General features: G+C 56.2%; 57 protein-coding genes (2 of these 57 running past the window's edge). 29 read left to right on the top strand and 28 right to left on the bottom strand.

What is annotated here, in order from left to right; all coding sequences use genetic code 11:
* Both QPL98_RS04750 and QPL98_RS04745 read left to right on the top strand, forming a co-directional pair.
* On the top strand, positions 1–1,988 hold the 3' portion of the coding sequence (locus QPL98_RS04750) for a YhdP family protein (RefSeq protein WP_303292810.1). Its footprint begins 1,723 nt before the window's first position; 1,988 of the gene's 3,711 nt are visible here — the last part of the coding sequence; the start codon falls outside the window, past its left edge; its stop codon occupies positions 1,986–1,988.
* Positions 1,989–1,998: 10 nt separating this feature from the next.
* A complete protein-coding gene (locus QPL98_RS04745; protein ID WP_206853171.1) occupies positions 1,999–2,823 on the top strand; it encodes a carbon-nitrogen hydrolase family protein in 825 nt (274 codons plus the stop codon).
* Here the strand turns inward: QPL98_RS04745 and yjgA are convergent, their stop codons facing one another.
* The 12 genes from yjgA to QPL98_RS04685 all read right to left on the bottom strand — a co-directional run bounded on the left by yjgA (position 2,824) and on the right by QPL98_RS04685 (position 12,100).
* Positions 2,824–3,348: a ribosome biogenesis factor YjgA gene (yjgA, locus tag QPL98_RS04740; RefSeq protein ID WP_011786166.1), complete on the bottom strand. Its 525-nt coding sequence runs from the start codon at positions 3,346–3,348 to the stop codon at positions 2,824–2,826. It lies immediately after the preceding gene.
* 17 nt (positions 3,349–3,365) lie between these two features.
* Positions 3,366–4,727, bottom strand: a complete 1,362-nt coding sequence (mgtE, locus tag QPL98_RS04735) for a magnesium transporter (protein ID WP_011786165.1) — start codon at positions 4,725–4,727, stop codon at positions 3,366–3,368.
* A 91-nt stretch (positions 4,728–4,818) separates the two neighbouring features.
* Positions 4,819–5,088 carry an HPr family phosphocarrier protein gene (locus QPL98_RS04730; protein ID WP_011786164.1) on the bottom strand — a complete coding sequence of 90 codons (270 nt, stop codon included), beginning with the start codon at positions 5,086–5,088 and terminating at the stop codon, positions 4,819–4,821.
* Between the two features lie 6 nt (positions 5,089–5,094).
* A complete protein-coding gene (rapZ, locus tag QPL98_RS04725; RefSeq protein WP_199452338.1) occupies positions 5,095–5,979 on the bottom strand; it encodes an RNase adapter RapZ in 885 nt (294 codons plus the stop codon).
* Positions 5,980–6,033: 54 nt separating this feature from the next.
* Entirely contained in the window at positions 6,034–6,504 is a 471-nt protein-coding gene (gene ptsN / locus QPL98_RS04720; RefSeq protein WP_199452337.1) for a PTS IIA-like nitrogen regulatory protein PtsN, read from the bottom strand.
* Positions 6,505–6,592: 88 nt separating this feature from the next.
* The gene (gene hpf, locus QPL98_RS04715) at positions 6,593–6,901 is read right to left on the bottom strand and encodes a ribosome hibernation promoting factor (RefSeq protein WP_011786161.1); all 309 of its coding nucleotides are present in this window, start codon (positions 6,899–6,901) and stop codon (positions 6,593–6,595) included.
* Positions 6,902–6,974: 73 nt separating this feature from the next.
* Entirely contained in the window at positions 6,975–8,504 is a 1,530-nt protein-coding gene (locus tag QPL98_RS04710; protein ID WP_199452521.1) for an RNA polymerase factor sigma-54, read from the bottom strand.
* A gap of 188 nt (positions 8,505–8,692) precedes the next feature.
* Positions 8,693–9,418, bottom strand: coding sequence for an LPS export ABC transporter ATP-binding protein (lptB, locus tag QPL98_RS04705; RefSeq protein ID WP_199452336.1), 726 nt, complete (start codon positions 9,416–9,418; stop codon positions 8,693–8,695).
* Positions 9,396–9,962 (bottom strand): lipopolysaccharide transport periplasmic protein LptA, encoded by a 567-nt coding sequence (gene lptA, locus QPL98_RS04700; protein WP_199452335.1) that lies wholly within the window; start codon positions 9,960–9,962, stop codon positions 9,396–9,398. The genes lptB and lptA overlap by 23 nt, the downstream gene beginning before the upstream one ends.
* The gene (gene lptC, locus QPL98_RS04695; protein WP_199452334.1) at positions 9,946–10,545 is read right to left on the bottom strand and encodes an LPS export ABC transporter periplasmic protein LptC; all 600 of its coding nucleotides are present in this window, start codon (positions 10,543–10,545) and stop codon (positions 9,946–9,948) included. Before lptC ends, lptA begins: the two co-directional genes overlap by 17 nt.
* On the bottom strand, positions 10,542–11,111 hold the full coding sequence (locus QPL98_RS04690; protein WP_199452333.1) for an HAD family hydrolase: 570 nt from the start codon (positions 11,109–11,111) through the stop codon (positions 10,542–10,544). The genes lptC and QPL98_RS04690 overlap by 4 nt, the downstream gene beginning before the upstream one ends.
* Positions 11,111–12,100: a KpsF/GutQ family sugar-phosphate isomerase gene (locus tag QPL98_RS04685; protein WP_011786155.1), complete on the bottom strand. Its 990-nt coding sequence runs from the start codon at positions 12,098–12,100 to the stop codon at positions 11,111–11,113. The genes QPL98_RS04690 and QPL98_RS04685 overlap by 1 nt, the downstream gene beginning before the upstream one ends.
* 174 nt (positions 12,101–12,274) lie before the next feature.
* Here QPL98_RS04685 and QPL98_RS04680 point away from each other — a divergent pair, with 174 nt between their 5' ends.
* The 11 genes from QPL98_RS04680 (at position 12,275) to QPL98_RS04630 (ending at position 21,042) form a co-directional block, all read left to right on the top strand.
* The gene (locus tag QPL98_RS04680) at positions 12,275–13,087 is read left to right on the top strand and encodes an ATP-binding cassette domain-containing protein (RefSeq protein WP_286895539.1); all 813 of its coding nucleotides are present in this window, start codon (positions 12,275–12,277) and stop codon (positions 13,085–13,087) included.
* The gene (mlaE, locus tag QPL98_RS04675; RefSeq protein WP_199452331.1) at positions 13,084–13,866 is read left to right on the top strand and encodes a lipid asymmetry maintenance ABC transporter permease subunit MlaE; all 783 of its coding nucleotides are present in this window, start codon (positions 13,084–13,086) and stop codon (positions 13,864–13,866) included. Before QPL98_RS04680 ends, mlaE begins: the two co-directional genes overlap by 4 nt.
* A gap of 20 nt (positions 13,867–13,886) precedes the next feature.
* Positions 13,887–14,336 (top strand): outer membrane lipid asymmetry maintenance protein MlaD, encoded by a 450-nt coding sequence (gene mlaD / locus QPL98_RS04670; RefSeq protein ID WP_199452330.1) that lies wholly within the window; start codon positions 13,887–13,889, stop codon positions 14,334–14,336.
* A gap of 26 nt (positions 14,337–14,362) precedes the next feature.
* On the top strand, positions 14,363–15,016 hold the full coding sequence (locus QPL98_RS04665) for a phospholipid-binding protein MlaC (RefSeq protein WP_199452329.1): 654 nt from the start codon (positions 14,363–14,365) through the stop codon (positions 15,014–15,016).
* Positions 15,013–15,330 (top strand): lipid asymmetry maintenance protein MlaB, encoded by a 318-nt coding sequence (locus QPL98_RS04660; RefSeq protein ID WP_199452328.1) that lies wholly within the window; start codon positions 15,013–15,015, stop codon positions 15,328–15,330. Before QPL98_RS04665 ends, QPL98_RS04660 begins: the two co-directional genes overlap by 4 nt.
* Before the next feature lie 60 nt (positions 15,331–15,390).
* Complete coding sequence (locus tag QPL98_RS04655) at positions 15,391–15,639, top strand: BolA family protein (RefSeq protein WP_014422100.1); 249 nt, start codon at positions 15,391–15,393, stop codon at positions 15,637–15,639.
* Between the two features lie 19 nt (positions 15,640–15,658).
* Positions 15,659–16,921 (top strand): UDP-N-acetylglucosamine 1-carboxyvinyltransferase, encoded by a 1,263-nt coding sequence (gene murA / locus QPL98_RS04650; RefSeq protein ID WP_022992001.1) that lies wholly within the window; start codon positions 15,659–15,661, stop codon positions 16,919–16,921.
* Between the two features lie 29 nt (positions 16,922–16,950).
* Positions 16,951–17,595: an ATP phosphoribosyltransferase gene (hisG, locus tag QPL98_RS04645; RefSeq protein WP_011786147.1), complete on the top strand. Its 645-nt coding sequence runs from the start codon at positions 16,951–16,953 to the stop codon at positions 17,593–17,595.
* A 26-nt stretch (positions 17,596–17,621) separates the two neighbouring features.
* Positions 17,622–18,926, top strand: coding sequence for a histidinol dehydrogenase (gene hisD / locus QPL98_RS04640; protein WP_303292809.1), 1,305 nt, complete (start codon positions 17,622–17,624; stop codon positions 18,924–18,926).
* On the top strand, positions 18,919–19,980 hold the full coding sequence (gene hisC, locus QPL98_RS04635; protein ID WP_303292808.1) for a histidinol-phosphate transaminase: 1,062 nt from the start codon (positions 18,919–18,921) through the stop codon (positions 19,978–19,980). Before hisD ends, hisC begins: the two co-directional genes overlap by 8 nt.
* Before the next feature lie 318 nt (positions 19,981–20,298).
* On the top strand, positions 20,299–21,042 hold the full coding sequence (locus QPL98_RS04630) for a Nif3-like dinuclear metal center hexameric protein (RefSeq protein WP_303292807.1): 744 nt from the start codon (positions 20,299–20,301) through the stop codon (positions 21,040–21,042).
* Between the two features lie 162 nt (positions 21,043–21,204).
* Here the strand turns inward: QPL98_RS04630 and QPL98_RS04625 are convergent, their stop codons facing one another.
* Entirely contained in the window at positions 21,205–21,642 is a 438-nt protein-coding gene (locus tag QPL98_RS04625; RefSeq protein WP_303292806.1) for a YhcB family protein, read from the bottom strand.
* Between the two features lie 236 nt (positions 21,643–21,878).
* Here QPL98_RS04625 and zapE point away from each other — a divergent pair, with 236 nt between their 5' ends.
* The 5 genes from zapE to QPL98_RS04600 all read left to right on the top strand — a co-directional run bounded on the left by zapE (position 21,879) and on the right by QPL98_RS04600 (position 30,591).
* Complete coding sequence (zapE, locus tag QPL98_RS04620; protein WP_303292902.1) at positions 21,879–22,976, top strand: cell division protein ZapE; 1,098 nt, start codon at positions 21,879–21,881, stop codon at positions 22,974–22,976.
* Positions 22,977–23,011: 35 nt separating this feature from the next.
* Positions 23,012–24,196, top strand: a complete 1,185-nt coding sequence (locus QPL98_RS04615) for a thiolase family protein (RefSeq protein ID WP_303292805.1) — start codon at positions 23,012–23,014, stop codon at positions 24,194–24,196.
* A 218-nt stretch (positions 24,197–24,414) separates the two neighbouring features.
* Entirely contained in the window at positions 24,415–26,253 is a 1,839-nt protein-coding gene (locus tag QPL98_RS04610) for a DUF1302 domain-containing protein (RefSeq protein ID WP_303292804.1), read from the top strand.
* Positions 26,254–26,286: 33 nt separating this feature from the next.
* Positions 26,287–27,648, top strand: a complete 1,362-nt coding sequence (locus QPL98_RS04605; RefSeq protein ID WP_303292803.1) for a DUF1329 domain-containing protein — start codon at positions 26,287–26,289, stop codon at positions 27,646–27,648.
* Between the two features lie 267 nt (positions 27,649–27,915).
* Positions 27,916–30,591 (top strand): LuxR C-terminal-related transcriptional regulator, encoded by a 2,676-nt coding sequence (locus tag QPL98_RS04600; protein ID WP_303292802.1) that lies wholly within the window; start codon positions 27,916–27,918, stop codon positions 30,589–30,591.
* 26 nt (positions 30,592–30,617) lie between these two features.
* Here the strand turns inward: QPL98_RS04600 and QPL98_RS04595 are convergent, their stop codons facing one another.
* The 12 genes from QPL98_RS04595 to pilB all read right to left on the bottom strand — a co-directional run bounded on the left by QPL98_RS04595 (position 30,618) and on the right by pilB (position 44,571).
* Positions 30,618–31,517: an acyltransferase gene (locus QPL98_RS04595; RefSeq protein ID WP_303292801.1), complete on the bottom strand. Its 900-nt coding sequence runs from the start codon at positions 31,515–31,517 to the stop codon at positions 30,618–30,620.
* A gap of 31 nt (positions 31,518–31,548) precedes the next feature.
* Positions 31,549–32,481, bottom strand: a complete 933-nt coding sequence (locus QPL98_RS04590) for a glucosaminidase domain-containing protein (RefSeq protein WP_303292800.1) — start codon at positions 32,479–32,481, stop codon at positions 31,549–31,551.
* 69 nt (positions 32,482–32,550) lie between these two features.
* Complete coding sequence (locus QPL98_RS04585) at positions 32,551–34,782, bottom strand: hypothetical protein (RefSeq protein WP_303292799.1); 2,232 nt, start codon at positions 34,780–34,782, stop codon at positions 32,551–32,553.
* Between the two features lie 118 nt (positions 34,783–34,900).
* On the bottom strand, positions 34,901–35,461 hold the full coding sequence (locus QPL98_RS04580) for a YfaZ family outer membrane protein (protein WP_014422089.1): 561 nt from the start codon (positions 35,459–35,461) through the stop codon (positions 34,901–34,903).
* 142 nt (positions 35,462–35,603) lie between these two features.
* A complete protein-coding gene (gene yacG / locus QPL98_RS04575) occupies positions 35,604–35,792 on the bottom strand; it encodes a DNA gyrase inhibitor YacG (protein WP_011786133.1) in 189 nt (62 codons plus the stop codon).
* 33 nt (positions 35,793–35,825) lie between these two features.
* Positions 35,826–38,180, bottom strand: a complete 2,355-nt coding sequence (locus QPL98_RS04570) for a response regulator (protein WP_303292798.1) — start codon at positions 38,178–38,180, stop codon at positions 35,826–35,828.
* Positions 38,181–38,224: 44 nt separating this feature from the next.
* Positions 38,225–38,974: a tRNA (N6-threonylcarbamoyladenosine(37)-N6)-methyltransferase TrmO gene (tsaA, locus tag QPL98_RS04565; protein ID WP_303292797.1), complete on the bottom strand. Its 750-nt coding sequence runs from the start codon at positions 38,972–38,974 to the stop codon at positions 38,225–38,227.
* Between the two features lie 8 nt (positions 38,975–38,982).
* Positions 38,983–39,972, bottom strand: coding sequence for a hypothetical protein (locus QPL98_RS04560; RefSeq protein ID WP_303292796.1), 990 nt, complete (start codon positions 39,970–39,972; stop codon positions 38,983–38,985).
* Positions 39,973–40,060: 88 nt separating this feature from the next.
* On the bottom strand, positions 40,061–40,678 hold the full coding sequence (gene coaE, locus QPL98_RS04555; RefSeq protein WP_303292795.1) for a dephospho-CoA kinase: 618 nt from the start codon (positions 40,676–40,678) through the stop codon (positions 40,061–40,063).
* Positions 40,679–41,554, bottom strand: coding sequence for an A24 family peptidase (locus QPL98_RS04550; protein WP_303292794.1), 876 nt, complete (start codon positions 41,552–41,554; stop codon positions 40,679–40,681).
* 81 nt (positions 41,555–41,635) lie between these two features.
* Positions 41,636–42,853, bottom strand: coding sequence for a type II secretion system F family protein (locus tag QPL98_RS04545; protein ID WP_303292793.1), 1,218 nt, complete (start codon positions 42,851–42,853; stop codon positions 41,636–41,638).
* A gap of 2 nt (positions 42,854–42,855) precedes the next feature.
* A complete protein-coding gene (gene pilB, locus QPL98_RS04540) occupies positions 42,856–44,571 on the bottom strand; it encodes a type IV-A pilus assembly ATPase PilB (RefSeq protein WP_303292792.1) in 1,716 nt (571 codons plus the stop codon).
* 400 nt (positions 44,572–44,971) lie between these two features.
* On the opposite strand from pilB, the gene QPL98_RS04535 reads away from it, so the two are divergent.
* Positions 44,972–45,472: a pilin gene (locus QPL98_RS04535; RefSeq protein WP_303292791.1), complete on the top strand. Its 501-nt coding sequence runs from the start codon at positions 44,972–44,974 to the stop codon at positions 45,470–45,472.
* Between the two features lie 438 nt (positions 45,473–45,910).
* Here QPL98_RS04535 and QPL98_RS04530 read toward each other — a convergent pair whose 3' ends face one another.
* Together QPL98_RS04530 and QPL98_RS04525 are read right to left on the bottom strand one after the other, a co-directional pair.
* The gene (locus QPL98_RS04530; protein ID WP_303292790.1) at positions 45,911–46,204 is read right to left on the bottom strand and encodes a hypothetical protein; all 294 of its coding nucleotides are present in this window, start codon (positions 46,202–46,204) and stop codon (positions 45,911–45,913) included.
* Positions 46,205–46,420: 216 nt separating this feature from the next.
* Positions 46,421–47,419, bottom strand: a complete 999-nt coding sequence (locus tag QPL98_RS04525) for a transposase (RefSeq protein WP_303292789.1) — start codon at positions 47,417–47,419, stop codon at positions 46,421–46,423.
* Positions 47,420–47,652: 233 nt separating this feature from the next.
* Here QPL98_RS04525 and QPL98_RS04520 point away from each other — a divergent pair, with 233 nt between their 5' ends.
* From QPL98_RS04520 to QPL98_RS04505, 4 genes are all read left to right on the top strand, one after another.
* A complete protein-coding gene (locus tag QPL98_RS04520) occupies positions 47,653–47,958 on the top strand; it encodes a BrnA antitoxin family protein (protein WP_113880587.1) in 306 nt (101 codons plus the stop codon).
* 209 nt (positions 47,959–48,167) lie between these two features.
* Positions 48,168–48,413 (top strand): type II toxin-antitoxin system CcdA family antitoxin, encoded by a 246-nt coding sequence (locus tag QPL98_RS04515; RefSeq protein ID WP_228223898.1) that lies wholly within the window; start codon positions 48,168–48,170, stop codon positions 48,411–48,413.
* A complete protein-coding gene (locus tag QPL98_RS04510; RefSeq protein WP_023011844.1) occupies positions 48,413–48,712 on the top strand; it encodes a CcdB family protein in 300 nt (99 codons plus the stop codon). The genes QPL98_RS04515 and QPL98_RS04510 overlap by 1 nt, the downstream gene beginning before the upstream one ends.
* Positions 48,713–48,822: 110 nt before the next feature.
* Entirely contained in the window at positions 48,823–49,524 is a 702-nt protein-coding gene (locus QPL98_RS04505; RefSeq protein ID WP_303292788.1) for a Fic family protein, read from the top strand.
* Between the two features lie 100 nt (positions 49,525–49,624).
* Here the strand turns inward: QPL98_RS04505 and QPL98_RS04500 are convergent, their stop codons facing one another.
* A complete protein-coding gene (locus QPL98_RS04500; protein WP_303292787.1) occupies positions 49,625–50,236 on the bottom strand; it encodes a c-type cytochrome in 612 nt (203 codons plus the stop codon).
* Between the two features lie 225 nt (positions 50,237–50,461).
* Here QPL98_RS04500 and QPL98_RS04495 point away from each other — a divergent pair, with 225 nt between their 5' ends.
* From QPL98_RS04495 to QPL98_RS04470, 6 genes are all read left to right on the top strand, one after another.
* A complete protein-coding gene (locus QPL98_RS04495) occupies positions 50,462–51,823 on the top strand; it encodes an MBL fold metallo-hydrolase (RefSeq protein WP_023009043.1) in 1,362 nt (453 codons plus the stop codon).
* On the top strand, positions 51,823–52,590 hold the full coding sequence (gene cysQ, locus QPL98_RS04490; RefSeq protein WP_303292786.1) for a 3'(2'),5'-bisphosphate nucleotidase CysQ: 768 nt from the start codon (positions 51,823–51,825) through the stop codon (positions 52,588–52,590). The genes QPL98_RS04495 and cysQ overlap by 1 nt, the downstream gene beginning before the upstream one ends.
* Positions 52,591–52,593: 3 nt before the next feature.
* On the top strand, positions 52,594–53,073 hold the full coding sequence (rfaH, locus tag QPL98_RS04485) for a transcription/translation regulatory transformer protein RfaH (RefSeq protein ID WP_303292785.1): 480 nt from the start codon (positions 52,594–52,596) through the stop codon (positions 53,071–53,073).
* Between the two features lie 394 nt (positions 53,074–53,467).
* The gene (locus tag QPL98_RS04480) at positions 53,468–54,847 is read left to right on the top strand and encodes an undecaprenyl-phosphate glucose phosphotransferase (protein WP_303292901.1); all 1,380 of its coding nucleotides are present in this window, start codon (positions 53,468–53,470) and stop codon (positions 54,845–54,847) included.
* A 16-nt stretch (positions 54,848–54,863) separates the two neighbouring features.
* Positions 54,864–56,345 carry a capsule assembly Wzi family protein gene (locus QPL98_RS04475; protein WP_303292784.1) on the top strand — a complete coding sequence of 494 codons (1,482 nt, stop codon included), beginning with the start codon at positions 54,864–54,866 and terminating at the stop codon, positions 56,343–56,345.
* A 39-nt stretch (positions 56,346–56,384) separates the two neighbouring features.
* On the top strand, positions 56,385–56,889 hold the 5' end (the start) of the coding sequence (locus QPL98_RS04470; RefSeq protein ID WP_303292783.1) for an SLBB domain-containing protein. Its footprint extends 2,042 nt past the window's final position; the window shows 505 of its 2,547 coding nt (coding positions 1–505); its start codon is at positions 56,385–56,387; its stop codon lies off the right edge, out of view.

Below are 56,889 nucleotides of genomic sequence, written 5' to 3'. Positions count from 1 at the left end.
CTGGATCGTTTGTTTCCTCCATGTGGTATGAATTCGATAACGCCACGATTCGATACGACCAGCGCTGGCCCGCTGTGGAGCAGGCCAGCGGGCGGGTCGAGATCCAGAATGCCGACACGCGGGTAATGCTCGCTCGGGGCGAGATCGGTGGGTTGGAGCTGGAAAACGCCAGTGTTCACGTCCTTCCCGGAGATGGGGAAGCTGGCACGCTGGTGCGCGTAGATGCAGTGTCGACGGTTCCGGCAGAGAGAATACCCTGGTGGCTGGCCAATACTCCGTTGGGGGAATTGTTGGGATACGGTAACACCCGTGCCCGTTATGACGGGGAGTTTGAGCTGAGTCTTGGGCTGGAGCTACCGCTATCGCAAGGGCAGGACACCCGGGTTACGGCGCAGGTAAAAACCGACAATGCCGGATTCCAATTACCGGATGCGGGACTTCGCTGGCAGAATATTCGGGCTGACCTGACTTACGACAGTGTTGATGGATTTTCCGGGCCACCGGTCACTGCTCGTTTTTTCGATCAACCGGTCAGTGTTGTTTTTTCCGCCGCGGAGGCCGGCGACGCCATGCTGATACGCCAGCAAGGTGGTCTGAAGCTGCCAGGCTCCCTGGCGGCCTTTGGCCTGGCTAACGATGCGGCGCGCGGGCTTTCCGGAGAGCTTGTCTACACCGCTGAGCTTGAATTAGGCGGTGCCGGCGAGCCGGTGATTTCCCTGTTTTCAGACCTTGAAGGTCTGCAGGTGGATTGGCCCAAACCACTGGCAAAGACCGCGCGCGAGCGAACCCCCCTGTCGGTCCGGGTTGATCCGTTCCAGAGCGAAGGCGTGGCGATCGCTGCGCAATGGCAGGATCGTCTGGACGCTGAACTCCGTTTTAAAGAGACGGGCTTCGAGCTGGTCTTCGAACATTTGAATCTGGGCGCTCACCATCTGACCAATATCGCCATTGATGCGCTTGAGCTGGAGGACCGGTGGGTCGTTCATACAGACTCGGATCGGGCCCGGGGCAGGGTGGTGTTACCCAGAGAAGGAGGCACGGTAGAGGCCGACTTTGCAACCCTGCGCCTGGTACGGGAGACCAGTGCCGCAGAGCAGGACAACGAATTTCTGACTCTTGAGGAGCAGTTGCAGGCGTTCAGGGAGCTGGATATGGGAAATTGGCCCGACATTGATGCCAGAATCTCGGATCTCCGGCTGGATGGCGAGTCAGCGGGAAGCTGGCGTTTCAAGCTGCGCCCTGAACCCTATCGGTTGCGTGTGCAGGAGGTGGAAGGCCGGCTTGGATCCCTGGTGTTGTCCGGCGATATGACCTGGAGCATTGTGGATGACCGGGAAACGACCCGGTTTACTGGTAAGCTGGAGGGCGGGGCCCTTAAGGATCTGGAAGCGCTGACTGGCAGCACCATTCCGATGACCAACGAAGAAACGGCGGTTGAACTGGATCTGGATTGGCCGGGAAGCCCGAATAACATTGCTCTCAGCAAGATAAGCGGCACGGTCAGTGCCCGCCTGGACGACGGCATGATCATGGAGCAGAGCAATTCGGCGCAATTGTTCCGGGTCTTCAACCTGCTGAACACCGATACGCTCTGGCGCAGGTTGCGGCTGGATTTCTCGGATCTGTACGAACGGGGCGTCGCCTTCGACGCCATTTCCGGTAAGGCCAACATCATAAATGGCCTGGTGACCATGGATCCGGAACTGCAACTGGTGGGTCCGTCCGGCGCGTTCAAACTCAGTGGCAATACCAACATGGCCGAAGAAACGTTGGATATGCGCCTGGTCCTGGTACTACCCGTGACACAGAATCTGCCCCTGGCTGCCATACTGATGGGGGCGAGCGCCCCCATCGGCGGCGCCTTGTTCGTGCTCGATAAAATTCTGGGCGACCCGTTGAGCAAACTGACCAGTGCCACGTACAGTGTCACAGGAACCTGGAGCAATCCGGAAGTGGATCTGCGGGGCGTGTTCGATACCGGTGAGTAAGGAGGCCATGATGGTTCAGGTCGCGGCAATACAAATGGTCAGTACCCATGACATCGATGCCAACCTTGAAGAGGCCCGCAGACTGCTGGCTGAAGCGGCAGGCGCAGGGGCGAAGGTGGCGGTGTTGCCCGAGAACTTCGCCGTTCTGGCCACCGCGCAGATGCTGGAGTGCGGCCGCCGGGAGGCGAGTAGCGAGCCTGTTATCCGTCGCTTTCTGGCCGAGCAGGCCCGGTCATTGGGGCTCTGGATTGTCGGCGGTTCCCTGCCGTTGGCCAGTCGGCGAGATGGTTCAGAGATAACAGACCGGGTACGCGCCACCTGTCTGGTGTACAACGATCATGGCGAAGAAGTGGCCCGCTACGACAAGATTCACCTGTTTGACGCCATGGTTGAAGACGCCCACGGCCAGTATCGGGAATCGGATACCTTTGAGCCCGGTGATCAGGCGATTACGGTGGATACGCCGGCCGGACGACTGGGGTTGGCGATCTGTTACGACCTTCGCTTTCCAGAACTGTTCCGGGCCTTGAGAGAGCAGGGCGCCGAATGGGTCTGCCTGCCCAGCGCCTTTACCTGGCAGACGGGCAATGCCCATTGGCACGCCCTGATACGCGCCCGCGCCATTGAAAACCAGGTCTGGGTGGTGGCGCCGGGGCAAGGGGGGCAGAACAGTAGCCGGCGAAGAACCTATGGCCACAGCCTGATCTGCGATCCCTGGGGTAAGATCGTCAGTGAGTTCGACGAAGGTCCGGGCATGGCTTGCGCCAATCTGGACCTGGAGCAACTGCATCAGTTGCGAAGCCGTATGCCCGTGTGGGAGCACCGGCGGCTCTGATTACTGCTCGGCGTCGTCGATCCATTCCCGCAGAGCCCGGAACAGCTTTCGGGCCTGGCCGGTATTCTTGCCTTTTTCGACTTCCTTGCGGGCATTGCGCACCAGATTGCGCAGGTGCTGTACATCGGCCGAAGGGCAGTAATCAATAAACTCTCCTACCACCTTGTCACCTTCGGAAATCATCCGGTCGCGCCAGCGCTCGGCCAGATGGTGTCGGCGGGTATGCTCTTCGCTGCCAGCGTGGAAGGCGTCGATGGCACGGCCAATAGCTTCGGGGTCGTCCTCCTGGCGCAACACCTTACCAATGTACTGCAAGTGTCGCCGGCGGGCCTCACGCTGGGGAATCCGGCGTGATTCAATGATCGCCGCTTTCAGGGTCTCGCTGATGCTCAGGGTGGCCAGCTGTTCGTCGTTCAGGTCCAGCATGCGTTTGCCCAGATCCTGAAGCGCGTGCATTTCGCGCTTCAGCTGCGATTTGCTGGGGCCAAGGTCGTCCTGGAATTCGTCGTCAAATTGGTCAGTCATGGTAGGTCACAGGTTGCTCAGGCATAGAAAATGGTGGCCAGTCCCAGGAAGGCCATGAAGCCGACAACGTCGGTTACGGTGGTGAGTATCACACTGCCGGCCAGGGCCGGGTCAATGTTCCGGGATTTCAGGAACAGCGGCAAGACGGTGCCCACCAGCGCCGCCGCCACCAGGTTAATAACCAGTGCCGCCGCGATGATGGCACCAATCAGCCAGTCCTGGAACCAGACCACCGCGGCGGTGGCAACCACCACCGCCCACAGCAGGCCGTTCAGTACCCCGGACAGAAACTCACGGTTCAGCAGCCAGCCCACGTTGGCACCGCTGATCTGGCCAACGGCCATGCCCCGGATCACCAGGGTCAGAGTCTGGCTACCGGCAATGCCGCCCATGCTGGCCACAATTGGCATCAGTACGGCCAGTGCAACGACTTTGGCAATAGTGTCTTCAAACAGTCCAATCACGGCCGATGCGGTAAAGGCCGTGATCAGATTGATGCCCAGCCAGACCGCGCGCCGGCGGGTGGTCTTCATCACCGGGGCAAAGGTGTCCTCGTCTTCATCCAGACCAGCCATACTCATCAGGGAATGGTCTGCGTCCTCACGGATAACGTCGACCACGTCATCGATGGTGATCCGGCCCAGCAGCTTGTTGGTCTCATCCACCACAGGGGCAGAAATCAGGTCGTAGCGTTCGAACAGAGTGGCGACCTTGGTGTCGGACAGGGACACGGGAATGGGTTCAATGTCCGTGTCCATCACTTCCCGAACGGTAGCCGCGGGATTGGATACCAGCATCCGGGTAATGGGCAGCATGCCGATAAACTCGTCCCGACGGCTGACCACAATCAGGCTGTCGGTCATCGGGGGCAGGCTGCGGTGACGGCGCAGGTAGCGCAACACAACGTCGATGCTGATGTCCGGCCGTACCGTGATGGTATCGGTGTTCATCAGGCCGCCGGCAGTGTCCTCCGGGTAAGCGAGGACTTCCTCGACCCGCTGACGGTCTTGCTCGTCCATGGTGTCCAGGACTTCCTGGATCACCGTGTCCGGCAATTGCTGAAGCAAGTCGGCCAGGTCATCCGACTCGAAATCTTCCAGAATGTCCGCCAGCTCCTGCGCGTTCAGCTGGCTCAGGAAGTAGCTACGAATATCGTCGCCAAGGTACTGGAGGACTTCCCCTTCCAGCTGCTTGTCGACCAGGTTCCAGAGCAGGGCCCGTTGGCGTGGTGGCGAGGATTCCAGAAGGTGAGCAATATCGCTGGGGCTCAGACCGCCATTCAGAATGCGGGCCACCTGCTTGAGGGCACCACTGTCCAGCGCTTCACTGAGTGAGCGAAGGCGTTGGCGGGCCTGGCTTTTTTCCAGAATGTCGGTCATTGAACCACCTGCGATCAGAAAACCTTTGCATTATAGCGGAGTTAGGTGGCACACGTGAGAAAGGATTGTAGGTGAATGACGAAACCGGAGGTTATTCCCCTTCACCAAAATAATCGTTGATCAGGGCAGCCAGCGCGTCGATGGCATCCTGTTCGTCCGGGCCATCGGCAACCAGTTCCACTTCGGTGCCCTGGCTGGCGGCCAGCATCATCACCTGCATGATGTTCTTGGCGTCTACGTCCCGGCCTTTGCCGCGGATTCGCACCTTGCTGTCAAAGTCTGATGCGGTGGCCACAAGCTTCGCCGTGGCCCGCGCATGCAGGCCGAGTTTGTTGATGATGGTGATGGGGCGGCAAATCATAGGCGCTCAGATTTCTCCCCGGGCTTGAAGGTGTGGCAGTTCGGTGTGGCGCACCTGCACATTGCGGTAATTGTCGCGGAAATAGCGTCCGAGCTGCTCACACACATAAACGGAGCGGTGCTGGCCACCGGTGCAACCGATGGAAATGGTCATGTAGCTACGATTGCTGTCGGCAAACGAGGGCAGCCAGGTATTCAGGAAGCCCGTGACGTCATCCACCATCTGACGTGTCAGCGGTTCCCGTTCAAGAAATTCGATGACCGGCTGATCAACGCCGGTGTGCTTGCGCAGGCTGGTGTCCCAGTATGGATTGGGCAGGCAGCGGACGTCGAAGACGTAGTCTGAATCCACCGGCACGCCATGTTTGAAGCCAAAGGACTGGAACAGCAGTGCCAGTTCCTGATCCTTGCGGCCGGCCACGCGCTGCTTGATCATGTCGCGTAGCTCATACATGGAGAGCCCGGTCGTGTTGACGTAAAGATCGGCCAGCTTTGACAGGGGTTCCAGTAATTGCTTTTCGTTGGTGATTGCCTCCCGCAGAGACGTCTTGTCATCGCTCAGCGGATGCTTGCGGCGGGTTGCGTGAAAGCGCTGCAGCAGTGACTGCTCGTCGGCATCCAGGAAAATGATTTCAAGCTCGACACCGGTCTGCTTCAGTTGCTGGTAGATGGTTTCAAAATTGGCCAGCTCGGCAGAAAGATTACGGGCATCAATACTGACGGCCATTTTCTTCAGCCGGCCCGGTGCTTCCTGGGTGGCCGCCTCCCGGGTCAGCGGGAACAGCAAACCAATGGGCAGGTTGTCGATGCAGTAGAATCCCAGGTCTTCCAGCACATGCAGAGCCGTACTCTTGCCGGAACCGGATCGGCCACTGACGATAATCAGCTTCATGGGACTGTTTCTCCTTCAATCTGCCTGGCAGCCTGTCCAGATATCAGGCTGATCTCAGTGATTACTCTCCGCCATACGCTGGTAAAGGCTCGCGGCATCTTCACACTGGCGCAGCCGGGCGCAGAAGGTGCTGTCATTGAAGCGCTCCGCCAGCTGGCTCAGTAACTCCAGGTGTTCACTGGTGGCTTCTTTGGGGACGATCAGTGCAAACACCAGATCTACCGGCTGGTTATCGATAGCATCAAAGTCTACCGGCTCCTCCAGAGTCATCAGCACGCCGATGACCCGGTCCAGGCCTTCCAGTCGGCAGTGGGGGATGGCAATACCCTCGCCGATACCGGTGCTACCCAGCCGTTCGCGGGAGACCAGATTGTTGAAGATCTGGGTGTCGCTGAGGATTTCATCCTGAAAGTGAATCCGTTCAGCGATGAACTCCAGCACACGTTTCTTGCTTGAGGCCGGCACCTTACACAGGGTCAGTTCAGGGGCAAGAATATTGTCGATGGTCAGGGATGGCTCGCTCATGGATCGACTGCATGTCCGTAAAAAAAAGGCTGCGGCCGGTTAGCCCCGCCGCAGCTCGTTTCATGAAACACCCGGTAAGGTTCGCGCTTCAGCGACCGCCGTTACCGTGCATCCGGTCTACGTTCTTTTCCTTGTGCTTGAGGATCTGACGGTCCAGCTTGTCGACCAGAGCGTCGATTGCGGCGTACATGTCCTCATTTTCTGCCTTTGCGTGAATCTCACCACCAATCACGTGCAGCGTGGCTTCCGCCATCTGGCGCACCTTCTCGACCTCCAGTGTGACCTGGCAGTTACTGATGTGGTCGAAGTGACGCTCCAGCTTCTCGAACTTGGTGTTGACGTAATCCTTCAGAGCGGGAGTCAGTTCTACGTGATGGCCTGAAATGTTGAGTTGCATAGGCGTCTCCTGTTGTCATACTGCCGGCGTGCTTGCCGGCTTGCGTGCCAGTGCATCTTGCACCGGCGAAAGTTTAAACCAGGCGTTTTCGTTCGTTCGAGGGAGGAATATGCATGGCCTCCCGGTATTTGGCCACGGTACGCCGCGCCACGTTGATTCCCTGTTCCCCTAGCATGGCTGCAATTTTGCTATCGCTCAATGGCTTTTTCGGGGTTTCCTCGGCAATCAGCTTCTTGATCATCGCCCGGATGGCTGTAGACGAGCATTCGCCGCCCTCGGCGGTGCTGACGTGGCTGGAGAAAAAGTACTTCAGCTCAAAAATACCGCGGGGCGTGTGCATGTACTTCTGGGTGGTAACCCGGGAAATCGTGGACTCGTGCATTTCCACCGCCTGGGCAATGTCAGACAGGATCAGAGGCTTCATGGCTTCTTCGCCCTGATCGAGGAACCCTTGCTGGTGTTCAACGATGCGGGTGGCCACTTTCAGCAGGGTTTCATTCCGGCTTTGCAGGCTCTTGATAAACCATTTCGCTTCTTGCAGCTGGTCGCGCAGGTAGGTGTTATCGGCACTGCTGTCAGCCCGGCGGATCAGTGACGCGTAGCTGGCATTCACCCGGATACGCGGAGCGATTTCCGGGTTGAGTTCAACCCGCCAGCGGCCTTCGTGTTTGCGTACGATGACGTCCGGGATAACGTAATCCGGTTCGGCCCGGTCCACGACATCGCCAGGGCGAGGGTTCAGGCTGGTGATCAGGGCCAGTACCTGTTTCAGCTGGTCTTCCTTGAGCCGGCTGCGGCGCAACAGCTGTGCGTAGTCCCGGTTGCCAAGCAGATGCAGGAACTGGGTAACCACCAGTCTCGCCTGGCGCAGCCAGGGGGTATCCGGTGGCAGCTGGTTGAGCTGAATCAGCAGGCATTCCTGGAGATCCCGAGCGAACACGCCGGGCGGGTCGAAGTGTTGCAGGCGGTGGAGTACCGCTTCCACTTCGTCCAGTTCCAGCGGATCTTCTTCGGATTCGTCCAGCAGCCCTGCGTGAATGTCCTCGATGTCAGACGTCAGGTAGCCGCGCTCATCCACGGCATCCAGCAGCGCGTGGGCAATGGCCTGATCCCGCTCGCTCAGGGGCGTCAGGTTCAGCTGCCACTCGAGGTGATCCTGCAGGGTTTCGGTGGGCGAATTACGAGTCTCGAAATCCGATTCGTGCTCGTCTTCGCCCTTGCTGGCCGGCGCCGGGGCAGACTGGTAGATGTCATCCCAGGCGGTATCAACCGGCAGATCATCAGGAATGTTGTCCGGAATATCGTTCTCGGACGACCAGTCTGGGCCGTTCTCGGTTTCGTCCCAGTCCGGGCTCGCGTCCTGGTGGCTGTCGTCCTGGGTGGTCTCAGAGCCGGAAGCTTCGCTGTGCTCGTGCTCTTCGCGTTCGTCGCCTTCAGCGTGCTCATCGTCCTCGGAGGTTTCCAGCATGGGGTTTGATTCCAGCGCCTGCTGGATTTCCTGCTGGAGATCGAGGGTAGAAAGCTGCAGCAGGCGTATAGCCTGCTGCAGCTGGGGCGTCATGGTCAGACTCTGGCCCAGCTTAAGCTGTAATGAGGCTTTCATAACCATGGCTCAAGATCCATAACTCGTGGGCATCCCGGTTGTTGCTTTGCCGGCGCACAGGCCGAAAAAAATGTTGTACGCTGGTTACTTGCCATTGTCTGTGAACAGTATAAGCAAGTTTTTTGCCGAGTTTACTTGCTACAGATCATCAAAACAATCAGGCCTCGGATAAACCCTGTTTTATCAGGTCAGAGCCGGAACTCGTCGCCCAGATATACTTCTTTCACCTGCTGGTTTGCCAGAATGGCTTCGGCATTGCCGGAGGCAATGATGTGGCCTCCGGAAACGATGTAGGCATTCTCGCAGATGTCGAGGGTTTCCCGAACGTTGTGGTCGGTGATCAAGACCCCGATGCCCTTGTCCCGAAGGTGCCGGATGATGTGCTTGATGTCACTCACTGAGATGGGGTCTACGCCCGCGAAGGGCTCGTCCAGCAGAATAAAGGCAGGCTCCATGGCCAGCGCCCGGGCGATTTCAACCCTGCGGCGTTCGCCGCCGGATAGTGCCATACCCACGCTGTCCCGGATGTGAGTAATGTGGAACTCTTCCAGCAACTCTTCCAGCTTGGCGTCCCGTTCCGCCCGGCTCATGCCTTTGCGGGTTTCGAGGATGGCCATGATGTTGTCCCGTACGGTCAGTTTGCGGAACACGGAGGCTTCCTGGGGCAGGTAGCCGATGCCCTTGCGGGCGCGGCCATGCATCGGCAGCGGGGTGATGTCCTGGGTGTCGATGGTGATCCGGCCGTGATCCGCAGGCACCAGGCCCACGATCATGTAGAAGCAGGTGGTCTTGCCGGCGCCGTTGGGGCCGAGCAGGCCGACAATCTCGCCGGAGCGAATTTCCAGAGAAACGTCCAGCACCACTTTTTTCTGCTTGTAGCTTTTTGCCAGATTACTGGCCCTGAGAACTGCCATCCGAACCTTTCCCGTCACTGGATTGAGCTGAATTACGAGGCTGAATCACCATTTCCACCCGGCCGGAGCCGCCGTCGGATGGCGTGCCGCCTTCCGCAGTAACAACGCGGCGAACGGTGTCGTAGTGGATGACATCGCCCCGGAATACGTTGCCACCCTGTTCGATGACGGCCTGTCTTTCAAAAATGACCAGGTTTTCATCGCCAGACCAGGTGATGTTCAGGGCCTTGGCATCGGTCATGCCTTCGCCTTCCTGGCCAGGTTGCCGGTAATGGGCGGGGTTGCCGGCGGCTTCAATCCGGCTGACACCTTGTTGGTTCCGGTAAAGTACCACCCGATCCGCTTCCAGCCGGGTTTCGCCCTGGATCAGTTCGACAGCGCCGGTGTAAACGGCCGTACCGGCGCTATCGTCCAGGCGGGCAGAATCGGCACTGACCTTGATGGGGATGTCTGAATCCAGATTGAATGCCGATACAGGGCCGGCCAGCAATGCCATGGCCAGAATCACTGGCCGGCAGAAAGATCGTTTACCTGACGGTTTCATATTGTCCCTCTACCCGGGAGTTGAGTTCGAGAATGCGTTCGTCGATCCAGGCTTTCATGCCGGTGGAGCGGGTGACGCCGAAAGGCTCGGTGATGGACACCGGATGGTCTGTGTAGACGGTGCCGTTGCTGTTGTCCAGGGTCAGTGCCTCGGTTTCGAGAACGGCTTCGCGGCCTTCGGACTGTCGGGTCAACCGGACGTTCCCCGTAAGTTCCAGCTTTTCATTGTTCTGCTGAAGGCTACCTTCATTGGACTCGATGAGCCAAGGTTCGGGGCTGCCCTCACTGAAAAGCCGGGCTCTCGGCGTGTCCAGATGAGCCGTGCCGGTTTCTTCAAACTGTTCAATTCTGGGGCTTGTGAGATCAATCTGGAGGTTGCCTTGCTCATCCCATGCACGGTACTGGCCGCCCACCACAAAGCCGTCGGGTTCTGCGGGCCCCCGCAGGTCGCTGGCGGCATTCCGTGAGCTGACAGGCTCGTCGCTTTGCCACAGCAAAAAAACGGTTGCTGTTACGGTGACGGCCAGGGCCAGGGTTGTAACCCGCCGTTTGCCACGATCGCCGAAAAGCCGCTCGGTGATCATGCTGGCTCGTCCAGATAGGGAGCAAGAGTGGTGTCCAGGTGCCCTTGAGCCCAGAGCAGGAGATCGCAGGCCTCGCGCACAGCGCCCTGTCCACCGTGGCTGCGGGTACAGTAGTCGGCGTGTTGCTGAACCAGCCAGTAGCCGTTGGGTACCGTGATGCCAAGGCCGGCAAAACGCAGCGCGGGCAGGTCGGGCAGGTCGTCGCCCATGTAGGCAATCTGCTCCGGCTCAAGGTTCATATCCCGGATCAGTTCCAGCAATGCGACCTTCTTGTCTTCGCGACCCTGCATCAGATGCGGGATGCCCAGATCCGACATTCGCTTTTCCGTGAGGGGAGAACGTCGTCCGGTAATCACCGCCACGGTGATGCCTGCCTGCATCAGCTGTTTCAGGCCCAGGCCGTCAAGAATGTTGAAGGCCTTGAGTTCGTCGCCGCTGGCACTGAAATAGAGGCGACCATCGCTCATGATGCCGTCCACATCCAGGGCGATCAGGCGAATGCCCGATGCCTTGGCCTTCAGGGCTGCGTCCCAGTGGGTTTGTAACGGATGCGCTGTCTGAGTCATCAAATCACTCCGGCCCGCAGCAGGTCGTGCATATTAATGGCGCCCACCAGGGTGCCGTTTGCGTCGGTAACCGGCAAGGCGTTGATCTTCATTTCTTCCATGATATTCAAGGCTTCTGCCGCCAGGTGGTCTGCCCGGATGGTTTTGCCGTTGCGGGTCATCACGTCCTGGATGGGGGTAGTGTGCACATCCACGGATTTGTCCAGGGTCCGGCGCAGGTCGCCGTCGGTGAAGATGCCCGTCAGGGTGCCGGCGGCATTAACGACCGTGGTCATACCCAGGCCCTTGCGGGTTATTTCCAGCAGTGCCCCGCTCAGGGTTGTGCCCTCGGCAACCTGAGGAATCTGGTCACCGGTGTGCATGATGTCGGATACCCGCAGCAGCAGGCGGCGTCCAAGGCTGCCGCCGGGGTGGGAGAACGCGAAATCCTCGGCGCTGAATCCCCGGGCTTCAAGCAGCGCCACGGCCAGGGCATCCCCCATGACCAGGGTGGCGGTGGTGCTGGAGGTGGGTGCCAGGCCCAGGGGGCAGGCTTCAATGGCCACGCTGACATCCAGGTTGGCAACGGCCTCCTGTGCCAGTACGGAATCGGGTTTGCCTGTCATGCTGATCAATGGCGCGCCCATGCGCTTGATCAGAGGGAGAATGGTGACCACTTCGCTGGTGCTGCCGCTGTTGGATATGGCGATGACCACATCCTGGGGTGTTATCATGCCCAGATCGCCATGGCTGGCTTCGCCGGGATGAACAAAAAAGGCGGGCGTGCCCGTGCTGGCGAGCGTGGCGGCAATCTTGTTGCCGATGTGCCCCGATTTGCCCATACCTGTCACCACAACCCGGCCTTTGCAGGCCATGATGACCTCGCAGGCGCGGCTGAAGTCACCGTTTATACGGCTTTCCAGCGCTTCAATGGCTTCGCGCTCGATGCGGATTGCCCGTAGGGCCGAGTTGCAAAAGTCCTGGGTGTTGAAGGTATTTGATTCGGTCATGTCGGCTGGCTGTCTGCTCGATCTGGGATTTGAGGCCGAAGTATATCACTTCTGGTGCCCCCGGCTCGCCTGCATCAGGGATTCTGATCATTGCCATCAAGACATTTTACGTTGCTTTAATTGAGGTCTGGGAGAGCTTGTCATAATGTAGGCGCTCCTTGAAAGGGATGGATTATGGAGTCATCTGCGTACATAACACTTAGGGATGTGGTGTTTTCCCGTTCCGGGCGCCGGATTTTTGATGGAATCAGTCTGGATATTCCCAAAGGGAAGGTGACTGCCATCATGGGGCCCAGTGGTACCGGTAAAACCACGCTCCTCAGGCTCATTGGAGGTCAGCTTCGCCCGGATTCGGGCCAGGTGAATGTGGCAGGCCACGACGTGCCCGGGCTCAAGCGCAAGGCGCTCTACCAGCTGCGCGAGAAGATGGGCATGCTGTTTCAGAGTGGCGCGCTGTTCACCGATCTCAGTGTTTACGAGAACGTTGCCTTCCCGCTGCGGGTGCACACGTCATTACCCGAGGATATGATCCGGGACATTGTTCTGATGAAGCTGGAGGCGGTGGGCTTGCGTGGTGCCAGAGAGCTGATGCCCTCAGAGTTGTCCGGTGGCATGACCCGGCGCGTCGCACTGGCCCGCAGTATCGCACTCGACCCGGAGTTGATCATGTACGACGAACCCTTTGCCGGGCAGGATCCGATTGCCATGGGCGTGCTGGTCAAGCTGATCCGGGATCTCAACAGTTCCATGGGGCTAACCAGCGTTCTGGTGTCGCACGACGTGCCGGAATCCCTGAGTATTTGCCATTACGCCTGCATTATTGCCGACGGCAAGGTGATCGGTGAGGGCACTCCCGAGGAGCTGCGGGCACATCCGTCTGAGCGGGTTCAGCAGTTTCTTGAAGGGCAGCCTGATGGCCCGGTGCCGTTCCATTACCCGAGTGGCGATGCGGCGGCTGATTTTGGTGTGGGAGGGCTGTCTTCATGATGGATCGTATTGCCGGCCTGGGTCGTCTCGGGCTTGCGATCATCGCCTCCTTTGGTCGTTCCGGGCAGTTTCTGTTCGGTGTGCTGGCAGGAGTCCCCAGGCCTGCTACAGGTTTTCCCTTGCTGGTCAAACAGCTCTACGCAGTCGGCGTGTTGTCACTGGCGATTGTGGTGGTCTCCGGATTGTTCATCGGGATGGTGCTAGGGCTTCAGGGTTATACCATTCTCAGTGACTACGGCTCGGAGTCGGCGATTGGCCAGATGATTGCCTTAACGCTGGTGCGAGAGTTGGGGCCGGTGGTGACCGCCCTGCTGTTTGCCGGTCGTGCAGGATCCGCCCTGACGGCAGAAATCGGGTTGATGAAGGCGACGGAACAGCTTTCCAGCATGGAAATGATGGGGGTGGATCCTCTGCGCAGGGTCATTGCTCCAAGACTTTGGGCCGGTTTTCTCGCCATGCCGGTACTCGCCATGATTTTTTCGGTGGTCGGGATTTACGGTGGCATGCTGGTCGGCGTGGAGTGGCTGGGTGTGTTCGAAGGTTCCTTCTGGGGCAACATGCAGTCCTCCGTCGATTTTGTGGACGACGTGCTCAACGGCTTTATCAAGAGTGTGGTGTTCGGGTTCGTGTGTGCCTGGATTGCGGTCTACCAGGGTTATGATTGCGTGCCCACCTCCGCAGGTATCAGTTCGGCGACCACCAAAACTGTGGTGTACTCATCGCTGGCGGTGCTCGGTCTCGATTTCGTACTCACCGCCGTCATGTTCGGTGATTTTTAACAGGATTCAGGGAGCCTTTCATGGTACAGAGAAGCATAGAAATCATTGTTGGGCTGTTCATGATTGCCGGCCTGGCCGCGCTCATGTTTCTGGCACTGCAGGTTAGCGGTCTGTCGCCGAAATCCGCGGAGCAGACCTACACGCTGTACGCGAATTTCAACGATACCGGAGGCCTGACGCCCCGTGGCAAGGTTTCCATGGCCGGTGTCACTGTCGGTACTATTGAATCCATCACCCTGGACAGGGACACCTTCCAGGCGAGGGTAACCATGTCCATCCATGCCGAGGTTGATAACATCCCGGCCGACAGTGCAGCAGTAATACGTACATCCGGACTGCTGGGGGAGCAGTACATTGATATATCGATTGGCGGAGATCTGGAATCGCTGAACCCGGGGGATACCTTTTATTCCACCCAGTCTGCCATGAATCTGGAACGGCTGATCAGTAACTTTGCCTCCGGCCGCTGAGCCAGAGCCATGCACAGGAGAAAGTAATGAGTGCCCTTAAACACCGTTTGACGTTGATGATTGCCATGCTCGCCCTGGTGGTGGGTCAGGCCTGCGCAGGGCCGGAGGAGGATCTGAAACGTTACGTGGACGAGAACACCCAGAAGCTGGTGCAGAAGCTCAATGCCGAGAAAGGGTTGTACGAAAAGGATCCTGAGGCGTTTTATGCCAGCATGGATGAAACCCTTCAGGAGTTTGTCGATTTTCGCCGGATTGCTGCCCGAGTGATGGGGCGATATGCCCGCCAGACCACGCCAGAGCAGCGGGATGCTTTTGTCGAGAAGTTCAAGCGCAGCCTGTTTGACAGTTATGCCCAGGCCCTGGTTTCCGCGGAAGATTTCGAGATCATCGTCAAGGAAGCCACCATCCTTCCTCAGAATGAGGATCGCGCTTCAGTAGAAATGGAGTTGATCAGTGCCTCCGGCAACCGTTATCCGGTCACTTACTCGATGTACCGGACAGGCGACGACCGCTGGATGATGGAGAACGTCATCGTAGAGGGCGTTAACATCGGTCTTGCCTTCCGGGATCGCTTTGCCCAGGAAATGGAAGAGAATCGCGGCCAGGTCCAGGCGGTGATTGACGGCTGGGGTGATGCGGTTGAGGCCCTGAATCTGGACGAGCAGGTGGATCGTTCATGAGTGAGTGTGCGCCGGGCATCGTTCGGGATGGCGCAACCCTTCGCGTAACCGGCGATGTCGATGCCGACACGGTCCTGGCACTGCGCAAGCAGGGCGAGCAGGAAATCCAGCAGGCCGACGGCACGCTTGAGGTTGATCTGTCGGGGCTTGGCACCGCCCACAGTGTGGTGCTTTCGATGCTTTTATGTTGGCAGCGTCTGGCGCTAAGCCGACATTGCCATCTCTCCTTCACAGGCGCCAGTGAGCGACTTCGTTCTCTGGCCGCACTCAGTAATCTTCAGGATCAGATTCCCGGATTTGCCGAGTACAGCTGACCGGCGCCCGGGAATTGGTTACAATTCCGCCCCTGATTTCAACTTAGTCGAGGAATCCTTATGGACGCCGCCCAGGTTACCGAACTTGTCAAAGAAGCCCTGCCCGGTTGCGAGGTTCAGGTACAGGTTGATGGCAACCACTATCTTGTTGTGGTGGTGGGTGACGTATTTGAGGGACTGCCCACCATCAAACGGCAGCAAATGATCAACAAGGTGCTATTCCAGCATGTCATGGACGGCACCATTCACGCCCTTCACCCGAAAGCCTTTACCCCGAGCGAGTGGGCCGATCAGCAGGCCGGCGCCTGAACCGAACAGGATAATTACCGTGGACAAACTATTGATCAGGGGTCGAAAGCCCCTGGATGGCGAAATTCGCATTTCCGGTGCCAAGAACGCGGCCCTGCCCATTCTGGCGGCGACACTGCTGGCGGATGAGCCGGTCACCGTCGGCAACCTGCCGCATCTGAACGATATTACCACCATGATCGAGCTGCTCGGTCGCATGGGGGTGGAGCTGCTCATTGACGAAAAGATGAGTGTTGAAGTGCACGCCAACACCATCAAGCACTTCCATGCACCGTACGAGCTGGTAAAGACCATGCGCGCCTCCATACTGGTGCTCGGCCCGCTGGTGGCTCATTTTGGCGAAGCCGAAGTCTCCCTGCCGGGTGGCTGTGCTATCGGTACCCGGCCGGTTAACCTGCACATCCACGGTCTGGAAATGATGGGTGCCGACATAAAGGTGGAGAATGGCTACATCAAGGCCAAGACCAATGGCCGGTTGAAGGGTGCCCACATTTTCCTGGATACGGTCACCGTAACGGGTACCGAAAACCTGATGATGGCAGCTGCGCTCGCCGAGGGTAAAACCATCCTCGAAAACGCGGCCCGCGAGCCGGAAGTGGTGGATCTGGCTGAGTGCCTGATCGCCATGGGTGCCGATATCAAAGGCCACGGTACCGCGACCATTGAAATCAATGGTGTGGAGCGCCTGCACGGATGCCACTACAACGTGTTGCCGGACCGGATCGAGACCGGAACCTACCTGGTGGCGGCGGCTGCGACTGGTGGCCGGGTGAAAGTAAAAGATACCCGGGAAGATATCCTGGAAGCGGTGCTGCTCAAGCTGGAAGAGGCGGGGGCGCACATCACGACCGGCCCGGACTGGATTGAACTGGATATGAAAGGCAAGCGGCCCAAGGCAGTCAGCCTGCGGACCGCGCCTTATCCGGCGTTCCCCACGGATATGCAGGCTCAGTTTGCGGCCATGAATGCGGTGGCCGAGGGTTCAGGTACCATCGTCGAAACCGTATTTGAAAACCGATTCATGCACTTGCAGGAACTGATCCGGATGGGCGCAGACATTACCCTTGAGGGTAACGCTGCCATCATCAAGGGTGTCGAACATCTGACCGGGGCTCCGGTCATGGCGACCGACCTGCGGGCCTCGGCTAGCCTTGTGATCGCCGGCCTGGTGGCAGACGGCGATACCATTGTTGACCGCATTTACCACATTGACCGTGGTTATGAGTGCATTGAAGAGAAGTTGCAGCTGTTGGGCGCCAGCATCCGCCGTCTGCCAGCCTGAATTTGACCAACGGGAACCCGGAAGGATACATGACAGATTCCATCACCATCGCCTTGTCGAAGGGTCGCATTCTGGAAGAAACCCTGCCGCTGCTGGCGGAAGCGGGCATTGAGCTTGTCGACGACGTGAAAAAGTCCCGCAAGCTGGTGTTTCCCACCACCGACCCGAACGTGCGGATTCTGATCATCCGGGCGACCGATGTGCCCACCTATGTTCAATACGGTGGCGCCGATCTGGGCGTTACAGGTAAGGATGTTCTGATGGAGCACGGTGGCGACGGCCTCTACGAACCGCTTGATCTGAACATCTCCCGTTGCCGGTTGATGACCGCAGGCAAAAAAGGCGAGCAGCCACCGGCAGGCAGGATTCGTGTTGCCACCAAATTCGTCAACCTGGCCCGGCGCTATTATGCGGCTCAGGGCCGGCAGGCCGATATCATCAAGCTCTACGGAGCCATGGAACTGGCACCGATCCTGAACCTGGCCGATGAGATTGTTGATATCGTGGATACCGGCAATACCCTCAAGGCCAACGGGCTGGAGCCAAGAGAACTGATTGACCACATCAGTAGCCGACTGGTGGTTAACCGGGCCTCCATGAAGATGAAACACGGCCAGATAAACCCCATAATCGAGAAGATGTCCGCGGCCGTTGAACGACGCCGCGATTCGTAGTGTTACTCCAAGACAGGATCTGAAAAATGACCGACAGAATCACCAGACTGAACACCACCCAGAGCGACTTTGACAGTGCGCTGGCCCAGCTGCTGGCCTGGGACGACAGTGTGGATCATCAGGTGAATGAGTCGGTTCGGCATATCCTGCACGAGGTGAAGACCCGGGGCGATGCGGCGGTGCTGGAGTTTACGGCCAAGTTTGATCGCCTGGACGTTGGCTCCATGGCTGAGCTGGAAATGGATAAAAGCCGTTTGCAGGCAGCTTTGGACCGAATTCCCCAGGATCAGCGTGAGGGTCTGGAAAAAGCGGCGGGACGCATCCGTGACTACCACGAACGCCAGAATCAGCAATCCTGGCAATACCAGGACGAAGACGGAACCGTGCTGGGCCAGAAGGTAACGCCGCTGGATCGCGCCGGTCTGTACGTGCCGGGTGGCAAGGCGGCCTATCCTTCGTCGGTACTGATGAATGCGATTCCGGCCAAAGTCGCTGGTGTGTCTGAAGTTATCATGGTGGTGCCGACCCCGGATGGTGTGGTGAATGACATGGTGCTGGCAGCGGCCGCCATTGCCGGGGTAGACCGCGTGTTTACTATCGGTGGCGCCCAGGCCGTGGCCGCGCTGGCCTATGGCACGGACACGGTGCCCTCTGTCGACAAGATCGTCGGCCCCGGTAACATCTTCGTGGCCACCGCCAAGCGCGAAGTCTTCGGAGTTGTCGGTATCGACATGATTGCCGGCCCTTCGGAGATACTGGTGATCTGTGACGGCAAGACCGACCCGGACTGGATCGCCATGGACCTGTTTTCCCAGGCCGAACACGACGAGCAGGCCCAGAGCATTCTGGTCAGCCCGGACGCAGACTTCCTGGATGCGGTGGAAGCCAGTATCAATAAGCTGCTGCCGACCATGGAACGAGAAAAAATTATCCGCACCTCCATGCTGGGACGGGGTGCACTGATTCAGGTGGCAGATTTGAAAGAAGCCGCTGAAGTGAGTAATCGAATTGCACCGGAGCACCTGGAGCTCTCAGTGGAAGACCCGCAGGCCATGCTCGATGACATCCGCCACGCCGGTGCGATTTTCATGGGCAGGCACACGGCCGAAGCCCTGGGTGATTATTGCGCAGGCCCGAATCACGTTTTGCCAACCAGCGGCACAGCACGGTTCAGTTCACCTCTGGGTGTGTACGATTTCCAGAAGCGCTCTTCCCTTATTGGCTTTACCGCTCAGGGCGCCGATCGTATGGGGCGGGTGGCATCGGTTCTGGCTCGTGGCGAAGGTCTGACTGCGCACGCACGTTCAGCGGAGTACCGGATCAATGAGTAAGTACTGGAGCGACCTGGTCAGTGAACTCAAGCCTTATGTGCCGGGTGAACAGCCGAAAATGGCCAATCTGGTTAAGCTGAACACCAATGAAAACCCATTCGGCCCATCGCCAAAAGTGATTGAAGCCATTCAGAGAGAACTGAATGACAGCCTGCGCCTGTATCCGGACCCGGAAGGCCAGGCCCTGAAAGATGCCATTGCCGACTACCACGTGGATTTTGGAATCAACCCCAAGCAGGTGTTTGTTGGCAACGGTTCCGATGAAGTGCTGGCGCATATCTTTCAGGGGCTGCTGAAACACGACAAGCCGATCCTGTTTCCGGATATCAGCTATAGCTTCTACCCGGTGTATTGTGGCTTGTTCCAGATCGAGAGTGCGGTTATTCCATTGACCGACAGCTTCGAGATCGATCCGAACGACTACAGGCGTGACAACGGCGGCATTATCTTCCCGAACCCGAATGCGCCGACGGGACGCTACCTCGGGCTCGGGCATGTAGAGGATATCCTGCAGGCCAACCCGGATAGCGTGGTGGTGGTTGATGAAGCCTATGTGGATTTCGGCGGCGAGACGGCGATTCGCTTGGTAAATCAATACCCGAACCTGTTGGTGTGCCAGACTCTGTCCAAGGCTCGTTCACTGGCGGGCCTGAGGGTCGGCTTTGCGGTCGGTAACGAAGAGCTGATCGAGGCTCTGAACCGTGTCAAAGATAGCTTCAATTCCTACCCGCTGGATCGGCTGGCTTTGGCCGGTGCCGTGGCTGCGTTTGAGGACAAGCAGTGGTTCGAGGATTCCTGCAGTGGCGTGATCCGCGAGCGCGAGCGGGTGACCAGGGAGTTGGAAACGCTTGGTTTTGAGGTGCTGCCATCCAAGGCAAACTTTGTTTTCGCCCGTCATCCCGGCCATGAAGGCGCTGAAATTGCGGCGAAGTTGCGGGAGCAGGGCATTATTGTCCGGCATTTCAATAAGCCAAGAATCAGCGATTTTCTGCGTATCACGATTGGTACGAGCGATCAGAACAATGCTCTGATAAAAGGTCTCGGTGTGCTGTAGTCTAATATCCATGTAGAACGAGGAATCGGCGCGCTGAGTTACGCTGGCGTTTCAGCTTCGAGGTGCCGCAAGGGTCAGCAGGGGGTTCCGGAAACCGCTACAAGCACCCGCAAGCGGGTCCAGCCAGCAATCATAGATTGCTGTCGCTGCGCGGCACGAGAAGCTGCGCTTCTAAAGCGTTTGCTACGCCCATGTGCGCTTCTCTCCGGCCATCCATGGCCTCCGAAATTTCCGGAAAGCCCCTCCCGCCCATCACCGCTTAACTGCGTGCACGCCAGCTTACGATGATCATGAGTCAGACAGAGCAGGAGAGGTGTCATGGCCCTTAGAAACGAAATCCTCGTAAAAATAGCCGAATGGCTCCAGCCGGACAATTTTCAGGACTATGCTCCTAATGGGCTGCAAGTAGAGGGTAAGGAGAGCGTTAGCGTTATCGTGACGGGAGTGACGGCATCGCAGGCACTGATCGACGCCGCAGTCGAACTAAACGCAGACATGATCCTTGTCCACCACGGCTATTTCTGGAAAGGCGAAGATCAGGCCATCCGTGGCATGAAGAAAAAACGGATCAAGCAGCTGCTGGATAACGACATCAACCTCGTTGCCTACCATCTGCCACTGGACGATCATCCGGAGTATGGCAACAACCGACAACTGGCCGACGTGCTCGGAATCCAGAATCCGAGGCCGCTGGGTGGCCTGGTTTGGCAGGGTGAGTTGCCGGAGCCCTTGTCAGTGGAAAAGTTTGAGCTGCAGATGGCCCGGGCTTTGCACAGGCAGCCGTTGCACGTTGGTGCCGGGGCAGACAAGATCAAAACCGTCGCATGGTGCACGGGCGCCGCTCAGGGCTTCATCAACGTTGCTTTGGAGGCGGGCGTAGACGCCTACATCAGTGGTGAAATCTCGGAGCCGACAACTCATACAGCCCGGGAATGCGCCATCCATTACTTTGCGGCGGGCCATCACGCGACAGAGCGTTATGGAGTGCAGGCGTTAGGGGCGGCGATTGCTGAAGCGTTTGGTGTTACGCACCGTTTTATCGACTGCGATAACCCGGTTTAAGCGGAGCTATTGGGTTGCACCTAACGTATGGGCGCAGTCAGGGGAGAGCTTCCCAAAACCTTGTGGAGCCATGGATGGCGGAACAGAGCGTACAGGGAAGTATTCACAGCGTGTTTTGGGAAGCTCTCCCCTGACTGCGCCTGGTACCACTCTGGTGGAGAATCAAGCCGGGCGTTGCTCGCCCTTGTCCAGGCCATAGTCTTCGGCCAGCGTGCCCTTGGCTTCAGGATCAGCCTTGGGTGCATAATCCCTGGGAGGTTCTGAAGGCTCGCCATCACTGCCATGCTCCAGCCTGCCCTTGGATTCCTGGTCCAGCTCTTCCATCCAGTCTTCGTCATTGCACAGACGGTTGGCGCCGCGAGCCATATGCTGGTTCACATCCCGGTAGGCGTCGTTGAACCGGCGCAACAGATGCGCAGATTCCATAAAGTGTTCGTTCACCTGGGCCTGATAGCGCGTAAACTCGCTGCGCAGCTCTTCAATCTGCTGCTCCGCCCGGCGCTGCCGCAACGTTGCTCCCTGGCCGGAACGGCCAACCAGAATCCCGATGACAATGCCAACTACCAACGCGGCAACTGCCGCCAGAATCAGGTTTGTCATATGAAAATCGTCCTTATATTGCCTGGAAGTGAGCCAATCCCCGTAAACGGAGTATAACGCCCCAAACCGATTGAGCCCATGCTGAAACACTGAGCCAATCGTCGTATTGCCCCGAGAGCCGCCCGGCGTGGCGAAAAAACGCGAAATAGGCGACAATACCGCGCCGATTTTTCACTCGACTCAACTATTCAGGAAGCCTGATGACTGCAGCCACGTCCTCCGATACCGTTGCGAACCTGACCCCTTGGGAGCGTTACCAAAAGGATCTAGAACGCCCGGATTTTCACAAGGACCCCGCCCAGGTAGATGCAGTTCAACGCTTGCAGACACTGTACGATAAATTGGTGGCTGCTGAAAACGAGCGCAATAAAGGGCTGGCCAAACTGCGCCGCAAACTCAAGAAGGGCCGGGAAGAGCCGGTTAAAGGCCTGTATTTCTGGGGCGGCGTTGGCCGGGGTAAAACCTATCTGATGGACACCTTTTTTGAGTCGCTGCCATTCGAGCGCAAGATGCGGGTGCACTTCCACCGTTTTATGCAGCGCGTTCACAACGAATTGAAAGCTTTGAAAGGGGAGAAAAACCCCCTTGAGATGGTGGCTAAAAAGTTTGCGGACGAGACCCGTGTCATCTGTTTCGACGAGTTCTTTGTTTCCGATATTGGCGATGCCATGATCCTTGCCACGCTGATGGATGGGCTTTTTGGTCGTGGTGTTACTTTGGTGTGTACGTCCAATATCGTCCCCGATGGCCTTTATAAAGATGGCCTCCAGCGCGCGCGGTTCCTGCCTGCCATTGAGCTGGTAAAGAAGTACACCGATGTGGTGAATGTGGATGGCGGCGTGGACTATCGCCTGCGTACCCTGGAGCAGGCAGAGCTTTATCACTGTCCGCTGGATGATGAGGCGGATATCAGCTTGCGGAACAGTTTCGACGCCCTGGCCGTCGAAGCGGCGAAGCACAGTAAAACCATGGAAATCAACGGTCGCAAGATTCCGGCCCAGGCCCACGCAGACGATGTGGTCTGGTTTGACTTCAAAGACGTGTGTGACGGCCCCCGAAGCCAGAACGATTACATCGAAATGGCGCGCCAGTTCCACGCCATTATCGTCAGCAATGTACCGGTGCTTGGCGGCGACAAGGACGACCAGGCGCGCCGTTTTATCAACATGATCGATGAGTTCTACGACCGCAACGTCAAGGTCATTATCTCCGCTGCAGCGCCCATCACCGAGCTCTATTCGGGCGGGCGCCTGAGCTTTGAATTCGAGCGCACGGAATCCCGGTTGCTGGAGATGCAATCCCAAGAGTATCTCGAAGCGCCCCACAAACCATAACCAGAATCATAAAGAACCAACAGAGAGGTCACAGCATGAGTCAGGACAACGTTGTCATCGTGAGCGGTGTTCGCACCCCCATGGGTGGTTTTATGGGTAGCCTTGCCCCGGTTTCCGCACCGGAACTGGGTGCAATTGCCATCGCCGAGGCGGTGAAGCGCGCAGGCCTGCAGCCTGCCGATATTCAGGAAGTCATTATGGGTAACGTGCTGCCGGCTGGCCTGAAGCAGGGTCCTGCTCGCCAGGCCATGCGCAAGGCGGGACTGCCAGACAGTACTGGCGCCACCACCATTAACAAACTTTGTGGCTCCGGCATGAAAGCGACCATGTTCGCCCATGACCTGATCAAAGCCGGCTCAAACGACATCATGGTAGCCGGTGGCATGGAGAGTATGTCCAACGCGCCTCACATTTTGCTGGGCGCCCGCCAGGGCTACCGCATGGGGCCTGGGCAGGCGCCCCAGGACCATATGTTCCTGGATGGCCTCGAAGACGCCGAGACTGGCCGTTTGATGGGATCTTTCGCCCAGGAAATGGCGGACAAGAAAGGCTATACCCGGGAAGAAATGGACGACTACGCGATTTCCTCCCTGAATCGTGCCAAGAAAGCGATTGAAGAAGGCCTGCTCAAAGAAGAGATCATCCCCGTTACCGTCAAGACCCGTAAGGGCGAGGTGGTGGTAGAGGATGATGAGCAGCCCCACAACGCCAACATTGAGAAGATTCCGACACTGCGCCCGGCGTTTGCCAAAGACGGTACCGTGACTGCGGCAAACGCGTCTTCCATTTCTGACGGCTCCTCAGCACTGGTGCTGATGCGTGAATCCGAAGCCGAAAAACGTGGCCTCAAGCCCCTGGCGCGGATCGTTGCCCATAGCACTCAGTCCCAGCATCCCAGCGAGTTCACCTGTGCGCCAGTGGGCGCGATCCAGACGCTTTTCGAGAAAGCCGGCTGGACCAAAGACGATGTTGACCTTTACGAGATCAACGAAGCCTTCGCCATGGTGGCCATGATGCCTATCAAAGAGCTGGGCCTGGATCCAGACAAGGTCAATATTCACGGTGGCGCCTGTGCCCAGGGGCATCCGGTTGGGTCTACCGGCTCCCGTCTTCTGGTTACCCTGATGCATGCACTCAAGCGCTATGGCAAAAAGAAGGGCGTGGCTGCGCTGTGCATCGGTGGTGGTGAAGCCACCGCGATGGCGATTGAAATGCTGTAAGACGACAGGTGGTTGCACTCCTGAATCTTGTCTATAGTGAGGGAGTGCGAGCCCCGGCTGAACAGAGAGTGATAGCAAAATCATACTTTTGACTGATCAAAGCCCCCGAAAGGCTTAGCTATAGTGCAATCATCACGGCACTGTGTGTACAGCCGTCAGGACACCTAACACCAGAACAATCGAGCAGCGACTCAGAACAACAACGGAGTAGCCTTCCAATGACAAGAAAAACTCAACCGTGGCAGCGTTGGACCAAGTTACCACTTGCCGTAGCCATAGCCGCCGGTGTGTCCGGCCAGGCAGCAGCATACTCGTTCTACATGGGTGATGTTGAGGCTCAGTTCAATACCACCCTTAGTGCCGGTGTAGGCTGGCGTGTTCAGGATCCGGACAAGCGACTGATTACGCAAGGCAACTTGGGTCCTGAGTACGCTCCCGGCGGATCGCTCGCCAACATTGGTGCCTCAAGCAACAACTATGACGACGGCAACCTGAACTTCGAAAAGGGTGACACCTACTCCAAAGTTGTAAAGGGTAACAGCGAACTTTTTCTCGATTATTCAGTAGATAGTCAGTTCCTGACGCGGGTTGGTGGTTTGCTCCGTGGTCGCTACTGGTATGATTTTGAACTCAAAGATGAAAACCGCGCTGTTGATCCGGTGGGCCAGCGGCGGCAACTGAGTGCTGATGGTCAGGACAATGCTTCTGGCGGTGAGATTCTCGACGCTTATGTGTTTTCTGATTGGTATTTCGGTAATGTCCCAGTTAGCGCCCGCTATGGCAAACAGGTGGTATCCTGGGGCGAAAGCACCTTCATTCAAGGTGGTATCAATACGATAAACCCGATTGATGTACCGGCCTTCAGGGCGCCAGGTGCGGAGTTGAAGGACGCTTTGCTGCCAGTTGAGATGTTTTACATTTCTGCGGGCGTTACCGAAAACGTCACTATTGAGGCTTTTGTGCAGACGGACTGGGAAAAGGTTCGCATAGATGACTGCGGTACCTTTTTCTCCACAAATGATTTCGTAGCTGATGGCTGTGGTCCGGTTCTCCTTGCCGGTCAGTTGTCAGACAGTCAAGCTTATGAGCAGGGTTTCATTGCGCCACGTCTCGGGGATCGTGAGGCAGATTCGAAGGACCAGTTTGGTGTTGCGCTGCGATGGTATGTACCTGCACTTAATGATTCCGAGCTGGGCTTCTACTACATCAAGTACAACAGTCGACTTCCCTACATCAGTGGTGTTACCAGTAACCAGGCGGCTGGGGGGCGTTTCCCGAGCTACTTCATCGAGTATCCGGAAGGTATTGATCTTTACGGAATCAGTATCAACACGACCACACCTGGCGGTTGGTCCCTTGGTGCCGAATATAGTTATCGGGATAAGTTGCCAATTCAGTGGAACGCCTTTGAACTTATCTATGGTGGCCTTCAGCGTGATACCAGTTTGCTGTATCAGCGTGAAGCGGAGCGGTTGCAGGCAGAGTTTGGCACAACTGATAACGTAGAAGTATCAGGCTATGACCGCTACGGTGTATCGCAGGCTCAAATGACATTGATCAAGTTCTTCGATCAGGTCATGGGTGCAAGCCGCCTGTCGTTTATTACAGAGTTCGGTGCAACCTATGTGCACGATCTCCCAGGCAAGGACGAGGCTCGTTATGGCCGTTCAGGGACCTTTGGTATTGGTGTTCTGCCCAATGGGCAGTGTGAGTCTGGGGAATCCGCGAACATCAACACTAACTATTGCACCAACGATGGTTTTGTAACCGACTTCTCCTGGGGCTATCGTGCGCGATTCGTCTGGGATTATCCGAACGTTGTCGCAGGTATTAATCTGTCACCGCAGATTGCCTGGAGCCATGATGTGAAAGGCTATGCACCGCAGCCAGGAGGCGCGTTCAATGAGGGTAACAAGTCTATTGGTCTCTCGCTGACTGGTGTCTACCAGAACAAGATCACAGGCAACATCGGCTACACAAACTTTTTCGGTGGCAAACCGTATAACGAGTTGACCGACCGTGATTTCGTGAGTGCGAGCGTTTCCTACTCATTCTGAAACGGACCGAATTCGTTTAACGAGGTAACTTAGATGAAACTGAACAAGAAACTACTGGCCACTGGTGTACTGGCTGCAAGTCTCTTTACCGGTCAGGCCTGGGGCGCGGTTTCTGCGGAAGAGGCGGCTAAACTGGGGAATACTCTGACCCCGATGGGTGCGGAGAAAGCCGGTAACGGCGGTGCCATCCCGGCATGGACCGGCGGTTTGACAACCCCGCCGGCCGGCTACAAGGGTGACGGCATTTACGTGAATCCGTTCCCTGATGAGCAGCCCGAGTTTGTCATCGATCAGAGCAACGTCGATCAGTATGCTGACAACCTGTCTCCCGGTCAGGTGGCGATGATTCGCCAATATGCCGATTACACAATCCCGGTGTATCCGACTCACCGAACAGCGGCTTACCCAAAAGACGTGATGGATGAAACCGTTGAAAACGCCACCAAGGTAGAGTTGATTCAGAGCGGTAACGGCCTGGGTAATTATGAGAGCGCGACGCCGTTCCCGATTCCCCAGAACGGCCTGGAAGTTATCTGGAACCATATCACCCGGTATCGCGGTGGTTCGGTGCAGCGGAACGTTGGCCAGGTTACCCCGACGGCTGGTGGCGACTACTCAGTGGTCAAGTTCCAGGACGAGCTGACATGGCGTACTTACCTGAGCGATTACAAGCCGGGTGAAGATGACAACGTTCTGTTCTACTTCAAGCAGGCCATTACCGCCCCGGCACGTCTGGCGGGTAACGTACTGCTGGTTCACGAAACCATTGACCAGGTTGCCGAACCACGCCGGGCGTGGATCTACAACGCCGGTCAGCGTCGGGTTCGTCGTGCTCCGCAGGTTGCCTACGATGGTCCGGGTACTGCGTCTGATAGCATGCGTACCTCTGACAACTTCGACATGTACAACGGCGCTCCCGATCGCTACAACTGGGAACTGCTGGGCAAGAAGGAAATGTACATTCCGTACAACTCCTACAAGCTGGTGGATCGCGGCCTGAGCTACGATGAAATCATCAAAGCCGGACACATCAATCAGGATCTGACCCGTTACGAGCTGCACCGTGTGTGGCACGTGCGTGCAACCCTGAAGGACGGTGAGCGGCATGTATACGCCCAGCGTGACTTCTACATTGATGAGGACTCCTGGCAGGCAGCGGTTATCGATCACTACGATGGCCGTGGCGAGCTCTGGCGTGTCGCTGAAGCCCACGGAATGCAGTTCTACGATCAGAACGTGCCCTGGTACGCGATCGAAGTACTGTACGATCTGCTCTCCGGTCGTTACCTGGCTCTTGGCCTGACGAACGAAGAGAACCAGCCGTACACCTTCGGTGTCGAGCGTCAGTCGCGGGATTACACGCCGGCGGCTCTGCGTCGCGCTGGAACCCGTTAATAGCGGCTCTTCAAAGCTGTTAGAAAAACGAGCCCCCAGGGGCTCGTTTTTTTTGCCCCCAATTTTCCCGTGGCGTTAAAAATTCGCCTCTAACCTCTTTTTTTCCCGTCAATTTTTTGCAGCAGGCACCTGCTTTAGTTTAACCTCTCCCTGAAGACTCATACTAAAGGCGTACCCCATGCAGGGCGCCATGCCGTTTTTGGCAAGAGCAAGACTCTTATTTTCCGGTTCGGGCGTTCGTCCGGCCGGTTTCAAACGGGGCAGTGCGTGAAATCCTTTAAAGAAGGCTGTGCAGCCAACGACGAGTTCCAAACCGCGAACAGTGGTCTACAGAGCGGTGAGCTGGTGCGTGATCTCATGGAGCACCGGCTGCGGGTTCCCTCTGTACCAGACGAAACCCTGGCAAGGCCGAATCTGGATCGAATAATCTGCCAGGCTTTGCAGCCGGGGCGGTTGCTTCAGTTAGAAGCACCGGGAGGCTATGGTAAAACCCATGCGCTAGTCAGCGCGCTTGCCAGTGCACCGGATGTGAATGTTCGCTGGATCGCCCTTAATGCCGGAGACAACGCACCCTCCCGTTTTCTGTCAATACTTGCGATGGCGTTGGGGGTGGCAGAGGTGCTTCCGCCCAATGGCGGAACCTTTGAAGACCACTTGACCATGCTTCTGGTCAATCGAGATCGGCAAGCCGGCGAGGCCAGGGAAGTGCTGGTGCTGGATAACGTCCATTACCTTACCAACCCGGCGGTCAGTGGCTTATTGCACCAGCTGGTTACCCATCTGCCATCGGGTCTTTCCGTTGCTATGGCTTCTCGGCGTCCGGTGCCATTTGAGAGTCACACACTGGAATTGAATGGCAAGTACACGAGGCTGGGGCCGGATATCCTGGAGTTCTCACGGTCTGAAACCTTTGAGTTTTTTGCAAAAGCGCGTTCCGACAGCCTGATTACCAGCGTCGCGATTGATCATTTATTCGGGCTCACTGAAGGTTGGCCAACGCCACTGGCACTGTATCGGCGAGAGCTGAAACAGGGCGGGGAGCGTAGGGCCCTGCATGAAACCCCTTCGGTAGAGCGTTTCCTGAAAGACTGTATTGCGGCCCAGTTGGGTTCTACCCAATTGAAATCAATGCGGGCGATTGCCGAGCTGGACACCTGTTCGGATGAGTTGTTTTTCGCTATCGAGCCCTCCGTGTCCGAATCGGGGATGCCGCCGTCAGAGGCTGCTGACCGGGGGCTGCCTTTGAAGGCGGTTCCTGGCCGGGGCCGGTGGTATCGCCTGAACCCATTGCTACAGGCCTGGCTGCAGACCCCGGTGATGGGGGGGTACATAACCCGCATGTTGATGGCCAGCCGATGGTTCGAGCAACGCCAGCAGTTTCCGGAGGCACTGAAGTATGCCGTGCTGGCTGGTGATAACGATGAAGTCGTGCGTATTGCTTCAGAGAGTACCGAGGCGCTGTTACTGGGCCAGGACACTGCCTCTTTGCTGAGCTTGAGAAAAAACCTGCCGGCAGAGTTGCTGGAGCGAAGCGCCCGGTTGCGTATTGTCTATGGCTGGGTACATGCCATTGGTGGTCAGTTCCAGCAGGCAAAGCAACTTCTTGAAGGCTTCAATGGCCGGGACCGGAAAGAGCATGAGGCCCGCATCTACGCTTTGAAGGCGTTTATATTGCGCGGCGAGGGTTTTGTGCAGCCAGCGTTGGCCATGGCTGACAAGGCGCTGGCGATGGGTAGTATGTCGACCCAGGCGCAGTTGGTGACTCAAATTGTTCGTTCGAGCGCGCTTTGTGCGGCCGGGTCTTTTCAGGAGGCTCGGGATGCCAATCGCGTTGCTTCCAAGCTGGCCCGCGAAGCTGGCGATTCGGGGTCCGAGGCCCTGGCGGTATACGCCCATGCTCGCATTGAACTGGGCAAAGGGGCACTGCGCCACGCGGAGCAGCTATTACGAACCGGGCTGGATACGGCCATGCAGGAACTCAGCCGGCCGGCACGAATCGGGGAAACCCGCCTGCAGCTGAACCTGGTTCTGGTGCTCTGGCATCAGGGGCGTCTGACGGAAGCCGATCGACTATTGGTCAACTGTGCCCGTCATGCCGAACAGACCCGTGATCTCGGGTTGCTGCTCGCCATGGCGTTGAGGGTACTGATGTGTCGCGCTCAGGGCCGGATGGATGATGCCTTCGTCTGGGTGGGCCGGGCAGAGCGCACCATGCATACCTGGCAGGTGGATGAGAGCCTGTACGTACCGGTTCTGGAAGCGTTGAAGGCCAGCTGTTGGCTGGCTCAAGGCCAACACGACAGTGCGACGCAGGCGATCGCCAAACTGGAACCTTACCGTAAAGGTGGATGTGTTCCAGAGCTTTTCCCGATGATGCCAGGCCTGCTGGATTGCTTGCAGGTGCGGGCTGATATGGCCAATGGCGACCTGGTGAGAGCCCGGGAACATCTGGATGCTGTCTCAGAGAAATACGAGGGCGGCATGCCCTGGGGGCTGCAGCTGCATGCGGGTTTGCTGGATGCTGTTCTGCTGGAAGCCGAGAAAGGCCTTCCTGCCGCCCGGAAGAGGCTGGAGAGCGTCGTTGCCCAGGCGAGCCGGGAGCATTTTATAAGCCCCTTTGCAGAGCTTATGAAAGAGCTTGGCCCGTTGATGGACAAATGTTATCGCCATCTTGATAACGGGGACTTCACCGCAGCGCTTGGGCGGCTGTTTGGTTGTGAGCCCGTGGCACCGGCGGCAGACCCCCTGGCCGAGCCTATCAGTGATCGAGAGCAGGGCGTTCTGGAATTGATCGCCCAGGGGCTATCAAACCAGGAAATCGCCGACAAATTGCACATTTCGCTGCATACCGTGAAAACCCACGCCAGAAGGATAAACGCCAAGCTGGATGTTAAATCACGGACACAGGCAATTGTCCGGGCCCGGGAGCTGGGGCTGCTGTAATACCGCAGCCCCGCAGGGATTATTCGTTAGCTGTTTTCGGCCAACAGTGTTTCAATTCGCTGGTCTTTCTCCGCCCAGATCTCACTTACCCATCGCTGGAAGTCGACCCTGACCTCCCGGTTGTTTTCGTAATCCATTCCAAGAAAACGCTCCGGCACTTCGCGGGTGCGAATATCGATCACGATCTTGCGCACCCGTCCGCACAGGTAGTCCCAGATGCCGGGTCGGCCACCGGGATACACGATAGTGACATCCAGCATGGTATGAATCATCTCGCCCATGGCGCCAAATACAAAGGCCGTGCCGCCCGCTCTGGGTTTCAGCAGATGCTTGTAAGGTGAGTTCTGGCGCTGGTGTTTTTCCGGGGTGAAACGGGTGCCTTCCATAAAATTGAAAATGGTCACTGGTGTGTACCGGAATTTTTCACAGGCGGCCTTTGTCGCTTCAATGTCCTTGCCTTTCAGTTCCGGGCGTTTGGCGATCTGTTCCTTGGTATGTCTGTGCATAAACGGGAAATCCAGAGCCCACCAGGCAACTCCTAACAAAGGCACCCAGATCAGCTGCTTTTTCAGGAAGAACTTCAGCAGTGGGATTTTGCTGTTCAGTACATATTGAATAGCGGGAATGTCAGCCCAGCTCTGATGGTTGCAGGTGACAAAATACCAGTGCTTCTTGCTGAGTTCTTCCGCACCACGGACCTCCCATTCCACCCGGTGGAGCAGATTCATCAGGGTGTTGTTGAAGCCGATCCAGTACCAGGCAATGGCATTCAGCACGATAGTGCACGCCTTACGAAACGGAAGGACTGGAACAATGAGTTTGGCCAGTGCTACCAGCAACAGTAGCGGAAGGAACAACAGGGTGTTGGTCAGTATCAACAGCACCGCAAGGATGCCTTTTAGCGGCGCGGGCAAGAAATCAAGCATCGGAGAATCTCGAATCTGTCAGGTTCAGGGATTAGCCTTCAAACGGGCTCAGTTGGCCACCGGATCCACCGGGCAGGAGCGTCGTGTCCGGAATGGCGGATGCCAGCCGTTCAAACTGTGCAGGGGTCCGGTCACCCAGCAGGGTTCTGAATTCCTCGTCGTAGAACTCCAGATTGTTGTAACGGATCATGGAGCGAATCTCTTTTATGTACTCCTCACCACGCTCGGAATAGCCAAGCAGACCCTCTGCAAGCTCCCACCCTGACAGGGGTTTCTGGGCATTGCGATCAGCGAGCCGAATATCCCGAACCGTTTGGTAGGTGGGATGACGGTTCAGGTTCTGAATGTAGGAGCGTACGGAGTAATAAGGTGACGGGAATTTTGCCACTTCGTGATTGGCACCTTCGATTCGACTCTGCGGAACCAGCCCACAGCCCCTGGAGAAGCACCATTGACCAAAGAGATTGTTACCTTCGGTCGCAAACCGGGAGGTCCCCCAGGCGGATTCATTCGCTGCCTGAGCCAGGATCAGTGAAGGGGGGATGACATCCAGGCGTTTCCGAAGCAAGGCAAACTGCTTGTCACTTCCAGGCTCAGCATCAATACGCAGCCGATCTCCTTGGTTCGTTAACCAGGCGAGTTCATCTTTGCTCAGTGTTGCCTTTTCCTCAAGTGATGCCAGATATTCACGTTCCAGCAGAATACGGGAATTGGCGAGAACAATTCTGGGGTAGAGGTAAGAGAAGAAGGCGACTTTCTTTTCAGTGGTGTCCTGATACCTGGAAAAGTCCGGGAGACCTTCATTCGCCCATTTTGGAAGTGGAGGCAGGGAAGACAGGGTAACCTCGCCTTCCCCTTCTCCCGGCAGGGTATTCTGACTTGAGGTTGGCGTGTAGATGGCACCCGCAACAGCAAACGCAAACAACGGTACGAACAGCATCAGCGCCCGGTTAACTGCAGTCATAAACCCCTCGCTACTATCGATATGGCTGGAATTATAACAGGTTATACGGGGCTGTCCGCGGTTCAGGTTTTAAGGCGCAGAGGATTCCTCAACAAGCGTTGCGAGCAATAGCCCGGTTTTCATTTCCGGGCCGGTATCGTCGCTGATAACCAGGAAGATCTGGTTGCCGGCCGTGGTATAGAAGCCGCGCATCTCGTATTCTCCGGCGCTGGTAATCGAAATGCCCCCTTCCAATGTTGTTGTGAAGCTGCCATTAAACTGCATCGGCAGTTCTTCAGGGGCCACCACCTCGTTGTCTTCGATAAGGTGGTTCACCATCATGGTTTTGCCCTCAAAGCTGGCAGAACTGTTCACCAGGGTCAGCTGCGCATTGTTCACGTGGTAGAGCCGGTTTTCCTCCTGGGTCACGCCAACGATGGCGCCCTGTAACCGATAGGTGCCTTCTGTCAGTGCTCCGTCTGTGAGCGTTTTTCCTGCCACCAGGAGGCCACTGCCCAACGTGCCATCATTGAGGTTAAAGGCCATCAGATCCTGATTTGGGGTTGCCGCCCCCAGGCCCATGTCGGGGATGCCAAAGTTGGGGTCGTTGAAGTTGGTTCGTTCGTCGATCTCGTTGCGGAACAACCCCAGCCGCCCCATATAAATATCACCCGAGCTCAGGCGGGAACGCCGGTTAATCAGATTCCAGGTGTCGTTGCTGGTATCGGGTGTGGCTACGCCACCGGAGGCGTCGCGGGCCAGGGTGAACTGATCCACATTGGCGGTGCCGTTGAGAGTCTGATCGTTCGCTGAGCCGAATACCCATTGACCATGCCCGGTTTCGAATGTCGCAGGCGCCCCATCGGCGAAGCGGGTGGCGAGGTAGGTCACGTTATAGGCCTGTCCGGCCATATCGGAGACCTTGAATTCCTCCGCACGTTGAAGGTGTAGCTCGAATACGCTCAGGTAGTGGTTTTCGAGAATGTTCCGGCGTTTGAGCTTGCCGTTATCATCTTCCAGCGCGATCGCTTTGCCGCCGGTGAAATAGTTGGTCAGTACCCGGTCTGGCCCGCTCTGGTCATTCACCGGTTCGGAAGTAAAGGCATCCAGATAGTACGGGTTTCTGGTCCAGCCATTGATCAGGCTGCTGTTTCGTTTGGTGATGGTTTGGTACAGGGCTCTTCCCGCCAGCAAGCGAGCCGGTGTTTCGGTGGTCAGTGTGGCAGCACCCGGGGCGCTGGAATGGCTGTTTCGTTCCCAGGTTTCGGTCCCGCGCTCGAAAAAGAGCTGCTCTGGAATGCCGGAATTATTCCGCTCGAAAAAACCGTGAATCTGCGTTTGGCGATCGTAAGGTATGTCCGTGGCCAGAGACGTGATGTTCAGGTTGAAGGCATCGAACGACGTGAGCGTCAGTGCGGGATACAAAAAGGCGCGGTTGTCCTCGGTCAGCCGCTCTACCTGAGCCATACGGACGCCCCACTGGCCGGCTCCTGCCGCATTGGATTCGCGAAACGTCTGGCCCAATTCCAGGCCGAGAAACACGGAGTTGTAATCCGCCGCACTGGCGGAAATACGGTCTGAGGATGCCTGGCCGAGCAGTGCGTAGTCCGCCATATCTGCTACATAGCTGGCAAAATCAGCCCGGTTAGCCAGTGTAGAGGTCGCTTGGGTAACGTTAGCGTTCTCCGGAATCTCAATCTCAAAATCGTGTACCTGATCGGCCAGCGTTCCCCATACATACTTGTTCAGGCACGAAGCGTTATCCACACAGGCCAATACGGTCTGAAAATCATTGGTGGAGTACCGTCGCCAGAGCACCTCGGTAACCAGATAATGGGAAAAGGGGTTCACCTTTACATCCCGGTCGGCGTCTGCTGCCAGAGCGGTCATTGTGGCTGTGCCATAACGGGCCTCAATGATCACATCCGGACCAACGGGAACGCCATTATCAAAGGTCAGAATAAAGTGGCCGTCCGTCCCTTTTTCAGTGGAGTAACGAACATCATCAAAGGTTTGTGCGCTGGTGTTGGTGCGGTAAACCCGAACCTGATCGGGAATCACAATACGAAGGTTACGCCGTGTTTGCTCGCCCTCAGGTGCCAGATTAACGGGTAATTCCATGGTAACCCGTACCTGATTTGGCTTCAGGCCCCGGGCGTTGCTGGAATCCCCGGTACTGCCGGAACTGAAATCATCCAGCGCGTTCTGAGTGTTGCCAAACCGGTTGGGAATGTCTTTGGCGCCGTCAATCGCACTATCTCCGCCTCCACAGGCGGAAAGCAACAAGGAAGTAGCCAATAGGGAAGGGATTGTCAGTCTCATGAAAGCGCAGTCCGGTTTGCAAATGTCCGGACAGACTAGCAGTAATCAGGAGGGCAGGGCGTGAATGGCTGCACGAATCAGTCACCCGGCAAGGCGCCGGGTAACCGAGGCGAAGGGGTCAGAAGAAAATCTTGATACCGGCCAACACGCCCTCATCCAGATTCACATCTGGAGAACCGGCAAAATCCAGTTCTGTATTCAGGTAACGGTAACCGGCAAACACTTCCGCATTACGGATAACACGGTAGCTGCCCCGAAGTTCCACGCTGGTCATGTCGTCGGAATCTCCGAACGACAGAATGCTTGGAGCGTAGTGCAGGCTGCCGCCAAACGACAGACCGGGCACGGTCGGAATGTTCACCGTGGCGAAACCGCCAAGGCCGATGGCACCGCCATCAACATCGTCGTCATCCCAGCCGACGCCACGCATGCCGATGCCGGCAGTTGTTGGCAGATTCCCAAGGGCAGTGCGGCCCTGGGCATGAAAATCGGCGTTGATAATGTGGCGACTACCTTCATGGTAGGTGTATCCAGCACCCATTTGCAGCTCTTCCTGGCTGCCGAAGAAGTTAACCTGACCTTTAACCGAATCGTTGGTCAGACTCAGATCCAGGTCACTGGCCAGAACCGGAGCGGCGGCTAGAGAAAGTGCCAGTGCTGAGACGCGGGTAATCTTCATGTGTACACCTTTTTTGCTGTCGTTATGAGAGCGTGGCCGGCGCAACTGCCGGTATATGCGATAGTTTCAACGTCAACGGATGTTAAACATCTGGCTGCCGGTTAACAACTTAAAAGCCCGTAAGTGGCCGGCAATCAAAGCCTCAATGGCGGGTAACCTCGCCGCCCTGGTCGAGATCATCGGGAGAAGCATTTTCGGCGGGCACCCGATACTCCTCATTGGCCCAGGCGCCCAGATCGATCAGCTTGCAGCGCTCAGAGCAGAAGGGACGCCAAGGATTGGTCTCGCTCCATTCCACGGACTTCTTACAGGTGGGGCACTCTACATTCATAGCATAATTCCGGGCAGGTAAATTGCGGCTTCATCAGGAGGTTGCTGAAGCCTGACAATATTGTTCCAGCACTGCCCGTAGCATTTCAAGGTTGACAGGTTTAGCCACAAAGGAATCCATACCAGCCTGGCGGCAACGTTCCTCGTCTTCTTCCATGGCGCTGGCTGTCAGTGCCACAACCGGTACCCGGCTGCGACCGTGGTTGGTTTCCCAGGCCCGGAGCTGGCGTGTCGCTTCATAACCGTCCATCCGAGGCATAACGCAGTCCATGAAAACCACATCAAACTGGTGCCATTGCCACAAAGAGGATGCGGCTTGCCCGTCGTTTGCCGTCATGACTTCGCAGCCCAGCTTTTCCAGCAACCGCCGGGTAAGGGTGCGGTTTACCGGATTGTCTTCCACCAGCAGTACCCGCATCCGGCCGCAAGGGATTTCTCGCTGGCGACTTCCGGCATCCGTCATGGTTTTCAGAGAAAATCGGGTAAGAAACCGGCGCTCCTGTTGGGTGTCGTGGGTAAACAGCTGGTTCAGGATCGGAATCAGGTAGGATTCCCGGAGAGACTTGCTCAAGAAGGCATCAGCACCGGCCTGGCGAAAATGCTCGGCGTCCCCTCGCTGGGGGTTGGAGGACAGGATCAGAAGCCTCATTTCGGCCCATTGCGGGTTGCTCCGTACCTGGCGGCACAGTAAATCCGCATCCATGTCGGGCACGAAGCCGTCCAGAATTGTAGCGTCGTAGGGTATGCCTGCATCAAAGGCTTGTCGCAAGGCGGTCAGTGCTTCCCCGGCTGACCGCACGGCATCAATGTGAACATCGTACCGGGATAGCATCTCCAGAGTAATCTTGCGTGACAGCTCGTAGGAATCAACGACCAGTACCCGCCGGCCCTGCACCTGCCGAGAATCCGGCCGCACCTTGGCAGAGCCATCGGTCGCCTCCTGGAGTGACAGTTCCACCCAAAAGGTCGAGCCCTCACCCGGGCGACTCTCCAGATCCATCGAGCCGCCCATCAGGTCGACCAGTTGCCGGCAGATGGTGAGCCCAAGCCCCGCACCAGGTAACTGACGCTGGAAGCGCTGGCCAAGCTGGACATAGGGCTCGTATACCAGCGGTATATCCTCCGGATTTATGCCAACTCCGGTATCCTCGACGGCCAACCGAAGGCGTACTTTGCCTTCTTTTCTTCCAAGCACCTCAATGCTGATCAGCACATGGCCGGAATCTGTGAATTTGATGGCATTGGATAACAGGTTCAGCAACACCTGGCGAATGCGCACCGGGTCGCCCGTCAGGGCCCAGGGCAGGTTTTCATCCACACGCACTTCCAGGGCGAGGCCTTTTTCCCGGGCCCGTGAGCCAAGCATATGAATCAGATCGTTCAGGGTTTCGCGCAGGTCAAAAGGAATGGCCTCGAGCTCCAGCTTGCCGGCTTCCATGCTGGAGATGTCCAGCAGGTCATTGATGATGGATGACAGACTTTCCGAGGCGTTGAGCAGGGTGTTTACGTACTCCCGCTGCTCCTGATCGAGCGGGGTATCGGTTAACAGGTTCGCATATCCCATCACAGACTGCAGTGGAATGCGAAGTTCATGGCTGACATTCGCGAGGAATTGATTCTTGGCATGATTCGCCCGAATGGCTTCATCGCGCTCGCCCTGGGTCTGGATGGTGGTCTGCCTTAATGAGCGGGTGTCCTCGAGAATCTGCAACCGCATCTTGTTCAATGCCTGCTCCAGTTCGGAAAGCTCATCGGGCCGGGAAGGGTTGCGCCGGCGCAGTTTGAGAGGCTCAACAAGTGCATCCAGATTCAGCTTGGCCGCATAGTCCGCCATGGTCTCCAGGTGGCGGGACAGCGCTACCCGTACAATCAGCAGCAATCCCAATGTGCCCAGCATCACCACAATGGACTGGAACAGGAGATTCAGCAGGGCGCGATCGAGGATATCCTGGTATACCTGTTCAATAGACGAAACAATGGTCAGTTCCCCCACTCGTTGCGGACGGTCAAAACTGGAACGGTTGAATTCGAGGGGGAATGTCTGGGTAATTACCCGGCCTTCAGGGTAGGAGCCGGTACTGAATTCTTCGCCGGTGGTTGTGATCACCCGTGCATAGCCAATAAAAGGCATGGAACGCATGTCGTCCAGGCTATTGGCTACTTCGCTGAAATTCATCACCCACAGGTTGGTGCTCATGCCGCCGGCGATAAGGTCAGCGGCGCGCTCCTGACTGCTCTGCAATTCCGATTTCTGGCGTTCGAATTCGCCAATCATCTGAACACCCGTTGCCACCAGTGACAATATCAGGCTGTACAGCAGCACCCACCCAAGCAACCGCAGTGCCAGTGGGCGCAAACCCAAACGCTTGAAGAACTGGTTCGAAGGCAAGGCACAAGTTCCCTGTGTCGACTACAAAATCACCAAGGTGCATCTTAACAGACGGATATCACTTCCACACGCATGATTGAATCTTCGTTCACAAATCGAAACCGAACATTCTTGTCGAACAGGTTGGCTCCGTAGATTCGTTGTTCATCCCGTCCTCGGCGGAACGACGGGCGCGGGTCGTAACTAACGACGTCCTCAATCAGGGCGCGGAAATCCGGATAGTCGGCCTCCGGAAGCTGGCTTAGCTGGTCAGAGGCTTCCGGTGCAAAGATCACCTCCAATCTGTCGGTCGGCGCGCTGTCTGCCCAGCCCAGTGATGCCTCCGGGACAGAATCCGAGAATGGCAGGTAGGGCTTGATGTCGAGAATCGGTGTGCCTTCAATCAGGTCGTGATTACTGATCTTCAGGACCAGTTCGCCATTCTTGCGAGCGAGGCCTTCGTTCCTGGCGACTGACAGGCCAAGACTGTTCGGGCGAAAAGGTGATCGGCTGGCAAACACACCGATTTTCTTGTTACCCCCAAGCCTCGGGGGCCGAACCACCGGGCGCCATTCGGCGCGAACGGCTTCATGAAACTGGAAGGTAAGCCAGATATGGCTGGCTGACTCGAGGCCCCGGAAAGCGTCTTCACGATCAAAGGGACTTTGTATAACCAGTTCCGCGTGGGCATGGCGGGTAAGGCCGGGTTGCCGGGGAACGCCGAACTTGTCCTGAAAGCAGGAGCGAGTGATGGCAATCGGTGTGAGTGTCAGAGCTTCCTCGGCGGGCCGGCTTTTATGCAGTGGTCTGCTCATTTCTGATGTCATTCCCGGTCAATGGTGCCTGCAAAGTACATTTCGATTCGGAATACGATTGACGCCTGGTCGTCAAACCCGTCATCGCGCCGATACTCCAGGGCCGGAATCAGCTCCGCGAACAGCCAATCGTCATACACCCGGTAGCGCCATGTGATATCTGTAAAGTAGCTTGTGGTGCGCCAGGTTGGCTGGCTTTCGCCAAGGATGCCAACCCGTGGGGTAATCACCGAACGGGTGTTCAGTCGCTTCTGGACACTGTGAACATGGGCCGCTACAAACTTGCGGTCACTATGAGCCCATTCCAGTTCGGACGAGTTGTAGTAGTGCCAGCCGTTGCCTAGTGAGCGATCCAGGCCGATCCAGCTGCGTGCCCCCCAACCTTCGGTGTGATAGTAGTACAGGCGTTGCTGCGTATTCAGCGTCCAGTCCCTGTCAATCTTCCAGCCCTTTCGAGCCTTCATGCGCCAGAACAGTTCGGGCGGCAGTCTCAGTCGGCCGCCGATGTCGGTCGAAAGATTGATGGAATCTCCGACATCCGTCAGAAATCTCAGGGCGCCGGTTGTTTCTGTGTCGGTTCGCTCTGGTTCCGTCAGTTGCCTGTCCCGCTCACGTTCCGCCAATGGGATCAGTTCTTCGCTTTCACTCTCTACCACCAGCCGCAGCTTCTCCTCGGCGGTGGGTACATCAAGACGGAAGCGCAGCTCAGGTTCAAACTGGGCCGGATCGCTGTATTCAGATTCTGCTGCAAACCCCAGTCGCAGGTAGCTTTCGTTATTTGGCAGCGCCTGGGAAGAGCCGGACAGTGTTCGATCCGCCCATGCACCCAGGGACTGCACTGTTGGGCCATGCTGACGTTCCTGCCGGATCACCCAATCACTGACTCCCAGCCACCAGGCATTCCTGGGTTCTGCCCAGAATTCGTCGGGTCTGAAGGAATAGAACGAAATTGGTAGGCGTTCCGGAGCCAGAAGGGCGGGCACCGAGATGTCACGCACAGTGAGAATCGGTTCTGCCGCTTTCGTGAAGGGGGAAGCGAGGAGACCGGTTACGAAGGCAGTAAGAATAAGTGCTGGGCGGATCAGACTATGCTCCTTGGCTGAAATCCGCCAGAAAGCGTTGGTGCAGGGCGCGTACTAAAGTTTCCACGCGCTCCAGCGGTTGCGCATTGTTGATAATCGCATCGGCTTTTTCGCGGCGGGCGGCTCTGGGCATTTGTGCGGCGAGTATCCGCTCGACCTGCTCCCGGCTATTGCCGTCTCTTGCCATGGTGCGCTTTATCTGAATCTCTTCCGGTACATCCACCACAACAACCCTGTCCACCAGCTCATGTTGGTTGGTCTCCAGAAGCAGGGGCGATACCAGCATCACGTAGGGCAGAGCGTAGTCTTCGGGTGACAACTGGCGGATAAGTTCCTCCCGGATAATGGGGTGCAACAATGCCTCCAGCCACCGACGCTGCTCCGGATCCTCGAATACTTTTTGTCGTAAAGCAGCCCGGTCCAGCCCACCGTTGTCCTGAAGAATACCGTCGCCAAAATGATCGGCGATGGCCCTCAGGGCTTGAGTGCCCGGTTCCACCGCCTGCCTTGCGACATCGTCCGCATCTACCCAATGCACGCCGAGATCCCCAAACATACGGGCAACCGTGGATTTTCCGGAGCCAATACCCCCGGTGAGGCCGATAATCGAAAAGCGGGACATTCAGACTCCGAGATAACCGAACCACATAGTCTGGATTTCAGGGCCGAACCACAGAGCAAGCAAGCCAGCCGCTGCCAGATATGGGCCGAAGGGAATTGGAACTTCACGCCCGTGTTTGCGGAAGGCCATCAGGCTCAGACCCACAATGGCACCAACCAGAGACGAAAGCAGAATGACGGCAGGCAGCAGTTGCCAACCCAGCCAGGCGCCCAACGCCGCCAGCAACTTGAAATCCCCGTGGCCCATGCCTTCCTTGCCGGTGGCCAGCTTGAACAACCAGTACACACTCCAGAGTGACAGATAACCTGCAACGGCGCCCCAGAAGGCGCTGCTGAAGTCTGTCATCACACCAAAGTAATTCAGGACCAGACCCAGCCACATCAAGGGTAGGGTGATGCCGTCTGGCAGGAGTTGAGTGTCGAAATCGATCATGGTCAGGGCCACCAGTGCCCAGGCCATGAGCAACGCCCAGAGTGCGGACTCGGATGGACCCAGCAGATATACGGTTAACACAGAGAAAATCGCCGTCAGGGCTTCGATAATGGGGTAACGGGGCGAAATGCGGGTTTTACACGAAGCGCATTTGCCGCCGAGTATCAGCCAGCTGATAACCGGAATGTTTTCCCAGGCACGAATTTTATGGCCACAGGCGGGGCAGGTGGATGCCGGCTGTGACAGTGTGATCCTCCCGCCCGGCTTGCGATCTTCCTCCGGTACCTCAAGAAACTCCTCGCACTGACAACGCCACTCCTGCTTCATCATTTTGGGCAGGCGCAGGATGACGACGTTCAGAAAACTGCCAACGCACAGAGAGACGAAAATGACGACCAGATAGAGCAGCCATGGGGTGGAGAGTATGGTTTCTAGGGGGAGCATTCAGGGACTCGATTAAATCTTTGTTTTGACCCCTCTCCCTATAGGAGAGGGGCAGATGAATAAGATGTGGTGAGTTAATCGTTAGACCACCTGACCCATCTGGAAGATTGGCAGGTACATGCCGATAATCAGGCCGCCAACCAATACGCCAAGTACGGCCATAATCATGGGCTCCATCAGGGCTGTGAGGTTATCAACCATGTCGTCGACGACACCTTCATAATGTTCTGCGACTTTTGACAGCATATCGTCCAGATTACCCGACTCTTCGCCGATGGCAGTCAATTGAACGGCCATCACTGGGAAGACTCCCTGTTGCCGCATAGAGGCCTGCAGTTGGGTACCGCTAGAGACATCGTTCTTGATGTTCATGACAGCGTCGCGGTAAACGGCATTGCCCGTTGCGCCAGCGACCGAGTCGAGTGCGTCAACGAGCGGGACGCCCGCCGCGAACGTGGTAGAGAGTACACGGCCGAATTTGGCTACTGCGGATTTATCGAGGATTTCTCCGACAATCGGCAACTTCAATACATATTTATCGACGAAATCCGAGAATTTCTGGGACCTTCGCTTCGATTCTTTGAAAAGAAAAATCGTACCGACGATTCCAAGCAAAACAATAAACCACCAGGACTGAAGCCATTCGGATATTCGAATAATGAACTGTGTGAATACAGGTAGATCCGCCCCAAAGCCCTGGAACAAGCTCTCAAACTGAGGAACGACTTTTATCAAGAGAATAGCCGTAACGACAATTGCGACAACGATAACCGCAATTGGGTAAGTCATGGCCTTTTTGACTTTTTTCTTCAGGATCTCCGTTTTCTCAAGGTAAGTCGCGATACGATCCAGCATTTGTTCCAACGCGCCTGCTTTCTCACCTGAGTCCACCAGGTTACAATAAAGATCATCAAAATATTTTGGATGCTTGCGCAGAGAAGATGCGAAACCGGTACCGGAAGAAATATCGTTCCGGATAGTCATCACCAGTTCCTGTAGACCTTTATTTTCAAGGCCATCTGCTACGATATCGAAGCTCTGAACCAGCGGAACGCCGGCTTTCATCATGGTTGCCAACTGGCGGGTGAGCATCGCTATGTCGAAAGGCGTAACCTTCTTGCTGCCGCCAAATAATGGCTTTGGCTTTTTCTTGACCTTATCGGGAATAATGCCCTGTTTGCGCAACTGCGCTTTTACCAGAGCGATATTTGATCCTGCCAGTTCGCCCTTGGCTTTGTTGCCTTTGCGATCTTTGCCTTCCCATACGAATGCTTCGAGCTTCTGCGCTTTTTCTGCCATGCTTAATCCTTCGTCACACGGTTGGCTTCTTCAAGACTGGTCACTCCCTCAATAACCTTGAGAAGTGCCGATTGCCTGAGGTTACGGAAGCCTTCCGCCTGCGCCTGCTTTGCAATTTTGATGGAGCTGGCTTCTTCCATAATCATACTCGCCAGCTCGTCGGTAATTTTGACCACCTCGTAAATACCAACGCGGCCTTTATATCCACCATTGCATTTATCACAGCCCTTGGGGCGGTACAACGTGAAGCCTGTTTCAATTTGTTCTTGTGTGAACCCTTCCTTCAAAAGCACGTCTTTAGGCACATCGGCGGGTTGTTTGCAGCTGCTGCAGAGTCGTCGGCCCAGTCGTTGGGCAATAATCAAACTGACCGAGGTGGCGATGTTAAAGGCGGGCACCCCCATGTTCATCATTCGTGTGAGAGTCTCGGCTGCGCTGTTCGTGTGCAGGGTAGAAAGAACCAGGTGCCCGGTCTGAGCGGCTTTGATGGCGATGTTGGCAGTTTCCAGATCCCGGATCTCACCCACCATGATCACGTCCGGGTCTTGCCGGAGGAAGGCTCGAAGCGCTTCGGCAAACCCCAGGCCCACTTTGGTGTTTACGTTAACCTGATTGATACCCTCCAGGTTGATCTCGGCGGGATCTTCGGCCGTGGAAATGTTGATGCCCGGAGTGTTGAGAATGTTCAGGCCAGTGTATAGGGAGACTGTTTTACCTGAACCGGTAGGGCCAGTTACCAGGATCATGCCCTGAGGCTGCTCCAGTGCGTCCAGGTACAACTGCTTCTGGTCTTCCTCGTAACCCAACACATCAATGCCCAGCTTGGCCTGGCTAGGGTCCAGAATCCGAAGAACAATTTTTTCGCCCCAAAGGGTGGGGAGGGTGTTCACCCGGAAGTCGATGGCCTTGGTCTTGGATAGCTTCATCTTGATCCGGCCATCCTGAGGAATGCGGCGCTCCGAAATATCCAACTGCGCCATGATCTTTACTCGAGCAGAAATCTTTGGAGCGAGCTTGATGGACGGGCGAGAGATTTCCTTCAGAATGCCGTCGGTTCTGTAGCGCACTCGGTAAATTTTTTCATAAGGCTCGAAGTGAATATCGGAAGCACCGCCACGGATGGCATCAAGCAGCATCTTATTCACATACTTAACAATAGGTGCGTCATCTACTTCGGTAGCACTGACCGTACCGTCGTCGTCCTGGTCACCCCCCTCGGTCTCAACACCTTCAAGGTCGGCGTCTTCCAGGTCGCCCATGGTGGTGTCCTGGGATTCGAGGTACTTGTCGATCGCGGCCCGTAGCTTGGCGTCGTCTACCAGAATCGCGTCAGTGCTCAGGCCGGTGTTGAACTTGATTTCGTCCAGCGCCTGAATATTTGTGGGGTCTGATACGGCGATGAACAGCCGGTTGCCTCGTTTATACAGGGGCAGGGCGTTGTGCTTCCGTACCAGTTTCTCGTCAACCACCTTCTCCGGCATCATTTCCGGCAGGAAAGAATCCAGGTCCAGCACCGAGACGCCGAACTCCATGGCAGCAGAAAACGCCAATTTGGAACTGTCCGCAAGGTGGTTCTGGGTGAGGTAGGTGATCAGCGGAATGCGGTTCTGAGAGGCCTGAAGAAAGGCATCTTTGGCGGTGGCCTCATCGATCAGCCCGTCATCCACAAAACGACGGGCCAGGCCCGTCAGGGTTACGTTTCGGTTGTTGCTCGCCATAATTGCTCTGAGAAAAGTCGTCTAAGTGGCTGAATCGCGTGTTTATGCTCAGAGAGTTTAGATGTGTACTTCACGTTTGGAAAGCGCGGCCCGTCCCAGACTTGATCATTCGCAATAATCTGTCGCACTCTGCGCCACGTCGAAATGCGCGGGTTGGGGTGACGAAAAATGTCACTTCGAGACGCTGGTTGGCGGGAAAGCGACTTCGAATCAGTGCGTGAGGTTCGTCACAAAAGTTTGCAACGTGCTGTGAAAAAAGGACATTTTAACATTTTCTTGCATTTGGCATGGGGCCTGCTTAAGTTACACCACGCTCAGCGCGGAAACGGGGCAAAGCTCCACCGCTCCACCGCCCCGGAGCTGGATAAACGAAAAAATGACAACTCTTGAGGTTGATAACATGCAAAAGATTCAGATGAACAAAGGCCAGCAGGGTTTTACTCTGATTGAATTGATGATCGTCGTTGCGATCATTGGTATTTTGGCGGCTATTGCTATTCCTCAGTATCAGGATTATACGGCGCGTGCGCAGGTAAACAGGGCATATGGTGAACTTTCCTCATTGAAGACAGCTGTTGAAGAGCACTTGGTGCGCGGTAAATATACTGATAGTGCAACCGGGCCAATGAATGCGGCTAGTCTTGGTCGAGTGGCGTCAAATGTCACCGAGGATAATGCAGGCGCTGACACTTTTGTTCCAGCCTTCTTGAATGCTAATGCGGGGCAAGGCAGCATTTTGGTAATCATGGGAGGAGACGCTAGTGCGGCTGTTACTAACGCTACCATTACCCTGAGTCGTGCAGCAGACGGGACTTGGAGTTGCGATATAACTACGGTGCCAGCTTCTTTCAAAAATTCATATGTTCCTTCAAGCTGTACACTTAACGGTGTTGCTGTGTAAAGAAGAAAATAATCATGGACAGGCACAGCTAGCTTAGCCTGACTTGATTCCCAAAGGCCCGGTGGTTTTCGAACCCCGGGCCTTTGCTGTTTCTGATGCGTGTATTTCGCGGTTATGACAAAACGGCGGCGGCATTCCACCGTGAATTGTGGAAATCTGCCGATTTCAGGCGAGTGGGCCTAGAAGCCTGACTATGGACAGGCACTAGCCTGACCAGACTATGGACAGGCACTAGCCTGACCAGATCCGCAAAGGCCCGGTGGTTTCGACCCCCGGGCCTTTGTCGTTTCTGGTTTTCGGTTTGCTGCGTCTATTTCGGGGTTATGGCAAAACGGCAGCGGCATTCCACCGCGAATTCTGGAAATCCGCCGATTTCAGGCGAGCGGCATTCTCGGCGGGCGCGCCGATAGTCTGATTTGAGAAAGAAGGAGAGGGAGCCTAAGCCGCTTGTCGTCGCCGCCCAGGATTCCGGTAATCCTGATAACTGCCCTCAAACGCGGTTGCTCGGTGGCACCACCGCTCCGGGTCCAGATTCAACCGTTCCAGGATCGGCAGCGCGTTTTCGTCAATACAGCCGCGTTTGTTGCTACGGCTGATCCGCCCGGTGCAATCCACCAGTTCCAGGTAATCTTCAAAACTGAACAGAATGCCTCGCTGGAGATGATCATGGACAGGCACTAGCCTGACCAGATTCCCAAAGGCCCGGCGGTTTCGACCCCGCAAAATGATCATGGACAGGCACTAGCCTGACCAGATCCCCAAAGGCCCGGAGGTTTCGCCCCCGGGTCTTTGTCGTTTCTGGCTTTCTATTTCGCTGCGCCTAATTCGGGGTTATGACAAAGCGGCGGCAGCATTCCACCGTGAATTATGGAAATCTGCCGATTTCAGGCGAGCGAAATTCTCGGCGGGAACACCGATAAAGGGATTGGAGTAATTGGGGATGGTTGTCTAAGCCGCTCGTCGTCGCCGTCCAGGATTTCGGTAATCCTGGTAACTGCCCTCAAACGCGGTCGCCCGGTGGCACCATCTTTCCGGGTCCAGATTCAACCGTTCCAGAATCGGTAGCGCCTTCTCATCAATAGCGCCCCGTTTGTCGCTTCGGCTGATCCGCCCGGTGCAATCTACCAGTTCCAGGTAATCTTCAAAGCTGAACAGGATGCCTCGCTGGAAGCCGTTTCGAATCACGCCTTCAAAACCCAGTAGCGGTTTTAACGGCACCGAAAACTCATTCAGCGCCTGCTGTTCTGTTTGCCGGGCAATGGCTTCTGCCAGATCAAAGGTGGGATGAATTCGCTCCTTGATGCTGGTGTGTTCGGAGGTTTCTGGCATCTCCGCCATGGCAGCGCGGATTGGATTCAGGTCGACATAGGCCATGCAGGAAAGGAGGGCTTCTTCGGTATCCAACGCTTGAGACTTGAACCTGCTCTCCCAGAAGTGCCCGGTGCACTCATCTTCCCGGTTGGCCTGCCTCGCAATCGGCTCGTTCAGGCATTTCATAAACCAGCTCAAGTCCGCCAACCGCTGCCGGAAGGTTTCTGCGTACTCCGCCACTCGCCGAAGCTCGGCCGCACACAACTCATCTCCCCGATGGTGCCGCTGTACCAGTGGTGGCCCCTTATAGAGGCTGCACCAGCGCGCCAGTACCTCATCCATGCTCCAAGGTTCCACGTCATCCGGGCTGAGCTTCACCACCAGGTGATAGTGGTTCGACATCACCGCATAAGCGGCAACATCCACCGCAAACACTGATGCCAGAAGCCGGATTCGCTCTTCAATCCATCCTCGCCGGTGTTCATAACAGCGCCCGGTGGCGCGATCTTGCCCGCACAGGAAGGTGCGGCGCACGCAGCGTGAGATCACGTGGTAGAAGGGGGTATCTGAAACGCTGACCAGTTCTGCTCTGGCTTTTGGCATGGTGGGGTCCTTGTCTTCCGTGACTGTTGACATGCTCATATCATGCATCAATAATTCGGATCTGTATATATGTACAGTATTTTGGTGTTTTAGTGTGTTTCCCTTATTTCTGCTATTTCTCAAACTCTATTTTTGTATGTACAATAAATCCAGATGAATATTGAATTCGATCCAAGGAAGGATGAGAAAAACACTGAAAAGCACGGTGTTTCGTTAGCTGATGCCGCCAGGCTCGAATGGGATTGGATGTGGTTTATGGAGGCTTTATGCAGACAAAATCTAAATCAGGTCGGAAGTTTACACTGCCTTCGAGCGATGAAGAGTCAGGCATTAACGAGGGGATTACACAAGACGCAGATACACGCGAGCTCACGGAAGAAGAGTTCCGCCGGTTGCGTCCGGTTGGTCGGCCCAAAGCGGAGACCACTAAAGAACGGATAACTATCAGACTTTCACCGGAGGTCGTTGAGCAGTTTCGCGCCACAGGCAGCGGCTGGCAAACCCGAATGGACAAGGCACTTCAGGAGTATCTGAGAACCCATAGTCAGTCCGATATTGAGAGGTTGGGATAATGCACAACATTCGAGGGAATCTACTGCGCAAGGCTGATCTTGGACAGGCACTAGCCTGCCGCTAGCCTGACCCGTAGACAGTGCCTGCCGCAGACAGGCACTAGCTTGCCCCCTGGACAGGCACTAGCTTACTAGCTTGTCTCCACAAAATTGATGCCCAAGAACCATGCGCATATACTGAGTAGAACATTTCTCGAGAGGGCAACACCATGCAAACTGCCGAAACTACAAAGTCCATACGTAAACCAACGAATCTATCGCTGGATAGCACTCTTCTCAAAGAGGCAAAATCCCTTGGAATCAATGTCTCTCGGTCTGCAGAAGCAGGAATTGCGGAAGCGGTTAAACTCCATAAGCGGAGTAAATGGCTTAACGAGAATGCTGAAGCGCTTGAAAGCTCGAACTCTTATGTTGAAGCCAACGGCTTGCCTCTTGCACGGCATCGCCAGTTCTGATGTCTCGTTTCGATATCTTTGAAAATAAAAACGGGGCGGGATATCTGCTGGACGTTCAGTCAGACCTTCTCAGTGGCTTGAACACACGAGTAGTTGTGCCGTTACTGCCCAAATCGTCGGCGCCATTTCCTGCTCAGAGGCTGAATCCTGTGTTTAGCATCAACGGCCTGGAAGTCGTCATGGCGACTCAATATATGGCGGCTGTGCCGGAAAGCGAATTGCGTTTTTGCTCCGGTAGCCTTGCTGAGCAGCAAGATGACATTGCCGCAGCACTGGATATGCTGCTTTTGGGCTTTTAGGGGTGATCATGGGCAGGCGCTAGCGATCGCAAACTCAGCTTTTAACGCCCGCTATGGTAAATTTGCAGTTTTGAAAACAACTGAAAGTTGCAACGCCAACCGGAGCCGAAATGCCCACCGCCACAGACAACCACTGGTCAATGCCACCCAACCCCGAAAAAGCACTTATGCTTGCACAACGTGCGGTGTCGGTATTTGTTTACGATGCAGTGCGCCTGGAGGGCATTAACTTTACGTTACCGGAGGTACAAACCCTGCTGCAGGGTGTCACAGTGGGTGGGCATCGGCTGAGCGATCAGCAAATCGCCGTTAATCAGGGCGAGGCCTGGAAGCTGCTCTTTCAAATGATCCGGGAAGGGAGCTTCAGTTTATCGCCCGATTGCGCCATGGCTCTGCATGCGGTTGCTGCAAGGGAAGAAGCGTTGGAGTGGGGCTGTTTTCGCAGTGGTTCCGTATTGATTGCCGGCACTGATTACGAGCCACCGGCGGCTAGTGAGTTACCGGAATGTTTTGACCGCATGATCGATGAACTACAACACATGGATGATGTTTACGATCAGGCTGTCCACCTGTTCCTGACCATGGCCCGTTGCCAGTTTTTCTACGATGTAAACAAGCGCATGGGGCGTTTTATGATGAACGGCCACCTGCTGAGCAACGGCTATCCGGCCATCAATATCCCGGCTTCAAGCCAACTCGAGTTCAATGAACTTATGCTCCGCTTCTACGAGTCCGGCGACCAGCGTGAAATGAATGCATTTGTGCGTAGCTGCATGGACGAACGGGTCGTTCGTATTATGAAAGAAGAGTAAACGGGTCAGACCAGCAGTTCATTTCGGCGGTTATCATGCGGCGGTTATAATGGACAGGCACAAGCCTGGTCAGAGCTTCTCTCATTTGCTGCGGGTCTGATCATCGCCCAGCCAAATACCCCGCCAAAGCCTCAATCTCGCCCTCCGACAAAACCCCAGCCACCCCAATCATCGGCGTACTGTGTTTGGTGGGGTCCATCTCCTTGAACCGCCTCAACGCAATCCCGAGATATTCAGCCGGTTGCCCGGCCAGGCGGGGCATATCCCTGAAACCTTGTGCTTTGTCACCGTGGCAACCGGCGCAGCGCACAGCAAACAATTTCGCGCCAGCGTCAGCCTTGGTCGGGTCGCTGCCGGTGCGGGGCTTCGCCGTTTGCTGGCTGTAATAAACCGCAATATTAATTCGCTCCTCCAATGACAGTGTTTTCGCCAGCTTGGACATCACATAGTCCTCGCGGGTACCGTCGCGGAATTTCTCGAACTGGTTGAACAGGTAGAGCGGATGTTGGGCGGCCAAGTTGGGTATGTATTCGCGCTTGCTGTTGCCGTCCTCGCCGTGACAATAGCCACAAAAGCGGATGCGCTCGTGACCGGCCTCGTAGCTGGCCTGGCGCTTGGCGTCGTCGGCCACGATGGCGTTCAGTTGTGACATCGCATCGTCGGCAGGGCTGGCTGAAACCATTGGAGAGGCCGCCAGGCCGACGACGATCATCAGTTTCCTCAAGTGCGAACTACCGAACATAAGCCACCTACTTCTTCGGAAAGGCCAAAGAATAATCGGGGGGCCAGCAACTGATCTTGCCAAAGATCAAAAAAACGCGAATCGGGCGGTGTTCCGTCTTGAGGGTGTGTAAATTCCGGTCCATAGCCCCTCACTCACCCACGGTTTTTGCGTTAAGCTTTGTCTATCGCCAACCAGACAAGGACTTACGCGCCTATGAAACTCCGCTTCCTCGGTGGTACAGGCACCGTCACCGGCTCCCGCTATCTGCTTTCCGACGACAATCACCGCATGCTGGTGGATTGTGGCATGTACCAGGGCGTGAAAACCCTGCGCCGCCGAAACTGGGCCAAGTTTCCGGTAGATCCTTCAACTATTGATGCGGTGGTGCTCACCCACGCGCACATTGACCATTCCGGCTACCTTCCTGCGTTGGTCAAGAACGGGTTTAAAGGCAAGATCTACTGCACCAAAGCCACTCATGAGCTCTGCAAAGTACTGCTGCCCGATGCCGGGTTCCTGCAGGAAGAGGATGCCAAGTACGCCTTCCGGAAAAAGTTCTCAAAGCACGAAAAACCGGAACCTCTGTTTACCGAAAAAGACGCCTGGGAAGCCCTGAAGCACTTTGAATCCCTGCACTACCACGAGAAATTCGAGCCGGTGAAGGGCTTTGAGGTTCAGTTCACTCCGGCCGGGCATATCCTGGGTTCCTCCTGCGTGCACGTTACGCACAAGAGTTCCTCCCGCACCGTGGTGTTCAGTGGCGATGTAGGGCGCCAGGACGACATCATCATGCGCCCGCCAGAGCCCATCAGTCATGCCGATGTTTTGGTGTGTGAATCCACCTATGGCGACCGCACCCATGGTGAAACCGATCCAGAAAAGGATCTGGAAGAGATCATTACTAAAACCGCGGGCCGCGGCGGGATCGTATTGATGCCTGCTTTCGCCGTGGGCCGGGCCCAGATGTTGTTGTACGTTGTGCACAAACTGATGGGGCAGGGGCGAATTCCTAAACTTCCGGTGTATCTCAACAGCCCCATGGCCATCAAAGCCACGGAAATTTTCTGCAAACATCACAAAGAGCACAAGCTTAACGGCGCCCAGTGCGAGCTGATCGACGACAAAACAGAGTTCGTTCGCACCGTCGAGGAATCCATTGAGCTGGATGCCGTGAGATATCCCTGCGTGATCATCTCAGCCAGTGGAATGGCCTCGGGCGGCCGGGTGTTGCACCACCTTAAAACCCTGCTGCCAAATCCCAGAAACAGCGTTGTCTTTGCGGGCTTCCAGGCACCTGGCACACGCGGCGATGTCTTGGTGCATGGCGCCGAATCGGTCAAGATTCACGGTGAGTACTGGCCGGTGAAAGCAGAGATCCATAACATGGATTCCATGAGTGCTCATGGCGACTATCGGGAAATCCTGCACTGGCTGGAGCAAGGTACTCTGAAGCCTGAAAAGGTGTATGTGACTCACGGCGAAGCGGTAGCCAGTGATACCATGCGCAAGCGCATCTCGGAAAAGTTCGGATGGGATGCTGAGGTTCCGGATTTGTTCGAAGAGGTAGAGATCTGATGCACTACAGCTCCATACTGCCAGATGTGATCAAAATCGCTGATGAAGCCAGCGAAAAAGTGCTGCATATCTACCAGTCTGATTTCAAAGTGAATTATAAGGAAGATCGCTCACCCATCACCGCTGCGGACATCGCCAGCCACGACATCATTGTCAAGGGCCTGCGCCAAATCAGCCGGGACATTCCGATACTCTCGGAAGAGGGCGCGGAGATTTCCTGGGAAGAGCGGAAAAAATGGCGGCGATTCTGGCTGATCGACCCCATCGACGGCACCAAGGATTTTACCCAGCGCACGGGCGAATTCACCGTCAACATTGCCATGATTGAAGACGGCGAGCCTGTAATGGGCGTGGTCACCGCTCCGGCCCTGAAAGAGGCTTTCTGGGGCATCAGAGGTGAGGGTGCTCACATGCGGGACCGCACTGGCCGGGTGCACCGCATACGGGTGGCAGAACCCAAAGAGACGTTGCGGGTGGTCGCCAGCAAAAACCACCTGAATGAAGAAACCCGCGCCTTTATTGAGGCCCTGGGATCGCACGAAACCGTCCAGGCTGGCAGCTCCCTGAAATTCTGCAGAATTGCCGAAGGGCATGCTGATATTTATCCACGAATGGGCCCAACCAGCGAGTGGGATACTGCGGCCGCCCACGCGGTGCTCGTCGCCGCAGGGGGGAAGGTGCAAACGCCGGAGGGCCAGCCCTTGGTTTACGGAAAAGAAAACATCCTGAACCCCAATTTCATTGCCGCGGGAAACTGGTATTTCTAACCCATGACCTGGTACGCACTACAACACAAGCCGGCTCAGGGCGACCGGGCGGTCCAGCACCTGCAGAATCAGGATATCGCCTGCTTCTACCCGAAAATCGAGGTGGAGAAGATCAAGGCAGGTAAACGCACCAAAAAACTGGAGCCACTGTTTCCTGGTTATGTATTTGTGAACCTGGAGCAAAGCGACCCGATGTGGGCTAAGCTCCGGTCCACTCGCGGTGTGCTGCGCATCGTCAGCTTCGCCAACCGGCCGGCACCGATTGACGACGAAGTGATTGCTCACATTAAAAGTAGCATGGATAAGGTGGCAGAGCAGGGCGGCATCAAGCCCGGTCAGGCCATAGAGCTGGATGACGGGCCGTTTAAAGGTATTAGCGCAATTTTCCAGACCTACGATGGTGAAGAGCGGGCAATTGTGCTGATTTCCTTTATGCAGAAGCAGCAGCAGGTAAAGGTGCCTGTTTCCGTTATCAGAACTTGAAAGCGGTCTGACGACGATGTGTTGAAAATGTGACCGAATTGGTTGCGCTTTCTAATGTTTAACAAATGTTTACTGCCTTGGCACCCGGATTACCCAAGTGTCAGACTTTTTGTCACTTGCTTGTCATAGCGCTTGCCGTAGAATCGTCATGCTTTTGAAATACTTCATTCATTCCCTGACAAGGAAGCTGTTGGGAACTTCTCTCCCGTTGTAGCCGTTCTATCCTTGTCGTTAGAAAATCAATTCCTATGACCTTAAAACACTGGGCCCTGGTCGGTGGGGCGGTAGCGTGCCAGAAAGCTTCATGAACGACTTTTCAAGAACCAAGTTTCACCCGCATCAGCTTGCGAGTGTCCGGTTATCCAGGCCTCAGCATGAGTACCCACTGGCCCCGATGACCAGGGCCCCCATCAAGTTTATTTTCTGGGGGCAGTGGGCTGTAGCAACCTTTATCCAGGTGGGCCTGCTGTTGGTTTTAACCCTGGATAAATCCGGTGACGTTCCTTCTACCTACCGCGTCCTGGCAGTGCTCTCCTCCCTGCTTGCAATTCCTTTATACGCTGTCTATCGGGCATTCAGCACCCGCAATGGCTATCTCGCTGGCATTGCTAGATTGGCAGCGGCCTGGGCTACCCTTGCGGCCATTTTGGTGTTTATTGGCTTTATCACAAAAACCAGCGAAACCTACTCACGGGAAGTCGTGCTCCAATGGATCGTTGGTGGCTTTTTGCTGCAAGCTATTGCCTTTATGCCGCTCCACAAGCTGGCCCGGCGAGTAGAAACGAAACTCGGATCAGCGAGTACGTGCGTGGTGATTGGTTCAGGCCAGTTGGCCTATAACCTGGCCAGTAAACTCCGATACGAGCGCAGCGAAGACATGGTTGGCCTGGTGGTGCTTGACGATGCCCAGGACGACGAGCTTGAAGAAACAAGCTACTTCCCAACGCTCGGTTACGTAAGCCAGTTGCGCGATATTATCCGCGCGAATCAGGTGGCCCGTGTCTATATTGCGTTACCGGCAAGGGAGACGGATCAGATAGAGGGCCTCTACGTCGACTTGTTGGATGCCAGTGTAGACGTCGTCTGGGTGCCGGATTTCGCCAACCTGAAACTGCTGAATCACAGTATTCACAATCTGGGCGGAATGCCGGCCATACACTTGAACGAAAGCCCGCTCACCGCGTACCCAGGCAGTGCGCTCATGAAGTCGTTCATGGACAAGTCATTGGCACTGTTGGGCATTATCTTGCTCAGCCCGGTGCTTCTGGCGTGCGCCATCGCCGTTAAGCATTCTTCCCCGGGCCCGATACTTTTCCGCCAGGAGCGTCATGGCTGGAACGGCAACATCATTGAAGTGTTGAAGTTCCGTTCCATGAAGGTACACAACGATGCGCAGGTAAAGCAGGCGCAGAAGCAAGACCCACGTGTTACCCCCATCGGCCGTTTCCTGCGCCGATCCTCCCTCGATGAACTCCCGCAGTTGTTCAATGTGCTGAAGGGCGATATGTCCTTGGTAGGCCCCAGGCCACATGCTGTTGCCCACAACGATTACTACTCCGACAAGATTCTTGCCTATATGGCCCGCCACAGAATCAAGCCTGGTATCACGGGTCTGGCTCAGATCAGCGGCTACCGCGGCGAAACCGAAACATTGGACAAGATGCAAAAGCGCGTTGAGCTGGATCTGGAATATATCAACCACTGGAGCTTGTGGTTGGATATCAAGATTCTGATTAAAACCCCTCTGACTCTTCTCTCCAAAAACATCTACTGAAACGATAGGGCCCGGAATGCCTGTATCCCGACGCAGACAATTGATCACCGCCGGAGTAATGCTTGCGGCTTCAACGGCACTAAACGCGGCCCCCTGGCTTGAGCCAGGGGACGCCCGAGCACGGCACTCGCTGCAAAAACTGGCCGACCGAGGGCATTACGACAAAGGCGTAACGACATGGCCTGTGATGTGGGCAGATATCGATAGCGGCGTAAGCAATTCGATTGCCGCAGACGCTGGCGCCGTTAGCTCCCAGGCAGCGTATCTGAATTTCGAGCGGGAACAGTTGGGCAGCCCGGGAGTGAGATTTGAAATTCAAGCTTCCGGCAGTACGGAAGCCACATCAATTCGTGGATTTGCCAGTCAGCCAAAGGAGAAAGGTGAGCTCTCGGTTAATCTGCAGTGGCAGGGCGAATATGTCGCGCTGGGAGTCAAGCCCAGTGTGGTGGCCAATGCCTCCGACGATGAAACCCTCAGATTAGACGGCTCATATCTCGCGGCAACCCCAGGCAACTGGGTGGTGGGTGCCGGCGCTATCGAGCGATGGTGGGGGCCTGGATGGCAATCCGCCATGGTACTCTCCACCAATGCCCGGCCCATGCCAGCGGTTTGGCTGAACCGAAAAGACACCTCGGCGCCGGAATCCGATTGGCTGAAGTGGATTGGGCCCTGGAATCTCACAGTCTTCGCCGGCGAGATGGAAGAGGAAAGAATCGTTTCCGATATTCGGCTGGTGGGCATGCGCCTTAATCTGCGCCCAATTCAGGGCCTGGATCTTGGATTTACGCGGGCCATAATGTTTGGAGGGGAAGGCTATCCCGGTGGATTCTCCACCTTCTGGGATGCGTTCATCGGCAATGACAACTCCTACGACGGCTCAGATCCCGGCAACCAGATCGGCGCAATCGATATCCGCTATGGCTTCCCTGTGGAGGATCAAGCAATGAGCGTCTACATGGAGATGATGGGAGAAGACGAGGCCGGATACATCCCGTCACGGAAATCCTGGTTGTTTGGTGTAGACTGGACCAGCCAACTCCTGGGCGCAGACCAGCAATGGTTCTTCGAATTCACCAATACCCTTGCAGACGATATAGTGGGCGAAGCCATTCCAAACTACGCCTACGGCCATTTTCGTTATAGAACGGGTTACCAATACTACGGCCGTAATATGGGCTCCACCTTCGATGGTGATGCCGAAGCGCTTACGGCCGGCTTGTTTCATTTCCTGCCCGATGGTAGTAACGTCTCGCTGGCATTGACCTACGCAGACCTCAATAACGATGGAGGTAACCGCGTGTCACAGCCAGATAACGATATTTTCTACTTCGCCCCGGACGGCGCCCAGAAAGTGGCCATTGTCAAAGCCGGGTACGGAACCGAAGTGTTAAAAGGTTGGTTGGACCTTAACCTGCAAGCTACCGATAAAAAAATCGAGCTTTTAGGTGGTGAACAAGACCAGTGGACCGCCAGTGCAAGCTGGACCTACAGATTCTAAAACTTCGCGACACAAACTCAGAACCGGAATAACGTAACCGTGAACCTGAAAAAACGCCTGCTCACCCTCGTACTGTTGCTGCCCATGGTGGCTGCTGCCCAGTCGATTACGCCTGCCCAGATTGAACAGTTTAAAAGCTTGCCCAAAGCCCAACAGGAGGCACTTGCGAGGCAATACGGCGTAGACCTGAACGCACTGACTGGCGGGAACGCGGCATCCAGCCGTCCTCAACCGGTGCAAGTAGTAGAACCGGTGAATCAGATTACCGATCAGGAGCGCGACAAGGCGCTCGCAGAACAGGCAGAAGAGCAAAAAACGGCGGACAAGAACAATGGCCTTAAGCCCTTCGGCTATGACCTGTTCGCTGGAGACCCCAGCACCTTTGCTCCGGTAACGGAGATTCCGGTACCTGCAGACTATACGATGGGTCCTGGAGATGTGCTGCGCATTCAACTCTGGGGCAAAGAAAACCAGAACCTTGAGCTTCCCGTAAGCCGGGATGGCACCATCAGCTTTCCGGATTCCGGTCCCCTGAGTGTGGCCG

Source organism: Marinobacter sp. ST-43, assembly GCF_030541085.1.
Taxonomy (GTDB): domain Bacteria; phylum Pseudomonadota; class Gammaproteobacteria; order Pseudomonadales; family Oleiphilaceae; genus Marinobacter; species Marinobacter nauticus.
Note: the sequence above shows the minus strand (reverse complement) of the source record. Positions and strands in the feature narration are given on the sequence as shown.

Coding starts and splice junctions, on each gene's coding strand:
- QPL98_RS04745 (WP_206853171.1), top strand. CDS start 1,999: ATGGTTCAGGTCGCGGCAATACAAATGGTCAGTACCCATGACATCGAT.
- yjgA (WP_011786166.1), bottom strand. CDS start 3,348: ATGACTGACCAATTTGACGACGAATTCCAGGACGACCTTGGCCCCAGC.
- mgtE (WP_011786165.1), bottom strand. CDS start 4,727: ATGACCGACATTCTGGAAAAAAGCCAGGCCCGCCAACGCCTTCGCTCA.
- QPL98_RS04730 (WP_011786164.1), bottom strand. CDS start 5,088: ATGATTTGCCGCCCCATCACCATCATCAACAAACTCGGCCTGCATGCG.
- rapZ (WP_199452338.1), bottom strand. CDS start 5,979: ATGAAGCTGATTATCGTCAGTGGCCGATCCGGTTCCGGCAAGAGTACG.
- ptsN (WP_199452337.1), bottom strand. CDS start 6,504: ATGAGCGAGCCATCCCTGACCATCGACAATATTCTTGCCCCTGAACTG.
- hpf (WP_011786161.1), bottom strand. CDS start 6,901: ATGCAACTCAACATTTCAGGCCATCACGTAGAACTGACTCCCGCTCTG.
- QPL98_RS04710 (WP_199452521.1), bottom strand. CDS start 8,504: ATGAAAGCCTCATTACAGCTTAAGCTGGGCCAGAGTCTGACCATGACG.
- lptB (WP_199452336.1), bottom strand. CDS start 9,418: ATGGCAGTTCTCAGGGCCAGTAATCTGGCAAAAAGCTACAAGCAGAAA.
- lptA (WP_199452335.1), bottom strand. CDS start 9,962: ATGAAACCGTCAGGTAAACGATCTTTCTGCCGGCCAGTGATTCTGGCC.
- lptC (WP_199452334.1), bottom strand. CDS start 10,545: ATGATCACCGAGCGGCTTTTCGGCGATCGTGGCAAACGGCGGGTTACA.
- QPL98_RS04690 (WP_199452333.1), bottom strand. CDS start 11,111: ATGACTCAGACAGCGCATCCGTTACAAACCCACTGGGACGCAGCCCTG.
- QPL98_RS04685 (WP_011786155.1), bottom strand. CDS start 12,100: ATGACCGAATCAAATACCTTCAACACCCAGGACTTTTGCAACTCGGCC.
- QPL98_RS04680 (WP_286895539.1), top strand. CDS start 12,275: ATGGAGTCATCTGCGTACATAACACTTAGGGATGTGGTGTTTTCCCGT.
- mlaE (WP_199452331.1), top strand. CDS start 13,084: ATGATGGATCGTATTGCCGGCCTGGGTCGTCTCGGGCTTGCGATCATC.
- mlaD (WP_199452330.1), top strand. CDS start 13,887: ATGGTACAGAGAAGCATAGAAATCATTGTTGGGCTGTTCATGATTGCC.
- QPL98_RS04665 (WP_199452329.1), top strand. CDS start 14,363: ATGAGTGCCCTTAAACACCGTTTGACGTTGATGATTGCCATGCTCGCC.
- QPL98_RS04660 (WP_199452328.1), top strand. CDS start 15,013: ATGAGTGAGTGTGCGCCGGGCATCGTTCGGGATGGCGCAACCCTTCGC.
- QPL98_RS04655 (WP_014422100.1), top strand. CDS start 15,391: ATGGACGCCGCCCAGGTTACCGAACTTGTCAAAGAAGCCCTGCCCGGT.
- hisG (WP_011786147.1), top strand. CDS start 16,951: ATGACAGATTCCATCACCATCGCCTTGTCGAAGGGTCGCATTCTGGAA.
- hisD (WP_303292809.1), top strand. CDS start 17,622: ATGACCGACAGAATCACCAGACTGAACACCACCCAGAGCGACTTTGAC.
- hisC (WP_303292808.1), top strand. CDS start 18,919: ATGAGTAAGTACTGGAGCGACCTGGTCAGTGAACTCAAGCCTTATGTG.
- QPL98_RS04630 (WP_303292807.1), top strand. CDS start 20,299: ATGGCCCTTAGAAACGAAATCCTCGTAAAAATAGCCGAATGGCTCCAG.
- QPL98_RS04625 (WP_303292806.1), bottom strand. CDS start 21,642: ATGACAAACCTGATTCTGGCGGCAGTTGCCGCGTTGGTAGTTGGCATT.
- QPL98_RS04615 (WP_303292805.1), top strand. CDS start 23,012: ATGAGTCAGGACAACGTTGTCATCGTGAGCGGTGTTCGCACCCCCATG.
- QPL98_RS04610 (WP_303292804.1), top strand. CDS start 24,415: ATGACAAGAAAAACTCAACCGTGGCAGCGTTGGACCAAGTTACCACTT.
- QPL98_RS04605 (WP_303292803.1), top strand. CDS start 26,287: ATGAAACTGAACAAGAAACTACTGGCCACTGGTGTACTGGCTGCAAGT.
- QPL98_RS04595 (WP_303292801.1), bottom strand. CDS start 31,517: ATGCTTGATTTCTTGCCCGCGCCGCTAAAAGGCATCCTTGCGGTGCTG.
- QPL98_RS04590 (WP_303292800.1), bottom strand. CDS start 32,481: ATGACTGCAGTTAACCGGGCGCTGATGCTGTTCGTACCGTTGTTTGCG.
- QPL98_RS04585 (WP_303292799.1), bottom strand. CDS start 34,782: ATGAGACTGACAATCCCTTCCCTATTGGCTACTTCCTTGTTGCTTTCC.
- QPL98_RS04580 (WP_014422089.1), bottom strand. CDS start 35,461: ATGAAGATTACCCGCGTCTCAGCACTGGCACTTTCTCTAGCCGCCGCT.
- yacG (WP_011786133.1), bottom strand. CDS start 35,792: ATGAATGTAGAGTGCCCCACCTGTAAGAAGTCCGTGGAATGGAGCGAG.
- tsaA (WP_303292797.1), bottom strand. CDS start 38,974: ATGAGCAGACCACTGCATAAAAGCCGGCCCGCCGAGGAAGCTCTGACA.
- coaE (WP_303292795.1), bottom strand. CDS start 40,678: ATGTCCCGCTTTTCGATTATCGGCCTCACCGGGGGTATTGGCTCCGGA.
- QPL98_RS04550 (WP_303292794.1), bottom strand. CDS start 41,554: ATGCTCCCCCTAGAAACCATACTCTCCACCCCATGGCTGCTCTATCTG.
- QPL98_RS04545 (WP_303292793.1), bottom strand. CDS start 42,853: ATGGCAGAAAAAGCGCAGAAGCTCGAAGCATTCGTATGGGAAGGCAAA.
- pilB (WP_303292792.1), bottom strand. CDS start 44,571: ATGGCGAGCAACAACCGAAACGTAACCCTGACGGGCCTGGCCCGTCGT.
- QPL98_RS04535 (WP_303292791.1), top strand. CDS start 44,972: ATGCAAAAGATTCAGATGAACAAAGGCCAGCAGGGTTTTACTCTGATT.
- QPL98_RS04530 (WP_303292790.1), bottom strand. CDS start 46,204: ATGATCATTTTGCGGGGTCGAAACCGCCGGGCCTTTGGGAATCTGGTC.
- QPL98_RS04525 (WP_303292789.1), bottom strand. CDS start 47,419: ATGTCAACAGTCACGGAAGACAAGGACCCCACCATGCCAAAAGCCAGA.
- QPL98_RS04520 (WP_113880587.1), top strand. CDS start 47,653: ATGCAGACAAAATCTAAATCAGGTCGGAAGTTTACACTGCCTTCGAGC.
- QPL98_RS04515 (WP_228223898.1), top strand. CDS start 48,168: ATGCAAACTGCCGAAACTACAAAGTCCATACGTAAACCAACGAATCTA.
- QPL98_RS04510 (WP_023011844.1), top strand. CDS start 48,413: ATGTCTCGTTTCGATATCTTTGAAAATAAAAACGGGGCGGGATATCTG.
- QPL98_RS04505 (WP_303292788.1), top strand. CDS start 48,823: ATGCCCACCGCCACAGACAACCACTGGTCAATGCCACCCAACCCCGAA.
- QPL98_RS04500 (WP_303292787.1), bottom strand. CDS start 50,236: ATGATCGTCGTCGGCCTGGCGGCCTCTCCAATGGTTTCAGCCAGCCCT.
- QPL98_RS04495 (WP_023009043.1), top strand. CDS start 50,462: ATGAAACTCCGCTTCCTCGGTGGTACAGGCACCGTCACCGGCTCCCGC.
- cysQ (WP_303292786.1), top strand. CDS start 51,823: ATGCACTACAGCTCCATACTGCCAGATGTGATCAAAATCGCTGATGAA.
- rfaH (WP_303292785.1), top strand. CDS start 52,594: ATGACCTGGTACGCACTACAACACAAGCCGGCTCAGGGCGACCGGGCG.
- QPL98_RS04480 (WP_303292901.1), top strand. CDS start 53,468: ATGACCAGGGCCCCCATCAAGTTTATTTTCTGGGGGCAGTGGGCTGTA.
- QPL98_RS04475 (WP_303292784.1), top strand. CDS start 54,864: ATGCCTGTATCCCGACGCAGACAATTGATCACCGCCGGAGTAATGCTT.